Annotated in this window: 48 protein-coding genes, 2 tRNA genes and 1 riboswitch (2 of these 51 cut by a window edge); of the genes, 23 read left to right on the top strand and 27 right to left on the bottom strand. The window is 63.8% G+C overall.

Annotated features, from left to right (window positions below; translation table 11 throughout):
• Positions 1-475, bottom strand: partial view of an inositol monophosphatase family protein gene (locus tag QUG03_RS05640; RefSeq protein WP_500819608.1) — the 5' portion only. It extends 317 nt beyond the left edge of the window; only the first 475 of its 792 coding nucleotides appear in the window; the start codon lies at positions 473-475; its stop codon lies off the left edge, out of view.
• A gap of 203 nt (positions 476-678) precedes the next feature.
• Between QUG03_RS05640 and QUG03_RS05635 the strand changes: the two genes are divergently transcribed.
• Both QUG03_RS05635 and QUG03_RS05630 read left to right on the top strand, forming a co-directional pair.
• Positions 679-1,458, top strand: a complete 780-nt coding sequence (locus tag QUG03_RS05635; protein ID WP_107800354.1) for an RNA methyltransferase — start codon at positions 679-681, stop codon at positions 1,456-1,458.
• Positions 1,448-2,371 carry a DUF1853 family protein gene (locus QUG03_RS05630; RefSeq protein ID WP_107800355.1) on the top strand — a complete coding sequence of 308 codons (924 nt, stop codon included), beginning with the start codon at positions 1,448-1,450 and terminating at the stop codon, positions 2,369-2,371. Before QUG03_RS05635 ends, QUG03_RS05630 begins: the two co-directional genes overlap by 11 nt.
• A 59-nt stretch (positions 2,372-2,430) precedes the next feature.
• Here the strand turns inward: QUG03_RS05630 and fnr are convergent, their stop codons facing one another.
• Positions 2,431-3,177, bottom strand: a complete 747-nt coding sequence (gene fnr, locus QUG03_RS05625) for a fumarate/nitrate reduction transcriptional regulator Fnr (protein WP_043590811.1) — start codon at positions 3,175-3,177, stop codon at positions 2,431-2,433.
• Positions 3,178-3,286: 109 nt separating this feature from the next.
• Between fnr and hemN the strand changes: the two genes are divergently transcribed.
• A complete protein-coding gene (hemN, locus tag QUG03_RS05620; RefSeq protein ID WP_500819607.1) occupies positions 3,287-4,693 on the top strand; it encodes an oxygen-independent coproporphyrinogen III oxidase in 1,407 nt (468 codons plus the stop codon).
• Positions 4,694-4,760: 67 nt separating this feature from the next.
• Here hemN and QUG03_RS05615 read toward each other — a convergent pair whose 3' ends face one another.
• The gene (locus tag QUG03_RS05615) at positions 4,761-6,176 is read right to left on the bottom strand and encodes an alanine/glycine:cation symporter family protein (protein ID WP_107800357.1); all 1,416 of its coding nucleotides are present in this window, start codon (positions 6,174-6,176) and stop codon (positions 4,761-4,763) included.
• A 563-nt stretch (positions 6,177-6,739) separates the two neighbouring features.
• On the opposite strand from QUG03_RS05615, the gene QUG03_RS05610 reads away from it, so the two are divergent.
• Both QUG03_RS05610 and QUG03_RS05605 read left to right on the top strand, forming a co-directional pair.
• Complete coding sequence (locus QUG03_RS05610) at positions 6,740-8,752, top strand: methyl-accepting chemotaxis protein (protein ID WP_227104704.1); 2,013 nt, start codon at positions 6,740-6,742, stop codon at positions 8,750-8,752.
• A gap of 6 nt (positions 8,753-8,758) precedes the next feature.
• Complete coding sequence (locus QUG03_RS05605; protein ID WP_500819606.1) at positions 8,759-9,463, top strand: substrate-binding periplasmic protein; 705 nt, start codon at positions 8,759-8,761, stop codon at positions 9,461-9,463.
• On the opposite strand, the gene ugpQ is transcribed toward QUG03_RS05605, so the two are convergent.
• From ugpQ to QUG03_RS05585, 4 genes are all read right to left on the bottom strand, one after another.
• Positions 9,450-10,208, bottom strand: coding sequence for a glycerophosphodiester phosphodiesterase (gene ugpQ, locus QUG03_RS05600; protein ID WP_500819605.1), 759 nt, complete (start codon positions 10,206-10,208; stop codon positions 9,450-9,452). The two genes, QUG03_RS05605 and ugpQ, sit on opposite strands and share 14 nt — an antisense overlap.
• Before the next feature lie 137 nt (positions 10,209-10,345).
• The gene (locus QUG03_RS05595) at positions 10,346-11,359 is read right to left on the bottom strand and encodes a cytochrome d ubiquinol oxidase subunit II (protein ID WP_019100876.1); all 1,014 of its coding nucleotides are present in this window, start codon (positions 11,357-11,359) and stop codon (positions 10,346-10,348) included.
• Positions 11,356-12,696, bottom strand: a complete 1,341-nt coding sequence (locus QUG03_RS05590; RefSeq protein WP_107800361.1) for a cytochrome ubiquinol oxidase subunit I — start codon at positions 12,694-12,696, stop codon at positions 11,356-11,358. The genes QUG03_RS05595 and QUG03_RS05590 overlap by 4 nt, the downstream gene beginning before the upstream one ends.
• Positions 12,697-12,698: 2 nt before the next feature.
• Entirely contained in the window at positions 12,699-13,265 is a 567-nt protein-coding gene (locus QUG03_RS05585) for a GbsR/MarR family transcriptional regulator (protein ID WP_107800362.1), read from the bottom strand.
• A gap of 316 nt (positions 13,266-13,581) precedes the next feature.
• On the opposite strand from QUG03_RS05585, the gene mutS reads away from it, so the two are divergent.
• Together mutS and QUG03_RS05575 are read left to right on the top strand one after the other, a co-directional pair.
• The gene (gene mutS / locus QUG03_RS05580) at positions 13,582-16,128 is read left to right on the top strand and encodes a DNA mismatch repair protein MutS (RefSeq protein WP_253314529.1); all 2,547 of its coding nucleotides are present in this window, start codon (positions 13,582-13,584) and stop codon (positions 16,126-16,128) included.
• A 66-nt stretch (positions 16,129-16,194) separates the two neighbouring features.
• The gene (locus tag QUG03_RS05575; protein WP_107800364.1) at positions 16,195-16,620 is read left to right on the top strand and encodes a hypothetical protein; all 426 of its coding nucleotides are present in this window, start codon (positions 16,195-16,197) and stop codon (positions 16,618-16,620) included.
• Between the two features lie 110 nt (positions 16,621-16,730).
• Here QUG03_RS05575 and QUG03_RS05570 read toward each other — a convergent pair whose 3' ends face one another.
• Complete coding sequence (locus tag QUG03_RS05570) at positions 16,731-17,372, bottom strand: pseudouridine synthase (protein ID WP_500819604.1); 642 nt, start codon at positions 17,370-17,372, stop codon at positions 16,731-16,733.
• A 340-nt stretch (positions 17,373-17,712) separates the two neighbouring features.
• Here QUG03_RS05570 and QUG03_RS05565 point away from each other — a divergent pair, with 340 nt between their 5' ends.
• Positions 17,713-19,950, top strand: coding sequence for an NADP-dependent isocitrate dehydrogenase (locus QUG03_RS05565; RefSeq protein WP_227104716.1), 2,238 nt, complete (start codon positions 17,713-17,715; stop codon positions 19,948-19,950).
• 316 nt (positions 19,951-20,266) lie between these two features.
• On the top strand, positions 20,267-20,899 hold the full coding sequence (locus QUG03_RS05560; RefSeq protein ID WP_500819603.1) for a LysE family translocator: 633 nt from the start codon (positions 20,267-20,269) through the stop codon (positions 20,897-20,899).
• Between the two features lie 170 nt (positions 20,900-21,069).
• Here the strand turns inward: QUG03_RS05560 and QUG03_RS05555 are convergent, their stop codons facing one another.
• The gene (locus QUG03_RS05555; protein WP_500819602.1) at positions 21,070-21,567 is read right to left on the bottom strand and encodes a dihydrofolate reductase; all 498 of its coding nucleotides are present in this window, start codon (positions 21,565-21,567) and stop codon (positions 21,070-21,072) included.
• Complete coding sequence (locus QUG03_RS05550; protein WP_107800369.1) at positions 21,564-22,358, bottom strand: thymidylate synthase; 795 nt, start codon at positions 22,356-22,358, stop codon at positions 21,564-21,566. The genes QUG03_RS05555 and QUG03_RS05550 overlap by 4 nt, the downstream gene beginning before the upstream one ends.
• 128 nt (positions 22,359-22,486) lie before the next feature.
• On the opposite strand from QUG03_RS05550, the gene flhB reads away from it, so the two are divergent.
• From flhB to QUG03_RS05515, 7 genes are all read left to right on the top strand, one after another.
• Entirely contained in the window at positions 22,487-23,644 is a 1,158-nt protein-coding gene (gene flhB / locus QUG03_RS05545) for a flagellar biosynthesis protein FlhB (RefSeq protein ID WP_500819601.1), read from the top strand.
• Between the two features lie 48 nt (positions 23,645-23,692).
• The gene (flhA, locus tag QUG03_RS05540) at positions 23,693-25,774 is read left to right on the top strand and encodes a flagellar biosynthesis protein FlhA (protein ID WP_107801935.1); all 2,082 of its coding nucleotides are present in this window, start codon (positions 23,693-23,695) and stop codon (positions 25,772-25,774) included.
• 6 nt (positions 25,775-25,780) lie between these two features.
• Complete coding sequence (gene flhF / locus QUG03_RS05535) at positions 25,781-27,265, top strand: flagellar biosynthesis GTPase FlhF (protein ID WP_235087024.1); 1,485 nt, start codon at positions 25,781-25,783, stop codon at positions 27,263-27,265.
• 5 nt (positions 27,266-27,270) lie between these two features.
• Positions 27,271-28,140: a MinD/ParA family ATP-binding protein gene (locus tag QUG03_RS05530; RefSeq protein WP_107800372.1), complete on the top strand. Its 870-nt coding sequence runs from the start codon at positions 27,271-27,273 to the stop codon at positions 28,138-28,140.
• Positions 28,137-28,883, top strand: a complete 747-nt coding sequence (locus tag QUG03_RS05525; protein ID WP_081545393.1) for an RNA polymerase sigma factor FliA — start codon at positions 28,137-28,139, stop codon at positions 28,881-28,883. The genes QUG03_RS05530 and QUG03_RS05525 overlap by 4 nt, the downstream gene beginning before the upstream one ends.
• Before the next feature lie 46 nt (positions 28,884-28,929).
• Positions 28,930-29,679 carry a flagellar motor protein gene (locus tag QUG03_RS05520; protein WP_081545394.1) on the top strand — a complete coding sequence of 250 codons (750 nt, stop codon included), beginning with the start codon at positions 28,930-28,932 and terminating at the stop codon, positions 29,677-29,679.
• 375 nt (positions 29,680-30,054) lie between these two features.
• Positions 30,055-31,272: a cytotoxic necrotizing factor Rho-activating domain-containing protein gene (locus QUG03_RS05515; RefSeq protein WP_500819600.1), complete on the top strand. Its 1,218-nt coding sequence runs from the start codon at positions 30,055-30,057 to the stop codon at positions 31,270-31,272.
• Positions 31,273-31,301: 29 nt separating this feature from the next.
• Here QUG03_RS05515 and QUG03_RS05510 read toward each other — a convergent pair whose 3' ends face one another.
• Positions 31,302-32,186 carry a LysR family transcriptional regulator gene (locus QUG03_RS05510; protein ID WP_107800376.1) on the bottom strand — a complete coding sequence of 295 codons (885 nt, stop codon included), beginning with the start codon at positions 32,184-32,186 and terminating at the stop codon, positions 31,302-31,304.
• A gap of 103 nt (positions 32,187-32,289) precedes the next feature.
• Between QUG03_RS05510 and QUG03_RS05505 the strand changes: the two genes are divergently transcribed.
• From QUG03_RS05505 to ptsG, 3 genes are all read left to right on the top strand, one after another.
• The gene (locus QUG03_RS05505; protein ID WP_019103721.1) at positions 32,290-32,676 is read left to right on the top strand and encodes a DoxX family protein; all 387 of its coding nucleotides are present in this window, start codon (positions 32,290-32,292) and stop codon (positions 32,674-32,676) included.
• Positions 32,677-33,144: 468 nt separating this feature from the next.
• Complete coding sequence (gene ptsP / locus QUG03_RS05500; protein ID WP_500819599.1) at positions 33,145-35,664, top strand: phosphoenolpyruvate--protein phosphotransferase; 2,520 nt, start codon at positions 33,145-33,147, stop codon at positions 35,662-35,664.
• Positions 35,665-35,752: 88 nt separating this feature from the next.
• Positions 35,753-37,516 carry a PTS glucose transporter subunit IIBC gene (gene ptsG, locus QUG03_RS05495; RefSeq protein WP_227104728.1) on the top strand — a complete coding sequence of 588 codons (1,764 nt, stop codon included), beginning with the start codon at positions 35,753-35,755 and terminating at the stop codon, positions 37,514-37,516.
• Positions 37,517-37,593: 77 nt separating this feature from the next.
• On the opposite strand, the gene QUG03_RS05490 is transcribed toward ptsG, so the two are convergent.
• From QUG03_RS05490 to hppD, 8 genes are all read right to left on the bottom strand, one after another.
• A complete protein-coding gene (locus QUG03_RS05490) occupies positions 37,594-38,391 on the bottom strand; it encodes a Cof-type HAD-IIB family hydrolase (protein ID WP_227104730.1) in 798 nt (265 codons plus the stop codon).
• 92 nt (positions 38,392-38,483) lie between these two features.
• Entirely contained in the window at positions 38,484-38,840 is a 357-nt protein-coding gene (locus tag QUG03_RS05485) for a carboxymuconolactone decarboxylase family protein (RefSeq protein WP_500819598.1), read from the bottom strand.
• Between the two features lie 110 nt (positions 38,841-38,950).
• Positions 38,951-39,026: transfer RNA gene (locus QUG03_RS05480), tRNA-Phe, on the bottom strand.
• Positions 39,027-39,052: 26 nt separating this feature from the next.
• Positions 39,053-39,128, bottom strand: a tRNA-Phe gene (locus QUG03_RS05475).
• Between the two features lie 152 nt (positions 39,129-39,280).
• Positions 39,281-39,925, bottom strand: a complete 645-nt coding sequence (gene maiA, locus QUG03_RS05470; RefSeq protein WP_500819597.1) for a maleylacetoacetate isomerase — start codon at positions 39,923-39,925, stop codon at positions 39,281-39,283.
• Complete coding sequence (locus tag QUG03_RS05465) at positions 39,918-40,901, bottom strand: fumarylacetoacetate hydrolase family protein (protein ID WP_107800385.1); 984 nt, start codon at positions 40,899-40,901, stop codon at positions 39,918-39,920. Before QUG03_RS05465 ends, maiA begins: the two co-directional genes overlap by 8 nt.
• Before the next feature lie 185 nt (positions 40,902-41,086).
• Positions 41,087-42,217, bottom strand: a complete 1,131-nt coding sequence (locus QUG03_RS05460) for a homogentisate 1,2-dioxygenase (protein ID WP_500819596.1) — start codon at positions 42,215-42,217, stop codon at positions 41,087-41,089.
• A 58-nt stretch (positions 42,218-42,275) separates the two neighbouring features.
• Positions 42,276-43,349: a 4-hydroxyphenylpyruvate dioxygenase gene (gene hppD / locus QUG03_RS05455; protein WP_107800387.1), complete on the bottom strand. Its 1,074-nt coding sequence runs from the start codon at positions 43,347-43,349 to the stop codon at positions 42,276-42,278.
• Positions 43,350-43,832: 483 nt separating this feature from the next.
• Here hppD and QUG03_RS05450 point away from each other — a divergent pair, with 483 nt between their 5' ends.
• Complete coding sequence (locus QUG03_RS05450; protein WP_107800388.1) at positions 43,833-44,318, top strand: Lrp/AsnC family transcriptional regulator; 486 nt, start codon at positions 43,833-43,835, stop codon at positions 44,316-44,318.
• A gap of 84 nt (positions 44,319-44,402) precedes the next feature.
• On the opposite strand, the gene metF is transcribed toward QUG03_RS05450, so the two are convergent.
• Together metF and ahcY are read right to left on the bottom strand one after the other, a co-directional pair.
• Entirely contained in the window at positions 44,403-45,239 is an 837-nt protein-coding gene (gene metF, locus QUG03_RS05445) for a methylenetetrahydrofolate reductase [NAD(P)H] (RefSeq protein WP_107800389.1), read from the bottom strand.
• A 128-nt stretch (positions 45,240-45,367) separates the two neighbouring features.
• Complete coding sequence (gene ahcY / locus QUG03_RS05440; RefSeq protein ID WP_199225919.1) at positions 45,368-46,777, bottom strand: adenosylhomocysteinase; 1,410 nt, start codon at positions 46,775-46,777, stop codon at positions 45,368-45,370.
• 62 nt (positions 46,778-46,839) lie between these two features.
• A riboswitch (S-adenosyl-L-homocysteine riboswitch) is annotated at positions 46,840-46,913 on the bottom strand.
• 79 nt (positions 46,914-46,992) lie between these two features.
• On the opposite strand from ahcY, the gene QUG03_RS05435 reads away from it, so the two are divergent.
• On the top strand, positions 46,993-48,630 hold the full coding sequence (locus QUG03_RS05435; protein ID WP_500819595.1) for a histidine kinase N-terminal 7TM domain-containing diguanylate cyclase: 1,638 nt from the start codon (positions 46,993-46,995) through the stop codon (positions 48,628-48,630).
• Positions 48,631-48,690: 60 nt separating this feature from the next.
• Here QUG03_RS05435 and metK read toward each other — a convergent pair whose 3' ends face one another.
• Complete coding sequence (gene metK, locus QUG03_RS05430) at positions 48,691-49,860, bottom strand: methionine adenosyltransferase (RefSeq protein ID WP_107800392.1); 1,170 nt, start codon at positions 49,858-49,860, stop codon at positions 48,691-48,693.
• Positions 49,861-49,936: 76 nt separating this feature from the next.
• On the opposite strand from metK, the gene QUG03_RS05425 reads away from it, so the two are divergent.
• Together QUG03_RS05425 and QUG03_RS05420 are read left to right on the top strand one after the other, a co-directional pair.
• Positions 49,937-50,818 carry a lysophospholipid acyltransferase family protein gene (locus tag QUG03_RS05425; protein WP_107800393.1) on the top strand — a complete coding sequence of 294 codons (882 nt, stop codon included), beginning with the start codon at positions 49,937-49,939 and terminating at the stop codon, positions 50,816-50,818.
• Positions 50,819-50,988: 170 nt separating this feature from the next.
• Positions 50,989-51,855, top strand: a complete 867-nt coding sequence (locus tag QUG03_RS05420; protein ID WP_500819594.1) for a lipid A biosynthesis lauroyl acyltransferase — start codon at positions 50,989-50,991, stop codon at positions 51,853-51,855.
• Positions 51,856-52,035: 180 nt separating this feature from the next.
• On the opposite strand, the gene QUG03_RS05415 is transcribed toward QUG03_RS05420, so the two are convergent.
• From QUG03_RS05415 to nuoL, 5 genes are all read right to left on the bottom strand, one after another.
• Complete coding sequence (locus tag QUG03_RS05415) at positions 52,036-52,335, bottom strand: putative quinol monooxygenase (RefSeq protein ID WP_500819593.1); 300 nt, start codon at positions 52,333-52,335, stop codon at positions 52,036-52,038.
• Positions 52,336-52,454: 119 nt separating this feature from the next.
• Positions 52,455-52,748, bottom strand: coding sequence for a DUF2818 family protein (locus QUG03_RS05410; RefSeq protein ID WP_500819592.1), 294 nt, complete (start codon positions 52,746-52,748; stop codon positions 52,455-52,457).
• A gap of 12 nt (positions 52,749-52,760) precedes the next feature.
• Complete coding sequence (gene nuoN, locus QUG03_RS05405) at positions 52,761-54,215, bottom strand: NADH-quinone oxidoreductase subunit NuoN (RefSeq protein ID WP_235087002.1); 1,455 nt, start codon at positions 54,213-54,215, stop codon at positions 52,761-52,763.
• A 20-nt stretch (positions 54,216-54,235) separates the two neighbouring features.
• A complete protein-coding gene (locus tag QUG03_RS05400) occupies positions 54,236-55,732 on the bottom strand; it encodes an NADH-quinone oxidoreductase subunit M (RefSeq protein WP_107800397.1) in 1,497 nt (498 codons plus the stop codon).
• 40 nt (positions 55,733-55,772) lie between these two features.
• Positions 55,773-56,783, bottom strand: the 3' portion of a protein-coding gene (gene nuoL, locus QUG03_RS05395) for an NADH-quinone oxidoreductase subunit L (RefSeq protein WP_107800398.1). It continues 1,023 nt past the right edge of the window; only the last 1,011 of its 2,034 coding nucleotides appear in the window; the start codon falls outside the window, past its right edge — the gene reads right to left on this strand; it ends in the stop codon at positions 55,773-55,775.

The following is a 56,783-nucleotide window of genomic DNA, read 5'->3' as shown; positions in this document are numbered from 1 at the left end:
CCGGGAAGCCGGTGGCGATCACGCATTCATTCATCATGAAGCGTTTGGACACGCGGATGCGGCGATCGTTGAGGAAGGCGCCGACGCCGCGCGAGGCGGTGAACAGATCGTTGCGGTTGGGGTCGAAGACCACGGCTTGCTGCACCTGGCCCTTGTGCGCCAGCGCGATGGAGATCGCGTACTGCGGGTGGCCGCGCAGGAAGTTGGTAGTGCCGTCGATCGGATCGATGATCCACTCGTATTCCGACGAACCGATGCCTTTCGCGCCGGACTCTTCTGCTAGAATCGCGTGCTTGGGATAAGCTTCCAGAATGGAAGCGATGATGGACTCTTCCGCGGCGCGGTCCACTTCGGTCACGAAGTCATTGTGTTTCTTGCGCTCTACGCGCACCGCGTCGAGATTCAGCGACGCGCGCTGGATGACACTGCCGGCGCGGCGAGCGGCTTTCACCGCGACATTGAGCATCGGATGCATTGACGGCCTCTACACTTTCAACCATGACAGACGTCCGCCACATGACGCGACGTCTGCTAGTAACAATCTGGGTTAAGGAACAAGAAAAACCCGGCGCAATCGGGCAAGGCCGCACGCCTGCCCAATCCGGCAAACGCTGGCCTTGCGCGCAAAACGGCGCGCGGGCTTTTCGATAAGCCGGCTATTTTAATGTGAAACTGCTGATGAATAAACCCCAAGTACCTGATTTTCTGAAAAACATTCGCATCGTGTTGGCCCGCCCCAACCATCCGGGCAATATCGGCTCCGCCGCCCGGGCGATGAAAACCATGGGCCTGAGCCGGCTGTATCTGGTTGAACCCAAAGTGTTTCCCAGCGACGAGGCCAATACGCTGGCCTCCGGCGCGGTGGATCTTCTGGAGCAGGCCACCGTGGTGTCCAGCCTGGCCGAGGCCTTGCAAGACGTCACCATCGCCTGCGCGCTGACCAGCCGCCGTCGCGAGCTGACCACCCCGCTGTCCACCCCGCGCCAGACCACGCCGGAACTGGTGGCGCGCGCCCGCGCCGGCGAACAGGTGGCCCTGGTGTTCGGCAACGAGACCTTCGGCCTGTCCATTGAAGAAGTCGAACAATGCAACCGCCTGGTCACCATCCCCGGCAACCCGGACTACTTCTCGCTGAATCTGGCGATGGCGGTGCAGGTGATGACTTACGAACTGTTCAGCCACACCGGCGTGGACGTCGACTATCTGCGCGCAGACAGCGACGCGGCGGCGCTGGGCGAGGTGGAGGGCTTCTGCGGCCACCTGGAACAGACCATGGACAAGATAGGCTATTTCCGCCGCCGCAACAGCGAACGGATGATGCGCCGGATGCGCACCCTGTTCAACCGCGCCGGCCTGCTGCGCGAGGAAATCGACATCCTGCGCGGCTTCCTCAAACAGGTGCAGCGCGCCGCCGACGGCGAAGTCCGCCGCGACGCGCCCGGACAGGATGGCGAATAAGCCGCCGTTCACCCTGCCCTACGCGCACCCGGCGGTGCGCGATCTGGCTTTTCTGCTCTCCGCGCCCTCGCCCTGGCGCAGCGGCGCGGACATCCCGCCGCAGCGGCTGCTGGGGGCCGACGGCCCGGCCTTGCTGCAAACGCTGGACGCCGATCCTGCCGAACTTCAGCACTGGCTGGCGCGCCAGCCCACCCGCCGTCTGGGCCATTACGCGGAACGGCTGCTGTCCTTCTGGTTCCGGCTGGCGCCGCACATCGAACTGGTGGCCAGCAATCTGCCGGTGCGCGCGCCGGACGGCCGCACCGTCGGCGAGTTCGACTTCTTGCTGCGCCTAGACGGCCAACCGCTGCATCTGGAAGCCGCCAGCAAGTTCTATCTGCAACTGGGCCGCAGCGCGGACACCTTGACCGGCCCCAGCCTACGCGACGCCTGGGCGCTGAAAGCCCATAAACTGCAAACCCAGCTGCGCCTGTCCCGCCACCCGGCTGCGCAAGCGACGCTGCCGGCAGGCTTTGAGGGCTGCGCGGTCGGCGCTCGGCTCAGCGGCTGGCTGTTCCACGCCCGCGACACCGCGCCGGAAGCGCCGCCCGGCGCCCAGCCGCTGTACGGGCAATACTGGCCGCTGCGCGGCGACTGGCCGGCGCTGAACGCGGATTCGCGCTGGGCCTGGCTGCCCAGGCTCAGTTGGCTGGCGCCGGCGCGCCGCTCGCGGGAACACACCGCCGACGCGGCGGAACTACGCGCGCGCCTGGAACAGGCCGAGGCGCCGCAGCTGCTGGCCGAACTGCAGCCCGGCCCCGACGGCGACTGGCATGAAGTGGCCCGCGGCTTCGCCGTGCCGCCGGGCTGGCCTCAGGAGGCGCCGCTGTCGCGGCTGCTGCTGCAAATCGCGGACTGCGCGCCGGCCCCATGAAAAAAGGCAAGCCCGAGGGCTTGCCTTGCGTTTTCCATCTGTCCGCCCGCGCGGCGGAATCAATGTCCGTTGGCGTGAGCGCAGCCGGAAATCAGCGCCTTCAATTCGTCCACCATCACCAGTTGGATGTGCTTGTGATCGACGGTGATCCAGCCTTGCTGCTGGAACTTGGACAGCGTGCGGCTGACGGTTTCCAGCTTCAGGCCGAGGAAGCTGCCGATTTCCTCGCGGCTCATGCGCAGGATGAAGTCGTTGGCGGCGAAGCCGCGGGTGGACAGACGCTGCGACAGATTGAGCAGGAAGGCGGCCAGGCGCTCTTCCGCCTTCATGTTGCCCAATAACAACATTACATTCTGATCGCGAACGATCTCGCGGCTCATCAGACGGTAGAAATGGTGCTGCAGGGTGGGAATTTCGCGGCCCAGGCTCTCCATGCGGCTGAACGGCAGCTCGCACACCTCGCTGTCCTCCAGCGCGATGGCGTCGCAGCCGTGCACATTGGCGGAAATGCCGTCCAGGCCCATCAGTTCGCCGGACATATGGAAGCCGGTGACCTGCTCGCGGCCGTCCTGGCTGGCGACGCTGGTCTTGAAGAAGCCGGTGCGCACCGCGAACAGCGAACGGAAGCCTTCGCCGCTGCGGAACAAGTACTCGCCGCGCTTCAAACGGCGGCTTTGGCGGATCACCGCGTCGAGCTGGGTCAGCTCCTCGCGGTTAAGCCCCACAGGTAGACAAAGTTCCTTCAGGCTGCAGTTGGAGCAGGAGACCTTCAGGTTATGCAAAGAGATATGGTTCTGATCGGACATGGCATGTTTAGTACAAGCTTGCGATGAAGCTTGACCCTTATCAAAGCGAAATTCGCAGGATTTCCGCAAATTTACCAGTCCACCAGAGGTTTTGCCATCCAAATACGACATGAAGACCACCCACCCATTTTCTCCTGCCCATTTTGAATTCGACCGCGCGCTGATTGAGCGCCTCGACGGGACAGGTCCTAGATATACGTCATACCCGACAGCGGATCGCTTTACGCCGGGTTTTGCCGAAAGAGACTACATCCACTGGCTACGGCAGCGCAGCATCGGCGCCAACCGGAAACCTTTATCATTGTACGCTCATATACCTTTTTGCAACACTATCTGCTACTACTGCGGTTGCAACAAGATCATCACCAAGGACAGCGGCAAAGCGGACTTGTACCTGGACTACCTGGAGAAGGAGGTCCGCATGATCGCCTCCTGTCTGGGCCGCCGCGAGCAAGTGATACAGCTGCATTTCGGCGGCGGCACCCCCACTTTCTTGTCCGACGCGCAACTGGAACGATTGATGACCTTGCTCAAGACTCATTTCGAGTTCTTGAAGGAGGGGGAGTATTCCATAGAAATAGACCCGCGCAAAGTCAGCGCGGCGACAATCTTCAAACTGGCCGAACTCGGCTTCAACCGCATCAGCGTCGGGATTCAGGACTTTGAACCGACGGTGCAGCAGGCGGTGAACCGGGTGCAGTCCGAAGAGGAAACGCTGGAGGTGATCCAGGCCGCGCGCGACGCCGGTTTCAAGTCCGTCAGCGTCGATCTGATCTACGGCCTGCCGCTGCAGACCCGGGAATCGGTGCGCCGCACGCTGGACAAGGTGATCGCCATCGGGCCGGACCGGCTGGCGCTGTACAACTACGCCCACCTGCCCACCGTGTTCATGCCGCAGCGGCGCATCAACGAGGCCGATCTGCCCTCGCCGGAAACCAAGCTGGACATCCTGCAGGATTCGGTGCAGCGCCTGGCCGACGCCGGCTATGTCTTCATCGGCATGGATCACTTCGCCAAGCCGGACGACGAACTGGCCTCCGCCCTGCGCCAGGGCCGGCTGCAACGCAATTTCCAGGGCTACTCCACCCATGCGGACTGCGACATGATCGGTCTTGGCGTGTCCTCCATCGGCAAGGTCGGCCCCTGTTACAGCCAGAGCGCCAAGGACCTGGACAGTTATTACGCGGCGCTGGACAGCGGCCATCTGCCGGTGTTGCGCGGGCTGACGCTGGACAATGACGACATCCTGCGCCGCAGCATCATCCAAGGCCTGATGTGTCGCTTCTCGCTGTCGGTGGAGGCGCTGGAAGAGATCCACGGCATCAACTTCGCCGAGTACTTCGCCGAAGAACTGCCGCAGATCCGCGAATACCAGCAACTGGGCCTGCTGTCCTTCGACGGCGACTTCATCATGGTGGAGCCCAAGGGCCGCTTCCTGATCCGCAATATCGCGATGATCTTCGACCGGCATCTGCGGGAGCGCCGCACCCAGGCGCGCTACTCCAAGACCATTTGAACGGGGCTAGCAACAAAACAGCCCGCGTCATGACGCGGGCTGTTTATCGTTGGAGCCGGACGCAGGCTTACCAGATGTCTTTTTCCACCTTGGCCGCCAGTTCCGGGTAATCCGCCACCTTGAACACCGGGGTGGACTCGCCCCGCTTCAGCTGACGCTCGTAATCCTTCAGCACGATGAAGAAATAACGCGACAGCAGCACGATGGCCACCAGATTGATCAGCGCCATCAGGCCCATGGCGAAGTCGGCCATATCCCACACCAGCGGCAGGCTGGCCACCGCGCCGAACATCACCATCGCCAGCACAATCAGACGGAAGGCCAGCAAGATCCCCTTATTGCTGCGGATGAATTCGACATTGCCCTCGGCGTAAGCGTAATTGCCGATGATGGTGGAAAAAGCGAACAGGAACATCGCCACCGCCAAGAAGGACGCGCCTATCGGGCCGAACTGCGATTCGATCGCCTTCTGCGTCAGCGCCACGCCGCTCAAACCCTGGTCATACACGCCGGACAGCAGAATGATGGCGGCGGTGGCGGTACAGATCACCATGGTGTCGATGAAGACGCCGAACATCTGGATCGCGCCCTGACTCGCCGGGTGACGCGAAGTCGCCGTCGCCGCCGCGTTGGGGGCGGAGCCCATGCCCGCCTCATTGGAGAACAGGCCGCGCTTGATGCCCAGCATCATCGCCTGGCTCACCGCATAGCCGGCGAAGCCGCCCGCCGCCTGCTCCAGACCGAAGGCGCTCTTGACGATCAACACGATCAAACCCGGCAGCTCGGCCGCGTGCGCCGCCAAGACATAGAAGGTCATCAGCAGATAAATGGCCGCCATCACCGGCACCAGCCACTCGGCCACCCGCGCCACCGAGCGCACGCCGCCAAAAATGATGGGGGCTGTCATCACCACCAGGGCGATGCCCACCATATAGCGGTTCCAGCCCCAGGCGCCCTCGGTGGCCGCCACGATGGAGTTGGCCTGCACCGCGTTGAACACCAGGCCGAAGGCCAGGATCAGACACAGGGCGAAGATCACGCCGAGCCAGCGTTGCCCCAGGCCTTTCTGGATGTAGTAGGCCGGGCCGCCGCGGAAGGTGTCGTCATGGTGATTGGTCTTGAACAGCTGCGCCAAAGTCGATTCGGCGAACGCGCTGGCCATGCCCAGCATGGCGGTCAGCCACATCCAGAACACCGCGCCGGGGCCGCCGGCGGCAATGGCGATGGCCACGCCGGCGATATTGCCGGTGCCCACCCGGCTGGCGAGGCCGGTGGCGAAAGCCTGGAACGGCGAAATATCGTCCTTGCTGCGATGGCCCCCGCGGCCGCCCATCATTTCGCGCCAGCCGCGCGCGAACAGCCTCAGCTGCAACAGGCCGGAACGCAACGAGAAATACAAGCCGACGGCCAGCAACAGGCCGATCAGCATCTTGCCCCAAATCACATCATTGGCGGCATTGATAAACGAATGAAGCAAGTCCATGGATCCTCTTAAAGCTCTGAGCGTGGCAATCTGGAAATGGGCGACGCGCGCCGGAAGGATTTCAGACTGGAAGATTGACCCCGTCCCGATCTTGGCGCCGGGCTCGAGGGTTGCGGTCTTGACGAGACAGCTCCCCGCGGCCGTCAGGCCGCCTGCTTCGGGACACCGCTTCGTCAGACTGTTTTGATGCGAAACCCGGCGAATTTAGCAAAATAGAGTGATTGCTGGCAATGCCGGACGCCATCGGCCAAAGCCGCGCCAGCCGGCTTTCCGTCGCGCCCGGACACGCCTTTGTCATTGACCCCGTCCAGAGAGTGGCCTATTTATCCAAGCACAAAACAATCAAAAGTCATTTTTGATGACTTAAGCATTATGGCCGGTTGTCTTCATACGCCAGACAAGGCAAAGCTCATGCTCCCGCCCGCAATGAACTGATACGCGGCGCTTCAGCCCAGCCATCGCATTTCATGCGGCAATCGCAGTCCGTGAAAATTGCCTATTCTGGAACTGGCGCGGTAGACGTTCACATTGCGGGCGTCGCCGCCACAGTCAGGAGCGAAATCATGACAACGCCCGTGGTAAGGCTGATGCAGCGCTTGAGCTACCCCAGCCGCTTTGCGCTGATCGGCGCGGTCTTTGCCGTCGCCTTACTCTATATGGTGTACGGTCTGTATCGAACAAATCAGGACAATATCGACTTTTCGCAAAAAGAAAGAGTCGGCGTGTCCTACATCCAGCCGCTGCATCACCTGCTGGGCGCGCTGGAACAAGCTCAGGATCTGGCCGTGCGAGCGGCGCAGGGCGAGGCCGCCGCCAAGGCGGCGCTGCCGGCGGCGCAGGCGCAGTTGGAGCAAGGCTGGAACCGGCTGCAAAGCGCCCATGAACAATACGGCGCCATCCTGCAAACCGACGAGGCCTGGAAAACCGCCAGCGCCGCGCGAGGCACGCTGTCGCGGATAGGTGCGGCGCCGCCGCCGCAAGTGATCGCCAGCTTCGACAGCACAGCGGACAAACTCAACGCCCTGCTCGGCGCCGCCAGCGACAATTCCAATCTGACGCTGGACCCGGACATCGACAGCTATTACCTGATGGACGCCGCCACCGCCAAGCTGCCCTCGCTGAGCAACTATATCGGCGAAGCGCTGGCCTGGGCTGCCAAACCGGAAGCCGGCCAGGCGCTGACGCCGGCGGAACGCGACCGCCTGGTGGAACTGCGCCCGCTGATCAACGGCGCGCTGGACGGCTTGAATGGCGATCTGGCCAAGGCGCTGGCCTACAATCCGGCGCTGAAGACCGCGCTGAACGCCGAATCCCAGGCCTTGGCCGCGTTTCATCAAGGCCAGGGCGCGGCCATAGACAAGGCCATCGCCGGCCAAACCGGCGCGGCCTTGGCGGTGAGCGGCATGGCGGCGAAAAACGCCGAGATCGGCGCCCGCTTCGGCGACGTGACGCTGAACAATCTGGACACGCTGCTGCAAGCCCGCATCGAACGGATGCAGGCCCAACGCAATTTCTACATCGGCATCGGCCTGGCCGCCATGCTGCTGGCCAGCTTCCTGTTCCACCAGCTCTATCTGTCCATCACCTTGCAACTGGGCGGCGAGCCTTTCTACGTTCAAAGCGTGGTCGAGCAATTGGCCGCCGGCCAGCTGGGCACCCGCATCCAGTTGCGCGAACAGGACCGTAGCAGCTTGCTCGCCTCCATCGGCCAGATGCGCGACCAATTGCGCGACACCGTGACCCAGTTGCTGGACACCTCGCGCGAAGTCAATTCGGCCGCCGACCAGATGGCGCAAAGCGCCCAGAACGTGTCCCACAGCAGCACCAAGCAAACTCAGGCGGCGGCCAGCATGGCGGCGGCGATCGAGCAGTTGAGCACCAGCCTGATGGTCAGCGCCGAGCAATCGGAACAAGCCAATCAACTCTCGCGCGCCGCGGTCAGCCAATCCAGCGAGGGCAACGCCATCATCCACGACGCCAGCGCCAGCATGGACAGCATCGTGCGCGACGTGTCCTCGGCCTCGGAAACCATAGGCGCGCTGGGCCAGCAATCGGAGTCCATCGCCAGCATCGTCGATGTGATCCGCGATGTCGCCGACCAAACCAATCTGCTGGCGCTGAACGCCGCCATTGAAGCCGCGCGCGCCGGCGAACAAGGCCGCGGCTTCGCCGTGGTGGCCGACGAGGTGCGCAAGCTGGCGGAACGCACCGCGCAATCCACCACCGAGATCAGCACCATCGTCTCCGACATCCAGCGCACCTCGCAGCAGGCCATCGCCAATATGCAAACCGGCATGAGCGCCATCATGCAAGGCCAGGAAAACACCCGCAACGCCGGCGCCAGCATCGCCTCCATCCGCCAATGCGTGGACCAGGTGCTGGACAGCATCCATCAAATCACTCAGGGGCTGAAGGAACAGAGCAGCGCCAGCCAGTCCCTGGCGCAAAACGTGGAGAGCGTGGCGCGGATGTCGGAAACCAACGCCAGCGCCGTCGAAGCCAGCGCGCAGACCGCCGGCGAACTGCAGTCGGTGTCGCAGCGGCTGGGCCAGCTCGCCGGCCGCTTCAGCGTCTAGGCCGCGATGCGGCGCCTGCTGTGGCTGGGGATCGCGGCGCTGGCCCCGGCGCCGGCCGCGGCGGCCGGGCTGACCATACTGGTCAGCCCTCAGCCCCCCATCATCGAAGTGTCAGCCGATCAGCAACGCGTCTCCGGCGCCGCCATCGACCTGATGCGCGCGCTGTCGCAACGCGCCGGCCTGCCGTTCAAGTTCGCGCCCTACCCCATCGCCCGCGCGGTGCTGCTGGTCCGGCACACCCCGGACACCTGCCTGACCGCCGCCCGCTTTCCCGAACGCGAGGCGCTGTTCCGCTGGAGCGAGCCCATCATCCGCCTGCGACTGGTGCTGCTGGCGCGTCAAGACGAGACCCGCCGCTTCGGCAAGGCTGAGCAGGCCCGGCAATTCCACATCGGCGCCGTCCGCGGCACCGCCGTGGCCAGCCGGCTAAGACAACAGGGCTGGGCGCTGGACGAAAGCGCGGACTTGGAAACCAGCCTGCGCAAACTGCAGTTGGGCCGCATCGACTTGCTGGCCACGCTGGATGTGGGCATACAGGGCATGGCCGACAAAATGAAAATGGCGACGCCGCGCGTCGCCCTGGTGGTGAATGAGACGGACATCTATTTCGCCTGCCATCCTCAATTGAGCGACGACGCCATGCAACGGCTGAACCACGCCATCCTGACGATGAAGGCGGACGGGAGCTTCAAGGCTTTCAATCTGAAATAGGCCGCAGCAAATCCAAGCGATCCGTGCAGACGCTGTCCACGCCCCAGGCCAGCAAGCGCTCGGCGTCGGCCGGCCGGTTCACCGTGTAGCACAGCAATTGAAAGCCGGCTCGCTTGATCTCGGCGCTCAGCTCAGCGCTCAAGCTCTGGTGATCACAGTGCAGCGCAATACAAGCCAGCTCGCGCAAACGCGCCTCCCAGTCCGCCGGCGCCTGCTCCACCAGCCAGGCGCGCGGCAGACGTGGCGCGGCGTCGCGCGCGGCGCGCAGCGCCTCGTCGGAAAAAGACGACAGCAAGGGCGGCTGCGCGGCGCCGGCCCATAGCCGCGCGGCTTCCGCCGCCACCGCCGCGCCGGTGTCCGCCTCCCGTCCCGGGCAAGGTTTGATCTCGATGTTCAAGGCGATGCCGTGCGCAAGGCAATAAGCGGCGACATTGTCCAGCGTCGGCATCGGCTCGCCGGCAAAAGCCGCGCCCTTCCAGCCGCCGGCGTCCAGCCGCGCCAATTGCGCCATGCTCATCGCCGCCGCCGCGCCGCGGCCGTTGCTGGTGCGCTCCACCGTGTCGTCGTGCAGCAAGAAGCAGACATTGTCCGCGGACAGCTTCACATCGCATTCCGCGCCGCGGTAGCCGTAGCGCAGACCTTCGCGAAATCCCGCCAGGGTGTTCTCCGGCGCCAGGACGCCGCCGCCGCGATGGGCGATGAAGCGGGGATAAAGCCATTGCCGGCCGGAGGTGGACTGGGACATGGGCGCTTCCTTGCGGACCTCGGACAAAAGGCGTCATTGTCGCCGACGCGGATTGCAGGCGGATGACGCGCTTCCAGTATGGCAAAAGCCGCCTCTGCTCGGCAAAGGCGGCTTCGTCAAGGACGGAAATCGCAAGCTTATTGGTAAGTCAGCGCATTGGCCTTGCCGTGGAACACCCGATAGACGAAGGCGGTGTACAGCAGAATCACCGGCAGCACCACCGCCGCGCCCCAGAAGATCACCCACAGCGCCGCGGTGTCGCTGGCCGCCTGCCAGATGTTCAACCGGCCGATCACCACCTCCGGGAACACGCTATAGGTCAGGCCCCAGAACGACAACAGCACGATGCCGACGGTGCAGGCGAACGGCGCCCAGCACCAATTGTCGTTGCCTGCCGCCTGGCGCACCGCCAGCCGCGGCAGGATCACCCACAAGGTGGCGAACAACACGATGCAACCCAAGGGCAGCGGCAGCAACAGCAGGAACTCCGGCAAGGCGAACCACTTGGCGGCGATATGGCTGCTGGCCAGCGGCGTGGCCGCCGACACCAGCAGCACCGACAGGCCGGCACCGGCCAGGCTGCGCCGCGCCCAGGCCACCGCCTTGGCCTGCAAGGCGCCGCTGGTTTTCATGATCAGCCAGCCGGCGCCCAGCAAGGTGTAGGCCGCGGCCAGGCCGATGCCGGCCAGCAAGGCGAAACCCCAGGCCAGCCAGCCTTCGGCGAAACCGGTCAGATAGCGGCCCAGCATCACGCCCTGGGTCAACGCCGCCAACAGGGAACCGCAGGCGAAGGCGACGTTCCACCACGGCTTGTGCGGTTCGCGCGCCTTGACGCGGAAATCGAAAGCCACGCCGCGCACGATCAAGCCGGCCAGCATCAGCGCCACCGGCAGATAGAGTTCGCCCAGGATGATGCCGTGCGCCAGCGGGAAGCCCACCAGCAACAAACCCACGCCCAGCACCAGCCAGGTTTCGTTGGCGTCCCAGAACGGACCGATAGACGCGATCATCATGTCCTTCTCATCGTCCTCGGCGAAGGGCAGCAGCAGGCCCACGCCCAGATCGTAACCGTCCAGCACCACGTAAATCAGCATGGCCAGGGCCATCAGGCCGGCGAACACCACCGGCAACCAATACACAGCGCCACTCATGCCAGTTTCTCCTCGAGATGCGCGGCTTCGCCGCCGGACTGGCCGGCAGCCTTGCCGGCCATGTAGAACAAGACCGACACATAGGCGGTCAGCAACACCAGGTATAGACCCAGATACATCGCCAGGGTGGACGCCACCATGCCTCCGGTCGCCGGGCCCGCCGCCTGCGCGGTGGTCAGCACCCCTTCCACCAGCCACGGCTGACGGCCGATCTCGGTCACGTACCAGCCGGCCAGGGTCGCCACCCAACCGGCGAAGGTCATGCCCACCAGCGCCCGCAGCATCAGCGGCGTCAGCTGGCCGCGACGGCGCAGTTGCCAACAGGCTAGCCAGGACACCAGCAGCATCAGCGCGCCGACGCCCGCCATCACTCGGAAACTCCAGAACACCTTGCCCACCGGCGGATGCTGGGCGAACTCGTTGAGGCCGCGGATCTCGCCGTTGGGATCGTGGGTGATGATCAGGCTGGCCAGTTTGGGAATGCCCACCGCCATATCGTTCTGCCGCGTTTCCGCATTGGGCAGCGCGAACAGCAACAGCGGCGCGCCCTTCTCGGTATGCCAGACGCCTTCAATCGCCGCCAGCTTGGCCGGCTGATGCTTGAAGGTGTTCAGGCCGTGCATGTCGCCCACGAAGATCTGCAGCGGAATCAGCAGCGCCGCGGTGATCACGCCGGTTTTCAAGGCCATCTTGGCGCCGTCGCTGCGGTCGCCCTTCAGCCGGCGATAAGCGGACAGGCCGGCCACCAGGAAGGCCGTGGTCAGGCCGGAAGCGATCAGCATATGGGTCAGCCGGTAAGGCAGCGAAGGATTGAAGATCACCTCCAGCCAGCTGGTCACCACCGCCTTGCCGTCCACCATCTTGAAGCCGGCCGGGGTCTGCATCCAGGAATTCAAGGCCAGGATCCAGAACGCCGACACCGTGTTGCCGAAGGCGACCAGGAAGGTGGCCCAGGTATGCACCCGCTCCGACACCCTGGAACGGCCGAACAGCATCACGCCGAGGAAGGTGGCCTCCAGGAAGAAGGCGGTCAGGATTTCGTAGGCCAGCAAGGGACCGGCGATATTGCCCACCGTCTGCATATAGCCCGGCCAGTTGGTGCCGAACTGGAAGCTCATGGTCACGCCGCTGACCACGCCCAGCGCGAAGGACAGCGCGAAAATCTTCACCCAGAAGCCGTAGGCGTCCATCCAGCCCTGCTGGCCGGTCTTGAGATAGCGCAGTTTGAAGAACAGCAGCACCCAGCCCATCGCGATATTGATGGTGGGAAACAAGATGTGGAAGGAAATATTGGCGCCGAACTGAATGCGCGCCAATACCAGCGGGTCAAAGTCCATAGCTACTCCCTGTCGCCGTCGCGACTGGTCAGTTTCGAAAGCGAGTGGGTGAACTGCAGGATCTTCTGCACCTGCGAGCCCAGTTTCATCAAGCGTTGCAAGGTCTCCACGTCCATGTGCTGGATGTCGGAAAACCAGGTGGTCACCAGTTCGATCAGCTGGTGCATCTCCTTCATCCGCTGCTGCGCGTGGCGTTCCGCGTCGCTGGCCGGCTTCTCCATGATGGCGCCGCGCAACATGGTCAGCGTGGGCTCCACCTCGCGCTTTTTGCGCTCCTCGGCCAGGGTCTTGAAGATGGCCCAGACATCGTCGGGCGTGGAGAAATATTCGCGGCGGTCGCCGGGAAAGTGCTGCAGCCGGACCAGGCGCCAGGACTCCAGCTCCTTGAGTCCCATGCTGACGTTGGAGCGCGAGAAGCTCAGGCTTTCGGCGATTTCATCCGCGTTCAGCGGCTTCTCAGATACATATAGCAGCGCGTAGATCTGCCCGACGGTGCGATTGATGCCCCAGCGGCTGCCCATTTCACCGAAATGCAGCACGAAAGACTGGACGAGTGGCGATAGATTCATGACGTTCTCAATTTTCAGGAATTTCTGAAACTTTGATATAAATCATAAATTCGCAATGAAACCAAGTCAATCACAACCATCGTTGAGCGGCTCGCTTGACAAGACGCCGCCTCATGCAAACCGCATTGCGACGCCCATGCCCGGCGCGGCTGACGCCGCTGTCGGGCTGCGCTAAAATAGCGCCGACTCTCCAAAGCCCCGCCCCGCGCGGGGCTGAAATCTTTAATCAGGGATGCCCGGCGCCCGCGCGGCCTTGATCCGCGGGCCACGGCCGCGGCATCCTGTTGTCCATTGAAAACATAAGAGCCCATAGCCGATGAGCACGCCCCAACACACCCCGATGATGCAGCAATACCTGGCCATCAAACGCGAACACGCCGACAAGCTGGTGTTCTATCGCATGGGGGACTTCTACGAACTGTTCTATGAGGACGCGGAGAAGGCGGCTCGCTTGCTCGACATCACCCTGACCACACGCGGCGCCAGCGGCGGCAATCCGATCAAGATGGCCGGCGTGCCCTATCACGCCGCGGAAGGTTATCTGGCGCGCCTGGTCAAGATGGGCGAATCCGTCGCCATCGCCGAACAGATCGGCGATCCGGCCCTGTCCAAGGGTCCGGTGGAACGCAAGGTGGTGCGCATCGTCACCCCCGGCACGCTGACCGACGCCGCGCTGCTGGACGACAAGCGCGACAACCTAGTGCTGGCGGTGAACATGGTCAAGGGCGTGCTGGGCCTGGCCTGGCTATCCCTCGCCAGCGGCGAATTCAAAGTGCTGCAGACCCGGGTGGACGATCTGCACAGCGAGCTGGAACGCTTGAAACCGGCCGAGCTGGTGATTCCGGACGACACCGGCCTCAATGTGTTCGAAACCGTGGCCGCGCCCAAGAAAAAACTGCCGCCGTGGCAGTTCGACATCGAATCGGCGCAGATGACGCTGACCCGGCACTTCGGCACCCGCGACCTGGCCGGCTTCGGCGCCGACACCCTGCCGGTGGCGGTGGGCGCCGCCGGCGCGCTGCTGGAATACGTCAAGACCACCCAGAGCGTGAACCCGGCCCACATCGCCAATCTGGCGGTGGAAGACGCCGGCGAACTGATCCGCATGGACGGCGCCACCCGCCGCAACCTAGAACTGACCGAAACCATACGCGGCGAACCGTCGCCGACCCTGGCCTCCTTGCTGGACGGCTGCGCCACCAGCATGGGCAGCCGTCTGCTGCGCCATTGGCTGCATCACCCCATCCGTAGCCACGGCAAGCTGGCGCGCCGGCTGGAAGCGGTGCGCGCCCTGCTGCCGGCCTACGACGACGCCCACGCCCAGCTGCGCGAAGTGGCAGACATCGAACGCATCACCGCCCGCATCGCGCTGCGCAGCGCCCGCCCGCGCGATCTGGCCGCGCTGCGCGATTCGCTGAAGGCGCTGACCGGCGTCAAGCGGCTGGCCGCCGGCCTGGACGCCGAGCTGCTGGGCGAGCTGGCGCGTCTGCTGCCGGACGACTCCCCGGTGGAAACCATGCTCAGCCAGGCCATCCTGCCCGAGCCCTCCACCTTTCTGCGCGACGGCGGCGTGATCAACCACGGCCTCAACGCCACGCTGGACGAATTGCGCGCGATCCAGACCGACTGCGGCGCCTTCTTGCTGGCGCTGGAAGCGCGCGAGAAGGAACGCACCGGCATTCCCACGCTGAAAGTGGAATTCAACCGCGTGCACGGCTTCTACATCGAAGTCACCAAGGCCCAGGGCGACAAGGTGCCGGACGATTACCGCCGCCGCCAGACGCTGAAGAACGCCGAACGCTACATCACGCCGGAACTGAAGGAATTCGAAGACAAGGCGCTGTCGGCGCAGGACCGCGCGCTGGCGCTGGAAAAGCAGTTGTACGAAGACCTGCTGGACCAGCTGGCGCCGCACATCCCAGACCTGAAGCTGATCGCCCAGGCGGTGGCCGGACTGGACGTGCTGTCCGCCTTCGCCGAGCGCGCCAGCGTCAACAACTACGTGGAGCCGGAATTCGTCGCCGAACCGCGGCTGGAAATCATCGAAGGCCGCCACCCGGTGGTGGAGGCGGAGGTGGAGCGCTTCATCGCCAACGACACCCGGCTGTCCGACACCCGCAAACTGCTGCTGATCACCGGCCCGAACATGGGCGGTAAATCCACCTATATGCGCCAGAACGCGCTGATCACCCTGATGGCTCACGTCGGCAGCTTCGTGCCGGCCCAACGCGCGGTGATCGGGCCGATAGACCGCATCTTCACCCGCATCGGCGCCTCGGACGACCTGGCCGGCGGCCGCTCCACCTTCATGGTGGAAATGACGGAAACCGCCAACATCCTCAACAACGCCACCGAACACTCGCTGGTGCTGATGGATGAAGTGGGCCGCGGCACCTCCACTTTCGACGGCCTGGCGCTGGCCTGGGCCATCGCCAAGGCGCTTATAGAGAAAAGCCGCGCCTATACCCTGTTCGCCACCCATTATTTCGAGCTGACCAGCCTGGAAAGCGAATATCCCAGCGTCGCCAACGTCCATCTGTCCGCGGTGGAGCACAAGGACCGCATCGTGTTCCTCCACCATGTGGAGGAAGGTCCGGCCAGCCAGAGCTACGGCCTGGCGGTGGCCCAGTTGGCCGGCGTGCCCGGCAAAGTGATCCGGGAAGCGCGCCGCTATCTGACCGAACTGGAGAACCACTCCGCCAGCCGCGTGCAGCCAGACCTATTTATCAGTTTACCCACGACGGCAAACGTGGAACCGGAACCGAATCCCGCGGTCGAACGCCTTCTGGAGGTCGATCTAGACGATCTCTCGCCACGGGAAGCGCAAGCTCTGCTCTATGAATTAAAGAAACTGGCCAAATGACCAGGCCAGACCCGGGGACGTTTCCTATATTACTAGAAGGTAACATCCGAGACAGGAGCAACAACAATGTCGCTTGAAAACACTGCCACCGCCCCGGGCCTGGTCCAGCTGTTCAGTCAGGTCACGGACGATGGAAGCATTGCCCTTTCCTCCATCCGCGAGCGGGCCAACCTCGAATTGTCCAGCTTCGCCGAACTGGCGAACCAACAATTGCAACAACTGGACATCAGCATGCCGCCTGCGATCAGCCTGATCAGCACGCCGGCCTGCCAGCTGGACTTGGAAAACAACCACCCGCATGCCGAGGAAATCCGGGCCTGGTTGCTGGGCAATGACAACATCACCCGAAAATTCAAGGAAGTGGAAGTGCTGTACGAGATCGTGCGCGCCGCGGAAAGCATAGGCGAGACCTTCCCGGAAAGCTCGACCTTCCACATCGGCTTAACCAGCGCCGGGCCTATCGCCTACTTCGAGGACAGCCACCGCGCCTAAGCGCAGGCCCAAAGAACAGGGCCGCGTGCGACACCCAGGACGGGGAAGCGAAAGCTTCCCCGTTTTTCTTTGCGCCGTCGGCGCCAGGCAAGCCTCGCTTCGGGTGCGGTTCAAGGCTTGCGCGGGCCTCCGCGCCGAAAACCGCCGCCGCGCGGCTGCGCGCCGGGCTTGGCGGTGCGCTGAGCTTGCGAGACCCGCGGCAAATCCGCAAGATCCACCTCCAGCTCGCGCATGTCCCCCGGCTGCAGGCCGTCCAGCGTCCACGGCCCGATCGCCGCCCGCACCAGGCGCAGCGTCGGCAGCCCCACCTTGGCGGTCATGCGCCGCACCTGGCGGTTCTTGCCCTCGCTGATGACGATCTCCAGCCAGCCGTCCGGCACCGTCTTGCGAAAACGCACCGGCGGCGTGCGCTCCCACAGCGCGGGCGCCTCAATGCGCCGCGCCTGCGCCGGCTGGGTGGTGAAATCGCCCAGGTCGACGCCGCGGCGCAGCTGCTCCAGCTGCTCCTCGCGAATCTGCCCCTCCACCTGCACCCAATAGGTCTTGGGCAGTTTCCAGCGCGGATTGGCGATGCGGTGCTGCAATTCCCCGTCGCCGGTCAAAAGCAACAGGCCTTCGCTGTCGGTGTCCAGCCTCCCCGCCGGATACACGCCCGGCAAGGGCACGCAGGATTTGAGCGTCGGATGCTTGGGATGCTCGGAAAACTGACAGATGACGCCGTAGGGCTTGTTGAGCAGAATGAGTCGGGACATGGCGTGAAGAGCGGCAAGAAAGAATGAGGCGAATGATACAAGAGCCGCGCGCCGCGCGCCGCAAGTTTGCCGGCGAAGCCGGCGCATGCACGCGCCGGATGCGGCCTATAATTCGCATTCGAACCGCCGCCGTGCAGTTATCAAGCATAAAAGTTCAAATGCGCTGCGAGCCAAGCGCGCGCACAGAGGTATAATTCGCTTTTGAAAATTGCCAGAGAGTCTCCGGACCGCGTTCAGGCCGCGTCGCCTGGGCCCGGCATCCGCCTTTCCAAGGTCTTTCAATGCGCCGGCAGCGCCCTGCGCAATCGTTCTGTCGTCACAAGATAAAGGAGATAGAGTAATGCCATCGGAACAGCCCAAAATCATCTACACCCTGACCGACGAAGCGCCGGCGCTGGCGACCAGCGCCTTCCTGCCGGTCGTGCAAGCCTTCGCCGGCTCCGCCGGCATTGAAATCGCCACCGCGGACATTTCGCTGGCGGCGCGCGTCCTGGCCGAATTCCCCGACTATCTGGCCGACGAACAGAAAGTGCCGAACACCCTGGCCGAGCTGGGCAAGCTGACCCAGCAGCCCGACACCAACATCATCAAGCTGCCCAATATCAGCGCCTCGGTGGCTCAGCTGATCGCCTGCGTCAAGGAACTGCAGGCCAAGGGCTACCCGCTGCCGGACTATCCGGAAAACCCGGCCTCGGACGCCGACAAGGCGATCAAGGACCGCTACGCCAAGTGTCTGGGCTCGGCGGTGAACCCGGTGCTGCGCGAGGGCAACTCCGACCGCCGCGCGCCGCTGGCGGTGAAGAACTACGCCAAGAAGCATCCGCACTCGATGGGCGAATGGAAGCAGTGGTCGCAGACCCACGTCTCCCACATGCACCATGGCGACTTCTACCACGGCGAAAAGTCGATCACGCTGGACAAGGCGCGCGACGTGAAGATGGAACTGACCACCAAGAACGGCCAGACCATCGTGCTCAAGCCCAAGGTCGCGCTGCAGGCCGGCGAGATCATCGACTCCATGTTCATGAGCAAGAAGGCGCTGTGCGACTTCTACGAGCGTGAAATGGAAGACTGCCGCGAATCCGGCATCCTGTTCTCCCTGCACGTCAAAGCCACCATGATGAAGGTGTCCCACCCCATCGTGTTCGGCCACTGCGTCAAGATCTACTACAAGGAAGCCTTCGAGAAGCACGGCAAGCTGTTCGAGGAACTGGGCGTCAACGTCAACAACGGCATGGCCACCCTGTACGAGAAGATCGAAACCCTGCCGGCCTCCAAGCGCGAAGAAATCATCCGCGATCTGCACGCCTGCCAGGAGCACCGCCCGCGTCTGGCCATGGTGGATTCGGCCAAGGGCATCACCAACTTCCACTCGCCCAACGACGTGATCGTGGACGCCTCCATGCCGGCGATGATCCGCGCCGGCGGCAAGATGTGGGGCGCCGACGGCAAGCCTTACGACGCCAAGGCCGTGATGCCGGAATCCACCTTCGCCCGCATTTACCAGGAGATGATCAACTTCTGCAAATGGCACGGCAACTTCGATCCCAAGACCATGGGCACCGTGCCCAACGTCGGTCTGATGGCGCAGAAGGCCGAGGAATACGGCTCCCACGACAAGACCTATGAAATCCAGGAAGACGGCGTCGCCAACATCGTCGACCTCGCCACCGGCGAAGTGCTGCTGTCGCAGAACGTCGAGCAAGGCGATATCTGGCGCATGTGCCAGGTGAAGGACGCGCCGATCCGCGACTGGGTCAAGCTGGCCGTCACCCGCGCCCGCAACTCCGGCATGCCGGCGGTGTTCTGGCTGGACCCGTACCGCCCGCATGAGAACGAGCTGATCAAGAAGGTGCACGCCTACCTGAAGGATTACGACACCAGCGGCCTGGAAATCCACATCATGTCCCAGGTGCGCGCGATGCGTTACACCCTGGAACGCGTGGCCCGCGGCCTGGACACCATCTCGGTGACCGGCAACATTCTGCGCGACTACCTGACCGATCTGTTCCCCATCATGGAACTGGGCACCTCGGCCAAGATGCTGTCCATCGTGCCGCTGATGGCCGGCGGCGGCATGTACGAGACCGGCGCCGGCGGCTCCGCGCCCAAGCACGTGCAACAGCTGCTGGAAGAAAACCATCTGCGTTGGGACAGCCTGGGCGAGTTCCTGGCGCTGGCGGTGTCGCTGGAAGAACTGGGCATCAAGACCGGCAACGACAAGGCCAAGATCCTGGCCAAGACGCTGGACCTCGCCACCGGCAAGCTGCTGGACGAGGACAAGTCCCCGTCGCGCCGCACCGGCGAATTGGACAACCGCGGCAGCCAGTTCTACCTGTCCATGTACTGGGCTCAGGCGCTGGCCGCCCAGTCCGACGACAAGGAGCTGCAAGCCCGCTTCGCGCCGCTGGCCAAGAGCCTGGCCGACAGCGAGCAGAAGATCCTGGCCGAACTGAAGGCGGTGCAAGGCAAAGCGGCCGACATCGGCGGCTACTACCACCCCGATGCCGCCAAGTGCGGCGCGGTGATGCGCCCTAGCGCCAGCTTCAACGCCGCACTGGCCGCCGTGCTCGGCTAAGCGCTGCGCAGCCATGGCGGAAACCCTCCGCCGGACAAAACGCCAAGACTCTCGTCTTGGCGTTTTTTTTGCGTCAATCCTCCACCTGCTGTCCTGCGTCCACGCCTTGCAAGCCCATTCGCCGAAACGGGCATGGCTCGAAGACCGAAGCGAGACCGCCGAAGCATGCCCCGCATCCAACAAACGGCTACAGTAGTCCGTGCTCATTCTCACGCCAGGCCTGCTGCACGCCTCAACTTTCGGCCCCCGCGGAGCGGAAAAACAGGTTTTGATCCTATTTCGCTCCTTCACGAGCCGAGTCATTAAGGAGTCATGAATGGACTCAGCAACACTTGCTCTCTACGTGGTCTCGGTGTCCGCCGTCACCGCCACGCCCGGCCCCACCATGTTGCTCGCACTGAACAATGGCGCCTATGGCGGCAAACGGGTCGCGGCCTGCGGTATCGCCGGCGCGGCCTTGTCGGACCTGATCTTGATCGGCGCGGTCGCCTGTGGCCTCGGCGCGCTTCTGCTGGCCTCCGAACAGTTGTTCACGCTGGTGAAATGGGTCGGCGCAGCCTATCTGCTTTATTTGGCCGCGGCGCTATGGCGAGCGCCCGTCCGCCCTATTCAGGCGGACGCGAGCGCCGTAAGGCCTCCAACCGGTCGGGCCGCCTTTGTCCGCTCGCTACTGGTCGCTCTTTCCAATCCCAAAGGGCTGCTGTTCTTCTCCGCCTTCCTACCTCAATTCATCCGTCCCCAAGACGACATCGTGGCTCAATACCTTAGCCTCGCGTTGCTGACCGCAGTCATCGACATCGCCTTGATGAGCGTCTACGCCCTGGGCGGCTATCACTCGATGCGCCTCTTATCCGGCCGGACCATGCGCTGGCTGAACCGGGCTTGCGCCGGCATGTTGGCGGGACTGGGCGTCGCGCTGAGCCTGTATCGTCGCAACGAGCTCGATTGACCGCCCCCTGACCCGCTTGAACGGAAAACGCGGCAAGGCGGCAAACCTCATCCGGAACCCGCAACCGCCTTCATCAAAAAAACCCGCTCAAGGCGGGTTTTTGGCTCGAAACCGGTTCGCAGTCGCCTGCGCAAGGACAAGGCGAGGCGAAACCGCTTCAGGACGCGATCTCAGCGCCGCAGATAATCGACGAAGGCGTAAGCCAGCCCGGCGGCGCTGACATGTGCCTCGCGGCTGTCCTCGCGCCAGAGCTCGGCGGACACCTCGGGGAAATGGGCGTCGCCCGGGTAATCGCCGTCGATCTCGGTCAGACGCAGGCAATCCGCGCCGGCGATCGCCTGGCGGTACAATTCGGCACCGCCGATCAAACACACCTCCTCCACCGCGCCGGCCAGGACCAAAGCCTCTTCCAGCGAATGCGCGGCCTCCGCGCCGTCGGCGCGCCAATCCTTCTGGCGCGTCACCACGATGTTGCGGCGGCCCGGCAGCGGCCGGCCTACCGAGTCCCAGGTCTTGCGGCCCATGATCACCGGTTTGCCCAGCGTCACCGCCTTGAAGTGCTTGAGATCCTCCGGCAAATGCCAGGGCAGGCGGTTGTCTATGCCTATCACCCGCTTGGCCGCCATCGCCGCCACCAGGGTCAAGCGCGGCTTCCCGGCCGCCGTCATACCGCCACCGCCGCTTTGATGTGCGGATGCGGATCGTAGCCTTCCAGTTCGAAATCCTCGAACTTGAAGCCGAAGATGTCCTTGACCTGCGGATTGATCTTCATCGTCGGCAAAGCGCGCGGTTCGCGCGACAGCTGCAACTCGGTCTGCTCCAGATGGTTGCTGTACAGATGCGCGTCGCCCAGCGTGTGGACGAAATCGCCCGGCTGCAGTCCGCACACCTGCGCCACCATCATGGTCAGCAAGGCGTAGCTGGCGATATTGAAGGGCACGCCCAGGAAGATGTCGGCGGAGCGCTGATAAAGCTGGCAGGACAGCTTGCCGTCGGCCACGTAGAACTGGAACAGGCTGTGGCAGGGCGGCAGCGCCATCTCGTCCACCAGCGCCGGGTTCCAGGCCGACACGATCAGGCGGCGCGAATCCGGGTTGTTCTTGATCATCGCCACCACATTGGCGATCTGATCGATGTGGCGGCCGTCCGGCGCCGGCCAGCTGCGCCACTGATAGCCGTAGACCGGCCCCAGATCGCCGTTTTCATCGGCCCACTCGTCCCAGATCGACACGCCGTTTTCCTTCAGATAGCGGATATTGGTCTCGCCGGACAGGAACCACAGCAATTCATGGATGATGGAACGCAGATGGCACTTCTTGGTGGTGATCAGCGGAAAACCCTGTTGCAGGTCGAAACGCATCTGGTGGCCGAATACCGAACGGGTGCCGGTGCCGGTGCGGTCGGACTTGTCGTGGCCATGTTCCAGCACATGGCGCATCAGGTCGAGATACTGTCGCATTGTGTTCATTCCATCTTTGATACCGGCCATTGTACCCGACTTGAAGCCGGCTCGGAAAAGCTGGCCCGGCCTCGCCGCTTCGGCTACCATTCTCTTTAAAATCAAGACAGAAGCATGAAACACCGGACATGGCTGAAGATTCCGATCTAGAACGCACCGAACCCGCGACCGCGAAACGGCTGGGCCTCGCCCGAGAAGACGGCAATATCCCGCGCTCGCGCGAGCTGACCACCTTCGCCATCACCATGGCCGGCGTGGCGCTGCTGATGGCCCAGGGCGGCCACATCGCCACCAATCTGGCGCAGACCATGCGCATGCTGCTCACCTTCGACCAGACCACGGTGCACAATGTGGAGCCGGCGCTGACCCGCTTCAAGGAAACCATTTTCAACGCGTTGTGGAGCCTGGCGCCGCTGTTGGCCGGCCTGGCGATGGTGGCGCTGTTCGTGCCCATGCTGGTGGGCGGCTGGAACCTCACTTTCAAGGCGGTCGAGCCCAAGTTCAGCAAGCTCAATCCCTTGCCCGGCATCAAGCGCATGTTCTCGGTCAACGCCGCCACCGAAGCGCTGAAGGCCATTCTCAAGAGCGTGCTGATCGGCGGCATCGCCACCTGGTTCATCTGGCGCGAGCGCGCGGAAATCATCGGCCTGATCTCCATGCCGCTGCCCACCGGCATCGCCAAGATGACCGATATGATCATCACCACCTTCTTCGTGGTGACTTCGGCGATGATTCTGCTGGTGGCGATCGACGTGCCCTTCCAGCTGTGGAGCTATCACAAGAAGCTGCGCATGACCAAGGAAGAGGTCAAGCAGGAATACAAGGAGGCCGAGGGCTCGCCCGAGGTCAAGGGCCGCATCCGTCAGATGCAGCGCGAAGCCGCGCGCAAGCGCATGATGCAGGAGATTCCCAGCGCCAACGTCATCGTCACCAACCCTACCCACTACGCGGTGGCGATCAAGTACGACGACGGCATGCGCGCGCCGCAAGTGGTGGCCAAGGGGTCTTTGAAGCTGGCGGAAAAAATCATCGACACCGGCAAGGACCACCACGTCATCGTGATGCGCTCGCCCAGCTTCGCCCGCGCGCTGTACTTCCACGCCGAAATGGGAGAGGACATTCCGGCCAAGCTCTATTCCGCCGCCGCCCAGGTGCTGGCCTATGTGTTCCAGCTCAAGAGCTATCAGGACAACGGCGGCCTGGCTCCGGTGTTCCCGGACCAGCTGGACGTGCCCGCCGAGCTTGACCCGCAAAGCAAACGCCAGCAAGATGCGACGCCACCATAATGATAAGGTCGACGAACCGATTCGACCGGCTTGAGCCATAAATCCAGCATGGACTCCATACTAGACATACTGAAGCGCTTCAAAGTCACCCAGCTGGCCGGCCCCGTGCTCATCATCCTGATTCTGGCGATGATGGTGCTGCCGCTGCCGCCGGTGCTGCTGGACATCTTCTTCACCTTCAACATCGCCGTTTCGGTGATCGTGCTGCTGGTGGGGATCAATGTGCGCAAGCCGCTGGACTTTTCCGCCTTCCCCACCGTGTTGCTGGTCACCACCTTGCTGCGGCTGTCGCTGAACGTCGCCTCCAGCCGGGTCATCCTGCTGGAGGGCCACTCCGGGCCGGACGCCGCCGGCAAGGTGATCGAATCCTTCGCCCACTTCCTGATCGGCGACAACGTCGCCATCGGCATCGTGGTCTTCGTCATCATCACCATCATCAACTTCGTGGTGATCACCAAGGGTGCCGGCCGCATCGCCGAAGTGAGCGCCCGCTTCACCCTGGACGCGATGCCCGGCAAGCAGATGGCCATCGACGCCGACCTCAACGCCGGCCTGATCGGCGAGGACGAAGCCCGGCTGCGCCGCGTCACCATCGCCGAGGAGGCCAACTTCTTCGGCGCGATGGACGGTGCCTCCAAGTTCGTGCGCGGCGACGCCATGGCCGGCATCCTGATCATCATCATCAACATCGTCGGCGGCTTGATCGTGGGCATGGTCCAGCACGACCTGGACGCCGGCGTCGCCGCCAAGACCTATACCCTGCTGACAATCGGCGACGGCCTGGTGGCGCAGATTCCGGCGCTGATCATCTCCACCGCCGCCGGCATCGTGGTGTCCCGCGTGGGCACCGACAAGGACATGTCCGAGCAATTCCTCGGCCAGATGTTCACCAAGCCGCAAGTGCTCTACATCACCGCCGCAGTGATCGGCATGGTCGGCCTGATCCCCAATATGCCGCACTTCTCCTTCCTGCTGATCGCCGGCAGCCTGGGCCTGCTGGGCCGCATGATGGAGAAGCGCCAGAAGGCCGAGGCGCAGCAGGCGGAGCAGCAGCAACAGGCCGCGCCGCCGCCGGAACACACCACGACCGAAGTCAGCTGGAACGATGTCCAGCACGTGGACCAGTTGGGCATGGAAGTGGGCTACCGGCTGATTCCGCTGGTGGACCGCAGCCAGGACGGCGAACTGCTGCGCCGCATCCGCGGCATCCGCAAAAAGATCGCCCAGGAGCTGGGCTTTCTGGTGCCGCCGGTCCATATCCGCGACAACCTGGAAATCAAGCCCAACGCCTACCGCATCCTGCTCAAGGGCGTGGAGCTGGGCCTAGGCGAAGCCTTCATCGGCCAATATCTGGCCATCAATCCGGGCCGGGTCAACGGCGAGCTGGCCGGCACCCCCACCACCGATCCGGCCTTCGGCCTGCCGGCGATCTGGATAGACGCCGGCAAGCGCGAAGAAGCGCAGAGCCTGGGCTATACCGTGGTGGACGCCAGCACCGTGGTGGCCACCCATATTTCCAATCTGCTGCAGACCCACGCGGCGGAATTGCTGGGCCGCGAGGAAGTGCAGGCGCTGATCGATCATCAGGCCAAGGAATCGCCCAAGCTGATCGAAGACCTGGTGCCCAAGGTGGTGCCGATAGGCACGCTGCAAAAAGTGCTGCAACAGCTGCTGACCGAAGGCATCCACATCCGCGATTTCCGCACCATACTGGAAACGCTGGCCGATCACGTGGCCACCACCCAGGACATCGACGAGCTGACCAATATCGTGCGCACCGCGCTGTCCCGCGTCATCGTCCAGCAATTATTCCCCGGCGAGCAAGAATTACCCTTGATGACCCTGGAGCCGACATTGGAAAATGTGCTGATGCAGGCGGTGCAATCCAAGACCGGCGGCGGCCTGGAACCGGGCCTGGCGGAAAATCTGCTGGCCAGCGCCGCCCAGGAAACCGAACAAGTGGAAATTCAAGGGTACAATCCGGTACTCTTGACCGCGCCGGGACTGCGGCCTTTGCTGGCGCGCTTCCTGCGCCGCGCGCTGCCGCAGCTGCGTGTTATTTCTCATAATGAGATACCGGACAATAAATCAATTCGTATAATTGCTGTAATTGGGGGAAGCAAGGGCTAATCGAACATGGTGGTGAAAAAGTTTTTCGGCAAAACCACGCGTGACGCGCTCAGACAAGTTCGAGAAGAACTGGGCGCGGACGCCCTGATTCTGTCCAACCGCCCCACCATGGGCGGCGGGGTGGAAATCATGGCGGTGGCCGACGCCGACGTCGCCAACCTCGCCACCAATCTGGCCACTTCCTCCAGCAAGCATCCGCCGCGCAACGCGCCGCCGGTGGTCAACCGCGCGCCGTCGCCGCTGCCCACCCCGGCCGGCGCAGCGGTCAACCGCGCCATCGCCCGCACTTACGCCATGCCGGTGGAGCCGCTGGACAGCCCGCCGCCGCCGCGCATCGAAGCGCAAGCGCCGCGTCAACGCATCGAGCCGGCCTTCGCGCCGGAGCCCCAGGCCGCGCCGCGGCCGGCCCAGCCGTCCTATCCGCCGCAGTACGCGCAAGCCGCGCCCCAGCCCGCCGCCCCGCGCGTGCAGCCGCCTGCGCAAACCGCGCCGCCGCCCCGCCCCGCCGCGCCTCCGGTCGCGAACAACGGCGAGGAGCCGGAAGTGATGGCGCAGGAGCTGAAGCAGATCGGCGACGAGATCAAGCTGCTGCGCAGCCTGCTGCAAAGCCAGCTGGCCAGCTTCGCCTGGTCCGATATGGAGGGCAAGGCGCCCAATCGCCTGGAACTGTTCAAACACCTGCTGGCCATGGGCTTTTCCGCCCATCTGATCCGCCAGCTGATCGAAAAGATGCCGGCCCAGTACGAGGCCGATGTCGCGGTCAAATGGGCGCGCTCGGCGCTGATGCACAATCTGAAATGCGCGGACGCCGACAAGGAAATCATGGACCGCGGCGGCATCTACGCGCTGGTGGGCCCCACCGGCGTCGGCAAGACCACCACCGTGGCCAAGCTGGCCGCGCGCGCCACCATGCGCTTCGGCGCCCAGCACGTGGCGCTGATCACCACCGACAGCTACCGGATCGGCGCCCAGGACCAGTTGCGCATCTACGGCAAGATTCTCGGCATCCCGGTGTTCTCCATCCAGAACGAGGGCGATCTGCAGCTGACGCTGGCCGATCTGTCCAACCGCCACATCGTCTTCATCGACACCGTGGGCATGGGCCAGCGCGACGCCCGCGTGCTGGCGCAGATCGAAATGTTCCGCACCGCCGGCCGGCCGATAGAAAGGCTGCTGCTGCTGGCCTCCAACGCCGACGGCCAGACGCTGGAAGACGTGGTGCGCCGCTATCGCGGCGACGGCCTCACCGGCTGCGTGCTGTCCAAGATAGACGAATCGGTGGCGATGGGCCCCAGCCTGGACGTGATCATCCGCAACCGGCTGCGCCTGTTCTACATCACCAACGGCCAGCGCGTGCCGGAAGACCTGCACGCCGCCCACGCCGGCTTCCTGGTGGACCGCGCGATGCGTTCGCAGCAACAGCATTCCCCCTTCACCCTTCAGGCCGACGAACTGCCCATCATGAACGCGGCCCAGGCCGGATGGTTGTAAGCGCGATGCAGGATCAAGCCGCCAGCCTCCGCCTGCTCAGCGCCCGGTCCGCGCGCGCGCCCAGTTTCGCCTTCATCGGCTCCGCCAGCGCCGGCGCCAGCACCCTGGCCACCGAACTGGCGCTGGGCCTGGCCTACGCCGGCCAGCGGCCCTTGCTGGTGGACTGCACGCTGGGCCAGGTGCAGGCGCGCCGTCTGGGCGTGCCCACCACCGCCACGCTGGAAAGCCAGGTGCTGACCCTGGGCGGCCTGGACGAGATGATGATGAGTTCGCGCCAGGGCATTCAGTTGATCAATCTCTACGCGCGCCCGGAAGAGCGCGCGCTGTTCTCCGCCCAGCTATGGCTGAGGCTGGGCAGCGAATTCGCCGCGCTGGAGCGCGACGCCTCGGTGCTGCTGGTGGACGCCCCCAGCCCCGCCCACGACCCGGTGCCGGCCAGCGTGGCCGACAATTTGGTATTAGTGCTCACGCCGGCGGCGGAGTCGCTGACAACGGCCTACGCTAATATCAAGAGGTTGTCCGGCAGCTACGGCCGCCAGCGCTTCAATGTGCTGATCAACCGCGCGCGCCATCTGGAGGAAGCGCGCGAATTGTTCACCCGGCTGTCCGCCGCCACCGGCGAATTCCTGTCGGTGTCGCTGCGCTGGGTGGGCTTTGTGCCGATGGACAACGCGGTGCGTCGCAGCCAGACGCTGCGCCGGCCGTTGATGGAGGCGTTTCCGGACAGCGAGGCCGCGATGGCCTTCTCGCAGCTGGCCGCGGTGCTGCCGCAGTGGGACACCCAGGAAACGCCGCGCAGCGGCACCGGATTCATGGATTTGTTGATTGCCGCCTCGCGCGACTGGGCCGAGGCGGATGGAGTCAAACCGCTATGAGCTTGCCGTCCTTACGCCGAACCGGCTACGCCGCCGCCTCGCCTCCCGCCGAGATCGACGTGGAGGCCTACGCGCCGCTGGTCAAGAAGCTGGCCGGCATGATGATCGCCCGGCTGCCGGCCTCGGTCGACATCGACGACCTGATCCAGGTCGGCGTCATCGGCCTGATCGAAGCCGCGCGCCAATTCGACCCGGCCCAGGGCGTGATGTTCGAAACCTTCGCCAGCCAGCGGGTGCGCGGCGCCATGCTGGACGAACTGCGCCGCGAAGACTGGATGCCGCGCCAGGCGCGCCGCCACTCGCGCCAGATCGAAGACGCGGTCCGCCAGCTGGAACACCAGCTGGGCCGCTCGCCGCTGGAATCGGAAATCGCCGCGCAAATGGGACTGGAGCTGGAACAGTACCAGGACATGCTGGGCGATTGCCGCGGCATGACCTTGCTGCATTTCGAAGATTTTTCCAACGACGACGGCGACGCGCTGCCCGACGCGGTGGCCAATGTCGCCGACGACGACTCGCCGGACCCGTTCGCCGCGCTGGCCGACGGCGGCTTCCGCCAGGCGCTGATAGACGGCATCAAGCTGCTGCCGGAGCGCGACCAGTTGGTGATGTCCCTGTATTACGAGCAGGAATTGAACTTGAAGGAAATCGGCGCGGTGCTCGGCGTCTCCGAATCCCGAGTCAGCCAACTGCACAGCCAGGCCATCGCCCGGCTGCGCGCGCGCATCAAGGACTGGCTCTGACCCTCCGCGCCCTGACGCGGCATAACATTAAAAACCGGAACTTCGCGTGGATAAGATAAGCATTGTAGCCATTCTGATGGGCCTGACCGCCATTATCGCGGGGCAGGCGCTGGAGGGCGGCAACATCGGCTCCCTGATGCAGCTGACCGCCTTCATGATCGTCATCGGCGGCACCGTCAGCGCGGTGATGCTGCAAAGCACGCCCAAGCAATTCGCCGCCGGCGTGCGCATGCTCAAATGGATCTTCCAGCCGCCGGTGCTGGATCACGACAAGATGATCCGCGAAGTCATCAACTGGAGCCAGACCGCGCGCAAGGGCGGCCTGCTGGCGCTGGAAGGCTACATCAATCTGCAAAAAGACCCCTTCATCAAGAAAGCGCTGCAAATGCTGGTGGACGGCGCGGAGCCTGACACCTTGCGCTCGGTGATGGACGTGGAGATCTCCATGTTCGAACACGCGCGCAAACAGGCGGCGCGCATCTGGGAATCCGCCGGCGGCTACGCGCCGACCATGGGCATTCTGGGCGCGGTGCTGGGCCTGATCCACGTGATGGAAAACCTGTCCGACCCGTCCAAGCTGGGCGCCGGCATCGCCGTCGCCTTCGTCGCCACCGTCTACGGCGTCGGCTCCGCCAACCTGTTGTTCCTGCCCATCGCCAACAAGCTCAAACACCTGATCGCCTCGGAAGTCGCCTTGAAAGAGCTGGTGGTGGAAGGCCTGGTCTCCATCGCCAACGGCGAAAACCCGCGCATCATCGAAAGCCGTCTCAAGGGCTTCCTGGCGATGCACGAGTAAAAAGCGCGCGCCGGGCGCGCGCTTTCCCGCCGGCGGCCTAAGACCCTGTTCAATGTCTGCTGTGCTTCAGCGATACAGCGTTGAAAACAAGCTCAAAATGCTCATGTGCCACGTGCACATTCCGCTTTTTCGCTCGTTTTCGCCTTGTCTCGCCCTTGCTCGCGAGACTTTGAACAGGCTCTAAGCGGCCGCCTTCCTCCTCTCCGCTCTCCCCCTCCCCGTCGTCGTTTTTTGAAAGACAGGCCCCGCCTTTTTCGCTGCAATGGTCGGCGCGGCCAGACCCCTGGCCCGAAACCAAAGCAGCGCCCTCGCGCCGGCCCAGCGCCACAGCGAGGGAAAGCCCTTCTCCATCCCCTATTCCGCCTGGAACAGCAGATGAAAATATCGAGTCCGATATCCATCAAAACAATCTACGAACAATTGCTTCAACAGCCGGCGGCCAAGCAGGGCAAAGCCCAAGACCTGAGATTCGGCCTGAGCAAAAGCGGCGCCCTGGTGGTGTACAACAGCCGGCTGCACAGCCTGCTGCACCCGGATCAGACCAAACGCGCCAAGGCCTTCGTCCGGCAGCTCTGCCAGGACCCAAACGCGCAAGCCAATCTTTATCACGCCAAAAAGGCCTTGATCAGCCAAAGCCGCGTCGTGCACGACCACGCCAAATACGGCGATCCCACGGCGAACTTCAGGCAGGACGTCAGACAAAACAAAACCGTCACCACCTCCTCGCCGCAAGAAAAGCTCTTGTTCGAGCGGGATAAATCGCAAGTGTTGTCCGGCAGCATCGCTCCGCTGATCGGCAAGGGCGTGCTTTCCGTCGAAGGCGGCGCCCAGGCCTCCGCTCCGGCCGGCGTCGTCGACTGCGTCCGCCACGACCGGGAGGGCGATAAAAAAGGCGGCGACGCCGTCTCCTCCGACTTCATCAAGTACTCTCACGGCGGCCAGGCCAAAGCCAAGGAGCTGATTCCCGGCACGCCGATCGGCAACTATTACAATAAATTCCAGTTCGGCGACACGCTGCGGCTGATCGAAATCGGCAACGGCCTGCAAGGCACGGTGGGGGTGAAGTTCGACACCGGCGCGCTACGGGACGGCGATTGCTGCCTGTTCAACTCCGGCGCGCTCTCCGGCTGCACCATGGTCTACGCGCTGAAAGCAGGAATGCTTTACGCCTATCACGCCGGCACCGTGAAAAACGGCGACGGAGAATGGGAGACGGCGACCGACGGCGCGCGCTCCATTGTGGACGCCCATAGACGGCTATGCGGCGACCAAGCTCCGCCAGACCGTCCGGTCGGCAATAACCGCGAACTGGCCGCCTTTCTTCGCGATCACTTCGATCACGCGATGATGGTCTACAGCGGCAAGGGGGAAACGCCGGATCTAGCGGACAGCGACCATGTCCACCACTTTGACTACAACAAGACGCCGCTGGGGCAAGAGCTGGCCAGCGTCGGCAACGCGTTGGCGCTGCTCAAGAAGACCGGCGACAGCCTGAGCCTTGAGTTCCTGGGCGACAGCATGCGGATCAATCACAACTGCGGCGTTCATTCACAGGACGCCGAAATTTACGCGGTCGACATGAGTCGGCTTTGAGCCCACGGCCAATCAGTTACGCGCCGCCGCTACTGGAAAAACTGCTGTAGGTAATCGACGAAAGCCCGGACCTTGCCCGGCACGTGCCGCCGCGCCGGGTACACCGCCGACAAATCCAGGCAGTGCCAGTCGTAATCGCTGAGCAGCGGCACCAGCGTGCCGTCCGCCAGGCCCTGCTCCACCAGAAAGCGCGGCTGCAAGATCACCCCCATGCCGTGGACGGCGGCGTCCGTCAGGATGTCGCCGTTGTTGGCGCGCAGCATGCCCTTGACCTTGACCCGGCCGCTGCTGCCGTCCGGCGCGGTGAAATCCCATAGATTAGGCTGCGCGGTCAGCGCGTACAGCAGACACTGATGCTCGGCCAGATCCGCCGGCGTCGCCGGCGTGCCGCAGCGTTGCAGATAGCTGGGCGCGGCGACGACCAGATCCCGTATCCGCGCCAACCGGCGCGCCACCAGGGAAGAGTCGGACAGATTCGACACCCGCAGCCCCAGATCGAAGCCCTCCTCCACCAAGTCCACCCGCCTGTCGTTCAAGTTCAGCTCCACTTCGATCTGCGGGTACTGCAGATGAAAGCCCGCCACCGCGCGCCCCAGATAACGCATGCCGAAGGACACCGGCGCCGACACTCGCAAACGCCCCACCGGGCTGCTGGCGCCATGCGATAAACGCGCGTCCAGATCGTCAAGCTCGGCCAGCAGGCCGCCGGCCTGCCCCAGATAGGTCTCGCCCGCCTCGGTCAGCGACAAACGCCGCGTGGTGCGATGCATGAGCCGCACGCCCAGACGCCCTTCCAGACTGGACACCAGCTTGGTCACCATCGCCCGCGACAGCTCCAGCCGCTCGGCGGCGGCGGCGAAACTGCCCAGCTCCGCCACGCAGACGAAGGCGCGGATTTCCGAAAAGCGGTCCATGATCATTTCCTATTGGTAAACAATATTTTTATTAATAGCGGATTTATTGAGTTTTCTCTACATGGTCAAATGCACTCCATCGCAAACTTGATTGGAACCCACCATGAACCGCTTCCAGAACCCCGCCCTCGGCACCCTGATCCTGCGCCTGTCGCTGGGCCTGATGTATCTGTCCCACGGCCTGCTCAAGCTGCTGGTGTTCACACCGGCCGGCACCGCCGGCTACTTCGCCAGCCTGGGCCTGCCCGGCTTCGTCGGCTACCTGGCCATCCTGGCCGAAGTCGGCGGCGGCCTGCTGCTGCTGTCCGGCTTCTTCGCCCGCTGGGTGGCGCTGGCGCTGACCCCGCTGCTGCTCGGCACCATCGTGCTGGTGCACGGCGCCCACGGCTGGATGTTCGCCAACGAAGGCGGCGGCTGGGAATACCCGGCCTTCCTGATCGCCGGCTCGCTGGCCCTGTTCTTCCTCGGCGACAACAAACGCCAGGCCTGAAACGACGGCGCCTGACCGCCACCAAGACGGCGGCCCTCTCGAGAGGCCGCCGTTTTTCATTTCGCGCATAACAAAAATGCAACAGCCGCCCGGCCGCGGGCCGCGTCGCCAAGACGCTCGCATTTCCACGCCAAACCCATCCCCGTCGCAGCCCGCCTCGTCCCTCCGCCATCGTCTCCGCGCGAACTAGTGCAAATACGTGAATTCCTACTTGCGCAATTTCTTGATTGCCATCAAGCTGCACCGTTATTTCGATGTAGTTAAACTACAATATTGGCATCATATCGCCAGCTGGACAGTAAGCGTCTGTACTGTTGCCGCGCGATGGATGCCGCAGCGCCATCGAATCAAGACAGGCCTTTCCGTACGGTGTACCCTATCCGGCACGCCACGCGGAACCGCTCATGAAGAAGCAGGCCGACGCTCGTAATAAAACAACTGATAAATTCCCGATCTGAGGAGTTACATATGAGCACACCCTTGCCAAGACTGAAGATCCTCGCCCCCCTCTCCGGGTGGCTGGTCGCCCTGGACACCGTCCCGGATCCGGTGTTCGCCGGCAAGATGGTGGGAGACGGCATCTCGCTGGACCCCACCTCCTGCAGTCTGCTCGCGCCGGTGTCCGGCGTCGTCAGCAACCTCCATTCCGCGCACCACGCGCTCACCATCACCTCGCCCGAAGGCGTGGAAGTGATGGTGCACATCGGCATCGACACCGTGATGCTCAAAGGCCAGGGCTTCCAGCCGCTGGTGGAACAAGGGCAACGCGTCAGCGCCGGCCAGGCGCTGATCGACTTCAATCTGGACATGGTGGCGCGCAACGCGCAGAGCCTGCTGACCCAGATCATCATCACCAACGGCGACGAAACCGTCAGCGCCATGCACCGCGCCAGCGGCTTGGCCGAGGCCGGCAAGACCGCGGTGCTGGAGTTGGAGCTGGCCGGCGCGGCCGCCGCCGCCGCACCCGCGGCCGGCGGCGCCAAGCTGCTGTCCCCGGAAATCGAAATCACCAACCCCGCCGGCCTGCACGCCCGGCCGGCCGCGGTCTTCGCCAGCAAGGCGAAAAGCTTCCAGGCCGACATCCACCTGCTGCTGGACGAGCAGTCCACCAACGCCAAATCCGTGGTCGGCGTGATGGGCTTGTCCACCCGCAACGGCGACAAGGTGCGCATCGAAGCCGTCGGCGCGGACGCCGAACAGGCGCTGGCCGAGCTGACCCAGCTGCTGCTGGACCGCTGCGGCGAAGCCGAAGACGAAGCGCCGGCCGCGCCCGCGCCCATCGCCGCCGTCGCCCAACAACAGGAAAGCGCCGAGCTGCTGGTCGGCGTCGGCGCCTCTCCCGGCCTGGCCATCGGCCGCGTCTATCATCACCGGCTGCAGGAATTCGACGTGCCGGAATTCGGCCAGGGCGCCAGTCTGGAACAGCAACACTTCGCTCGCGCCACCGAAGAAGCCGCTCAGCAGATCGACGCGGTCAAGAGCCAGCTGACCGACAAGGCCAAGCAGGCCATCCTGTCCATGCACCAGGAACTGCTGCAAGACCCGGACCTGCTGGCGCAGACCTACGCCGGCCTGGCCGACGGCAAATCCGCCGCCTGGTCCTGGCGCGCCGCCTTCAGTTCCTACTCCGCGCGGCTGGAAGCGCAAGACAACGCGCTGCTGCGCGAACGCGCCAACGACATCCGCGACGTGGGCCGCCGCGTGCTGGCGCTGCTGGCCGGCGTCAAGCAGGCCAGCCTGGACGTGCCTGCCGGCTCCATCCTGATCGCGGAAGACCTGACCCCGTCCGACACCGCCGCGCTGGACCCCAACAAGGTGCTGGGCTTCTGTACCCGCACCGGCGGCGCCACCAGCCATGTGGCCATCCTGGCGCGTTCTCTGGGCATCCCGGCGATCTGCGGCATCTCCCAGGCCGCGCTGGCCCTGCCCGATAGCGAACAAGTCATCATCGACGGCGGCCGCGGCACGCTGCGCATCGCGCCGAACGCCGAACAGCTGGCCACCGCCGAGGCGGAGATCGCGCAGATCGCGGAGCGCCGCGCCGCCGAGGCGGCGATGTCGCAGCGGGAAGCCCGCACCAGCGACGGCGTCCGCATCGAAGTGGTGGTCAATATCCGCAACGCCGCCGACGCGCGCGAAGCGGTGGCCAAGGGCGCCGAGGGCGTGGGCCTGCTGCGTTCGGAGTTTCTGTTCGACAACCGCGACACCCCGCCCAGCGAGCAGGAACAGGCGGAGGAATACTGCGCGGTGGCCCGCGCGCTGGGCAAGGAGCGCCCGCTGGTGGTGCGCACCCTGGACGTGGGCGGCGACAAGCCGCTGTCCTACCTGCCGCTGCCCAAGGAGGACAACCCCTTCCTCGGCCTGCGCGGCATCCGCGTCAGCCTGGAGCGCCCGGACCTGCTGCGCACCCAGTTGCGCGCCATCCTGCAAGCCGCGCCGCTGACCCGCTTGCACATCATGTTCCCCATGGTGGCCTCGCTGGACGAACTGCGCGCCGCCAAGGCCGTACTGGCCGAAGAGCAGGCCGCCAGCGGCCAGCATGACGTCAAGGTGGGCATCATGGTGGAAGTGCCGTCCGCCGCCGTCATGGCCGCGCGCTTCGCCCCGGAAGTGGACTTCTTCTCCATCGGCACCAACGACCTGACCCAGTACGTGCTGGCGATGGACCGCGGCCACCCGCAGTTGGCCAAGCAGGCCGACGCGCTGCACCCGGCGGTGCTGGCGATGATCGCGATGACTTGCGACGGCGCCCGCGCCCACGGCAAGTGGGTGGGCATCTGCGGCGGCCTCGCCTCCGACGAGCGCGCCGCGCCGCTGCTGGTGGGCATGGGGGTCAGCGAGCTGTCGGTCAGCACGCCGGCGCTGGCCGCGGTCAAGGCCACGCTGTCGCGCTGGAGCGCGGCGGAGTGCGAGGCTCTGGCGCAGCAAGCGCTGGCCCTGTCCACGGCGAGCGAAGTCCGCGAACACCTGAACGCGCAAGCCCGATAAACGAGACTCTCCGGCCATCCGGAGCGATGTAGGGCGGCGAATGCGCCGCCCGCTATTTCCTACGCTGTTGAGCAAGGAATGAACCACCATGTTTAGTCAATCATTCGCATTTCTGCAAAAGATCGGCAAAGCGCTGATGCTGCCGGTGGCCGTGCTGCCGGTGGCCGGCCTGCTGCTGGGCATAGGCGCCACCGATTTCCACACCCAGAACACCGTCGCGCTGGCCATCCTGTCGCTGATGAAGAACTCCGGCGACGTGATCTTCGGCAATCTGCCGCTGATCTTCGCCGTCGGCGTGGCGCTGGGCTTTACCGAAAACGACGGCGTGGCGGCGATCGCCGCCGTGATCGGCCACCTGGTCACCACCGTCACCCTGGGGGTGATGGCCGGCCTGATGGGGGTCAAGCCCGACACCATCATGGGCCTGCCGTCCATCCAGACCGGCGTGTTCGGCGGCATTCTCGCCGGCGGCCTGGCGGCCTATATGTTCAACCGCTTCTACCGGATCAAGCTGCCCGAATACCTGGGCTTCTTCGCCGGCAAGCGCTTCGTGCCCATCATCACCGCCATCAGCGCCATCGCGCTGGGCGTGGCGCTGTCCTTCATCTGGCCGCCGATAGGCAACGGCATCAAGAGCTTCTCGCAGTGGGCCGCGGTCAGCGATCCGCGCACCGCCGCCACCGTCTACGGCCTCGTAGAACGGCTGCTGCTGCCCTTCGGCCTGCACCATATCTGGAACGTGCCCTTCTTCTTTGAAATCGGCGCCTTCCCGGACGCGATCAGCGGCAAGATGATACACGGCGACATCAACCGCTTCTTCGCCGGCGATCCGACCGCGGGCATCCTGTCCGGCGCCTTCCTGTTCAAGATGTTCGGCCTGCCGGCCGCGGCCATCGCCATCTGGCATTCGGCCAAGCCGGAGAACCGCGTCAAGGTGGGCGGCATCATGATTTCCGCCGCGCTGACCTCCTTTTTGACCGGCATCACCGAGCCCATCGAATTCTCCTTCCTGTTCGTGGCGCCGGTGCTCTACCTCCTCCACGCCTGCCTGGCGGCGTCGGCGCAGTTCATCGCCAACACCCTGGACATGCACATGGGCTTCACCTTCTCCCAGGGCGGCATCGATTTCCTGATGTTCAACCTGATCGGCGACAAGGCCAAGCACGCCTGGTACGTGTTCATCCTCGGCCCGATCTACGCGGCCATCTACTACGGGGTGTTCCGCTTCGTCATCGCCAAGTTCAACCTGAAAACCCCGGGCCGCGAGGACGAGAGCGCCGACGCCGGCGCGGCGGTCAGCGAAGACGCGCGCGCGCGCGAACTGGTTCTGGCCTTTGGCGGCCGCAGCAACATCAGCAGCCTGGACGCCTGCATCACCCGCCTGCGCATCGCGGTGCGGGAGCCGGCCAAGGTCAACCAGGCCAAGCTCAAGAGCATGGGCGCGTCCGGCGTGGTGGTGGTGGGCAACGGCATCCAGGCCATCTTCGGCCCGCAGTCGGAAAACCTGAAAACCGATATGGAAATCTATCTGCGCGGCGCGGGCGCGGACGCCGAAATCGACGCCCCGGCCAGCGCGCCGGCTCCGGCGGCGCAAGCGGCGACGCCGACGCCCGCCGCGGATCAAGGCCAGGCCGCGGCGCTGCGCCAGGCGCTGGGCGGCACGGCCAATCTGGCCAAGGTGGAAGCCATCGCCCATACCCGCTTGCGCGTGGAGCTGAAGCAGGGCTCGCTGCTCAATCAGGACGCGGCCCGCGCGGCCGGCGTGGCGGCGATGCTGGAAGTGGCGCCCGGCGTCTGGCATTTGATCGTCGGCGATCAAGCCGCCGGCCTGGCTCAGGCGCTTCAAGGCTGAGCGAACCGAAACGATCCGCACCACGTAAAAACGCCAGCGCAAGCGCTGGCGTTTTTTATTGGCGGGGCCTGTCTCGGCTATAAGGCGAACAGCTCGCGCAGATGGCGCGCCACGCCGGCTTCGCGGTTGCTGCCGATGCGCGGCACATCCGGCAGTTGCTCGGCCAGCCGCGCCTGGGCGTTGCCCATCATCCGCGGGTGGCCGGCGGTGCGCAGCAGTTCGATATCGTTCTGACCGTCGCCAAAGGCCAGGCAATGCGCCTTGTCCAGGCCCAGATCCGACAACACCAGCTCCAGCGCGTGGCCCTTGGACACCCCGGGCGCCATCACCTCCAGGCAATCGTCGGCCGAGAAAGTAATGTACAGCTCATCGCCGAAGGCCTGATGCAGCTTGCGCTCCACCTCCAGCAAATACGCGTGCTCGCCGATGTAGAGCACCTTGCCGACGCCCTCGCCGCCGTGCCCGGCCAGATCGGCCAATTGATAGCGCAGGCCGGAATCGGCGTGGAAATTGAGTAGATACTGGCAGGGTTGGTCGATCAGCCAGGCGTCGTCCAGATAGAAATTCAGCACCGTGCCGGCGGCGAACTCCGGCTGCGCCAGCCGGCGCACCAAGACGGGATCGATATCCTGGCGATGCACCAGCTTGTCGTCGGGATCATGCACCCGCGCGCCGTTGGACGTGATCAGGTGAGCGCGGATGCCCAGCGCCTGACGTATGCCCTGCACGTCCAGATAATGACGGCCGGTGGCGATGGCGAAACGGACGCCGCGCGCCTGCAGGGCCTGCAAGGTGCTGGCGGTGAAATCGTCCACCGCGTGATTGGGGTCCAGCAAGGTGCCATCCAGATCGGATGCGATGAAGTGATACACCATCAAACTCCCGCGACAACAGAAGCGCACAGTATACGCCCGCCCGGCGGCGCTGCCCATCAATGCGAGCGAGCGCTTTCTGGTCCGAACCGGGATCAGCCGGGCGCGCTCTCCCCGCCGAACTGCTCATAGGCCTGCAAGGCCTCCGCCGCCGTCATCAAGGAAGGACCGCCGCCCATATAGACGGCCACTTGCAGCATCTCCATGAATTCGGCGCGGCCGCAGCCCAGTTCCACCAGCGCCTTGGCATGAAAGGCCAGACAGCCGTGGCAGCGGTTGGCGATGCCTATGGCCAGCGCGATCAGTTCCTTGGTCCGGTTCGACAAGGCGCCGTCCGCGTGAGCGGCCCGGCTCATCTGGCCGAAGCCTTTCATCGTTTCCGGGATTTCCTTGCGCAGCTTGCTCAACTCCTCGCCCAGTTCCGCACTCAAATCAGGGTAATGAAGGCTCATGCTCGTCTCCTTAACATAACAATATATATTATATTTAATCATATATTGAAAGATAAAAGCAAGCCGCAATGCAAAAAGCCGAACTCATCGAGTTCGGCTTTTCAGGTATCTGGTGGCCAGTCGCGGAATCGAACCACGGACACGCGGATTTTCAATCCGCTGCTCTACCAACTGAGCTAACTGGCCGACGGGTGCTGAAGCTAAGGCGGTGATGGTGGCCAGTCGCGGAATCGAACCACGGACACGCGGATTTTCAATCCGCTGCTCTACCAACTGAGCTAACTGGCCATCACTGCTGCGCTGTCGCGCCGTCAGAGCCACGCATTTAATCAGAGGACGAATTCAGAGTCAAGGAATAATTGCAAAAAAACGAACCGCGGCGGCGCGGGAAAAGCAGGCGGGCGGGCCGTCTGAAACGACCGGCCCGCCGGATCAAAGACTTAGATCGCGTCCGGCTGACGGGATGGATGCGCGTCGGCGAAAGCCGGCAGTTGCTCCAGCGCGTCCGCAACGCGGACGATGTGCGGATACGCGCTCAGGTCCAGGCCGAAACGCCGGGCGCTGAACACCTGCGGCAATAGGCAGACATCGGCCAGCGTCGGCTGCTCGCCCGCCGCGTAACGGCTGGGCGATTCCGCCAGCGCTTGCTCCAGCGCGTCGAAGCCGGTGCGAATCCAGTGCCATATCCACGCCGCCTTGCCCTCTTCGTCCTTGCCGTACTCGGTCTGCAGATACTTGCCGACTCGAGTGTTCTGCAAGGGATGGATGTCGGCGGCGATGGCCAGGGCCAGCGCGCGAACCCGCGCCCGAGCCGCCGGAGCGGACGGCAACAGCCGCGGCGCATCCGGATAGGCCTCGTCCAGGTATTCGCAAATGGCCAGGGACTGCGCGATCTTGACCCCGCCGTCGTCCAGCAACGGCACCAAGCCCTGCGGATTGATGGCCAGATACTCGGGGCTGCGCTGCTCGCCCTTGAGCAGATTGACCGCTTGATAGCGGTAATCCAGCCCCTTGAGATTCAGCGCGATGCGCACCCGGTAAGCGGCGCTGGAACGGAAATAACCGTAGAGCACGCGCTCAACCATGTTTCACCACCGTCTGCTCGATGGCGCCGAAGACGCTGGCGCCGGCGGCGTCCTTCATCTCGATGCGCACGCGGTCGCCCACTTTCATGAACGGAGTCGTCGGCGCGCCGTTCTCGATGGTTTCTATCATCCGCTGTTCCGCCAGGCAGCAGGAGCCGACGCTGCGGTCATGATTGGACACGGTGCCGGAGCCGATGATGGAGCCGGCGGCCAGCTCGCGGGTCTTGGCCACGTGCGCCACCAGTTGCGGGAAGCTGAACTGCATTTCCACGCCGGCGTTGGGACGGCCGTAAGGCGCGCCGTTGTATTCCACCAGCAGCGGCAGGTGCGCCTTGCCGTCGCGCCAGGCGGCGCCCAGTTCGTCCGGACTCACCGCCACCGGCGAGAAAGCCGTGGCCGGCTTGCTCTGGAAGAAGCCGAAGCCCTTGGCCAGCTCGTTGGGGATCAGATTGCGCAGGCTGACGTCGTTGACCAGCATCAGCAGACGGATCTGGCCCGCGCAGGCGTCGGCGTCCGCGCCCAGCGGCACGTCGCCGGTGATCACCGCCACCTCGCCCTCGAAGTCCAGGCCCCAGGCCTCGTCGCGCAGCGGAATCGGCGCCAGCGGCGGCAGGAAGGCGTCGGAGCCGCCCTGGTACATCAGCGGATCATGGTAAAAGCTGGCCGGCACCTCGGCCCCACGCGCCTTGCGCACCAGTTCGACATGGTTCAGATAGGCGCTGCCGTCCGCCCATTGATAGGCGCGCGGCAGCGGGCTGTGGCAGCGCTGCGGCTCGAACGGGAAAGCGCCCGGCACCTCGCCCGCGTTCAGCGCGGCGTAGACTTCCTGCAGCCGCGGCGCCAGCGCGTCCCAGCCGTCCAGCGCCTGTTGCAGACTGGCGGCGATCTGCGGCACCGCCACCGCGCGGGACAGGTCGCGGCTGACGACCAACAACTGGCCGTCGCGGGTTTGATTCTGATATGTGGCGAGTTTCATCTTCTATTCTTTCTGCAGCTGGGCAGCTGAAATTCCAGTGATACGGGTATGACATGAAAGCTTCGTTTGAGGAGCATTTCGTCGCGAGCGGGCTGAGGTCGAAACGAGAAGCGCAGCGGTACAAATGGTACCGCAAGCATCACAGTTTCGAGATCAGCCTGCGCAGTAGAAATGAACTCAAACAATCAGGGCTTGGGTTTCCAGCTGTCCACATACTGGGTCCACTCCACCGCCGGCATCTGCGGCCCCTGCTCCAAGGCGTCCCGCGTGTCTATCATCACCGCCACTTCGTCGGTGAAGGTCTTGGGCTCCGTCATCGCCTTGGCGAAGGCCTTGGGATGCGGCCCGTGAGTGAAGCCCGCCGGGTGGAAGGTCAGCATGCCCGGCTTGATGTTGTCGCGGCTGAAGAAGTCGCCGGCGTGATAGAAGATCACTTCGTCGTAATCGTCGTTGTTGTGATAGAACGGGACCTTCAAAGCGCCGGGATCGGATTCGATCGGCCGCGGCACGAAGGTGCAGATCACAAAGCCGTCGGCGACGAAGGTAGTGTGCGCCGACGGCGGCAGATGGTAGCGATGGCTCATCAGCGGCCGGATGTCGCGCCAGTTGATGCGGGCGACGGAGTGGTTGCCGTGCCAGCCTATCGCGTCCAGCGGATTGAACGGGTAAGTCACGGTGGACAGCGCGCCGCGGCGCTTGATCACCACTTGCCACTCGTCCTCGGTCTGCTGCGCGCGGAAGGCGTCGTCGATGGACGGCACGTCCAGCATCGCCTCGTCGAAGATGGCGTGCGGTCCCACCAGGCCCTTGTCCGGCAATTGGTAGGCGCCGTTGCTGGCCTCGATCAGCAACATGGTGGTGGGCGCGGCCGGTTCAATGCGCCAGCTGGTGGAGCGCGGCATCAGGATGTAGTCGCCGTCGCGGTAGCTCAGGTGGCCGTAATCGCAGAACAGCTCGCCGCTGCCGGCGTGGATGAACAGCATGTCGTCGCCGTCGCCGTTGCGGAACAGCTGGGTCATCGCCTGATCCACGCTCCAGATGCGCAGCTTGCATTGAGCGTTGTGCAGCACCAGCGGCGCGGCCCAGGGCGCGGCGACGTTCTTGGGCAGTTCGTTCAGATCAAAGGCGCGCGGGCGCAACGGGCCTTCCCAGGCGCTCCAGCCGGTGGGCGGATGCTTGTGGTGCAAATGAGTGGCGGGACCGAAAAAACCGCTGCGGCCCACTTCGCGCTCATAGATGGCCGTGTCCGGGAAATCGGCGTGGGCCTGGCGCGAGACGGTGCCTTCGCGGTGGGGGTACTGAATCCATTTACGCATGGTGTGTCCTTCAATCCCGCCGCCTGGGCGGCGGGATGGCATCGATGAACTGCGGGCTTTAGATGACGCCGCGGCGGATCTGGTCCTCTTCGATCGACTCGAACAGGGCGCGGAAGTTGCCCTCGCCAAAGCCCTCGTTGCCCTTGCGCTGGATGATCTCGAAGAAGATCGGCCCGATCACGGTCTCGGTGAATATCTGCAACAGGATGCCGGCGCCGTCCACCGGCGCGCCGTCCACCAGGATGTGGTTTTTGTGCAGACGCGCCAGGTCTTCGCCATGGCCCGGCACCCGCTCGTCCACTTTTTCATAATAGGTGTCCGGAGTGTCGAGGAAGCGGGTGCCGGCGGCTTTCAGCGTTTCCACGGTGCGGTAGATGTCGCGGGTGGTCAGCGCGATGTGCTGGATGCCCTCGCCATGGTATTCGCGCAGGAATTCCTCGATCTGGCTCTTGTCGTCGGAGGATTCGTTGATCGGGATGCGGATTTTGCCGCAGGGGCTGGTCATCGCCTGGGACACCAGGCCGGTGAGCTTGCCCTCGATGTCGAAGTAACGGATTTCGCGGAAGTTGGCGATATCGGTGTAGAAGCCCGCCCACTTGGCCATATTGCCGCGGAACACATTGTGGGTCAGGTGATCGATCTCATACAGGCCCACGCCTTGCGGATGCTGGTCTACGCCGTCCAGCGGCTGGAAGTCCACATCGTAGATGCTGTGTTCCGGACCGTAGCGATCGACGAAATACAGTGCCGAGCCGCCAATCCCCTCCACCGCCGGAATATTCAGCTCCATAAAGCCGATCGGGCGCTCGTATTTCTTGGCGCCGTGGGCCAGCGCGTATTCATAGGCCTTGGCCGCGTCTTTGACGCGCCACGCCATCGCACAAGCCGACGGGCCGTGCTCGTGGCCGAAATCGTTGGCCGGCTGCGACGACTCGCCGTTCAAGATGAAATTGATGTCGCCCTGGCGGAACAGGCTGACGTTCTTGCTGCGGTGGCGCGCCACTTCGCTGAAACCCAGCGACAGAAACAAGGCCTTCAGCTTGGCCAGGCCTTCGGCGCTGGGCGCGGTGTATTCGACAAATTCAAAGCCGTCGGTGGCCAGGGGGTTTTGCAGTATGGTTTCCATTTTCATCTGTTTCTCCTGTTGTAGATGAGTGTGCGGCCGCTGGGCGGCGAGCGGAGCGTGGCGCCGCTCTGAACCGGCGACTTGATCTGGTATTCCGCGCAACAAGCTTGTTTATAAACAAGTAACAGTAGCTTTTGATGACATGTCTTGTGATAGTCTTGTCATGACATGTTGTAAAAAGCCCTGTGCAACGCATTTGGCTTCGCGTGGAAAAGTCGGAAGGGAAAAGACTGAATGAGGAGAAAGGCGCTTGCCGCGCGCTGGTTTGACTTGCCGCGACGAACGACAAGCTTCTCCTCAGAATGTGAATCTTATCTCCGCCGTCTTATTCACTCGACAAACCCCGGTGCTTTTTTAGCGCCGTGTGTAGAATGCGTTTTTAGGCTTTTTATTCTATGGAAACTACGGGGCAATTTTCTTGCTAAATACCAAGAAACCAGTAATAACTAAGTATAAAACACTAATATTTTGCCTATTTTAGGAGAAAACATGCCAAGTCTTACATTAGATAAGACAGACTTGCGTATTCTGGCCGAACTGCAACACGACGGCCGCTTAACCAATGTGGAATTAGCAGAACGGGTGGCCCTGTCTCCATCCCCTTGCCTGCGTCGCCTAAAGCAGCTGGAGGAATCCGGCGTGATCCGCCAATACGTGGCGCTGCTGGACCCGGCCCGCATCGGCCTGGGCCTGCAAGCCTGGGTCAGGGTCACGCTGGAGAAACGCGGCAACGCGCATCTGCAAAGCTTCATCGAATCGGTGCAAAGCTGGCAGGAGGTCATCAATTGCTTTGCGATGACCGGCGAGATGGATTATCTGCTGCAGGTGTACTTCGAGGACATGGAGCACTTTTCGCGCTTCGTGATGGACGAGCTATTGCAACACCCCGGTGTCGCGGATGTGAAGTCCAGCTTCGTGCTCAAGGAGATCAAGCGGACCACCTCGCTGCCGCTCGGCCAGCTGCGTGGTCTTTAAGGCGGCGCGGCCCCGAGCCGCATACGGATTTGAAAAAGAACGGCCCGGAATACCGGGCCGTTTTGCATGGGAACGCGTCCCGATTCACAAACCTAGCCGCTGCCAAATGGTGGACACCAAGCCGGCCTGATTCAGCGTGTAGAAGTGCAGACCCGGCGCGCCGTGCTGCAATAAGCGATCGCACAACTCGGTCACCACGTCCAGGCCCAGCGCGCGGATGGACGCGCTGTCGTCGTAATAGGCCTGCATGCGCTGGCGCAGCCAACGCGGCACTTCCGCGCCGCACATGTCGGAAAAACGACACAGTTGCCCGAAATTGGAGATCGGCATGATGCCCGGCACGATGGGAATATTCACTCCCCGGCCCTGAACCTCGTCGACGAAGCGGAAATAGGCGTCGGCGTTGAAAAAGTACTGGGTCATCGCCGAATTGGCTCCGGCGTGGACCTTGCGCACAAAGTTGCCGATGTCGTCCTCGGCCGAGCGCGCCTGCGGATGGAACTCCGGATAGGCGGCCACCTCGATGTGGAAATGGTCACCGTGCTCGGCGCGAATGAATTCGACCAACTCGTTGGCGTAGCGGAATTCGCCGGCCGCCACCATGCCGGACGGGATGTCGCCGCGCAGCGCGACGATGTGGCGGATGCCGTTGTTGCGGTATTCCTTGAGGATGGCGCCGATATTCTCGCGGGTGGAGCCGATGCAGGACAGGTGCGGCGCGGCGGCGTGGCCTTCGCTGCGGATTTCCAGCACCGTCGCCAGCGTGCCGTCGCGGGTGGTGCCGCCGGCGCCGAAGGTGACGGAAAAGAACTGCGGCTTGAACTGGGCCAGCTGCTGGCGCGTGGTGCGCAGCTTGGCGATGCCTTCCGGCGTCTTGGGCGGAAAGAATTCGAAACTGAAGGTTCGGCTCTGTGCTGTCATGATCTCTCTGTATCTCCTGCGGGAGACTCCTTTGTTTTTATAGGTTGGCCGCGATCCGCAACAGCGGACAAGAAAAAACGGACAGCACCATTCTAATAGCCCTGTCCGTTTTTCTATCGTTATAAAAATCAATAACGATAGTGATCCGGCTTATATGGACCTTGCTTGGGCACGCTGATGTAGGCGGCCTGTTCGTCGGACAGCTCGGTCAGCCTGGCGCCGATGCGGCCCAAGTGCAGGCGCGCCACCTTCTCGTCCAGATGCTTGGGCAAGACATACACCTGTTTGCCGTATTGCAGGCCGTTGGCGAAGATTTCCACCTGAGCCAGCACCTGGTTGGTGAAGGAGTTGGACATCACGAAGCTGGGGTGGCCGGTGGCGCAACCCAGGTTGACCAGCCGGCCCTCGGCCAACAGGATCACTCGCTTGCCGTCAGGGAAAATGATGTGGTCCACCTGCGGCTTGATATTGTCCCACTGGTACTGGCGCAGGCTGGCGACTTCGATCTCGCTGTCGAAATGGCCGATATTGCAGACGATGGCGTTGTTGCGCATCTTCTTCATATGTTCGTGGGTGATCACGCCGACATTGCCGGTGGCGGTGACGAAGATGTCGGCCTGGTCGGCCACTTCGTCCATACGCACCACGCGATAGCCTTCCATCGCCGCCTGCAATGCGCAGATCGGGTCCACCTCGGTCACCCACACCGTGGCGCCCAGGCCGCGCAAGCTCTGCGCGCAGCCCTTGCCCACGTCGCCGTAGCCCAGCACCACCGCCACCTTGCCGGCCACCATCACGTCGGTGGCGCGCTTGATGCCGTCCACCAGCGATTCACGGCAGCCGTAGAGGTTGTCGAACTTGGACTTGGTCACCGAGTCGTTGACGTTGAAGGCCGGGAACGGCAAACGCCCCTCCTTCTCCAGCTGATAGAGCCGGTGCACGCCGGTGGTGGTTTCCTCGGTCACGCCCTTGATGTGCTTGAGCCGCTTGGAATACCACTGCGGGTCTTTTTCCAGATAACGGGCGATGGCGGCGAACAGCGCGGTCTCTTCCTCGTTGGACGGGTGGCTGATCGCGCCGCGATCGCTTTCCGCCTTGCTGCCCAGCATCAGCAGCAAGGTGGCGTCGCCGCCGTCGTCCAGAATCATATTGGCGGGCTCCTGCTCCGGCCATTCGAAGATTTTGTGACTGAACTCCCAGTACTCGTCCAGGCTCTCGCCCTTGAAGGCGAATACCGGGATGCCGGCCGCGGCGATGGCGGCGGCGGCGTGGTCCTGGGTGGAGAAGATATTGCAAGAGGCCCAGCGCACTTCCGCGCCCAGCGCCACCAGGGTCTCGATCAAGACCCCGGTCTGGATCGTCATGTGCAGACTGCCGGCGATGCGCGCGCCGCGCAGCGGCTGGCTGTGCCGGTGCTCGTCGCGCAAGGCCATCAGGCCCGGCATTTCTGTTTCGGCAATCGCCAGTTCCTTGCGGCCCCAGGCGGACAGATTGATATCGGCAACATGAAAATCGGTGAAATCAGCCATCGCGAGCATTCCTTAGTTCACGCAGCCGGCCAGGATGCGGCTCACCCGCTCCCGTGCCCGGCACGGTTTTGATCAGGTGAGCGCCGTTGAAACGGGAGCGGCCCGAGCCTGGGGATGGATCATCCTCGCAGCGCCCCTCGGGCCGACCGGCCGCCGGCGGCGTGGATACGCGGACGGCGACGTTTCGATTATACCTATGCCGCTCGGAAAAGGTAGGAGTCTGCATGCCAAGAAGATACACTAGCCGCTTGCCGATTCATCCTCGCCCCATGACTTTCGACTTCACCCCGCTGGCCGCCCTGTCCGGGATCGCCGCGCTGATTTCCACCGCCATCGCCGCCATCGCCTGGTATCGCCGCCAGTTTCCCGGGGTGCGCTGGCTGGCGCTGCTGATGAGTTCGGTGGCGTTCTGGGCCGCCGGCGCGATGTGCGAGCTGTCCGCCGCCAGCCTGTCCGCCAAGATCGCCTGGTCCAAGCTGGAATACCTGGGCACGCTGAGCACACCGGTGCTCTTCCTGCTGCTGGCGCTGGACTATAACCGCATCCAGCTGAGCCGGCGCTGGCTGGCGGCGCTGTTCGCCCTACCCTTGCTCTGCCTGCTGCTGGCGCTCAGCAACGAAAGCCACCAATTGGTGTGGACCGGCTACCGGCCCAGCCCCTCCGGCTACAATCTGCTGATCTACGGGCACGGCCCGGCGTTCTGGATCGGCGTCGCCGGCTATTCCTACCTGATGATGCTGATCGGCTCGCTGATGCTGATCCGCGCGCTGCATTACTACCCGGCCCACTTCCGCGGACAATCCATCGTGCTGATGGCCAGCGCCTGCGCGCCCTGGCTGGGCAACATCCTCTACCTGAGCGGCGCCATGCCCTTGCAGGGCCTGGATCCGACGCCGCTCGCCTTCACCGTCACCGGCCTGGTGTTCGCGCTGGACCTGCTCTACCTGCGCCTGCTCTATCTAGTGCCGGTGGCGCGCGCGCGCTCCTTCGAAGCCATGGGCGACGGGGTGCTGGTGGTGGACGACGAGCTGCGCATCCTGGACCTCAATCCGGCCGCCGCGCGGCTGCTGGGCCGGCCCGGCCGTCAATTGCTGGGCCAGCCCTTGCCGGCGGACTGGCCGCGAGAGCAGATCCTGCGCGGCCGGGAGCAATCCCTGGAGCTGTCCTTGCAAGACGGCGCGCGCATCCTGGACCTGCGCGTGTATCCGATCGCCCAGCAGCCTCAGCCTCACTCCAGCCGCATGCTGGTGGCCCGCGACATCACCGAGCGGCGCCGGGCCGAGGAGGCGCTGCGCGGCGCCAATCAGACTTTGGCCCTGCGCATCGCCGAAATCGAAGCGCTGCAGGCGGCGCTGCGCGAGCAGGCCTTGCGCGATCCGCTGACCGGTTTGTACAACCGCCGCTATCTGGACGACACCTTCGCCCGCGAACTGAGCCGCGCGCGCAGCGAGAGCGCGCCGCTCAGCATCGCGCTGATCGATCTGGACGATTTCAAGCGCATCAACGACAGCTTCGGTCATTACTTCGGCGACGAGGTCTTGCGCCGCCTGTCCGCGCTGCTGGCCGAAGACGGCCGAGGCGACGACATCCTCTGCCGCCTGGGCGGGGAGGAGTTTCTGGTGCTGATGCCCGGCTGCTCGCCGTCCCAGGCCTGGGAACGCGCCGAGCGCTGGCGGCAAGCCTTCGCCCGTCAGCCCCACGGCGCCGGCGACGACAGTTTCTGCGCCACCTTCTCCTGCGGTCTGGCCGCCTTCCCCGTGCACGCGGACAGCCCGGCCGCCCTGTACCAGGCCGCGGACCGGGCTTTGTACGCGGTCAAGGCCGGCGGCAAGAACGCCTGCCGCCTGAGCGCAGCCCTCTAACAAGACACAAAAAACGCCTGTCCGTGGACAGGCGTTTCTTGGCGCGAAGCCGAGCGCGGTTTACAGACCGGCGTCGGCGCGCAGCGCTTCCACCTTGTCGGTGCGCTCCCAGCTGAATTCCGGCTCTTCGCGGCCAAAGTGGCCGTAAGCGGCGGTCTTGCTGTAGATCGGGCGCAGCAGGTCCAGCATCTGGATGATGCCTTTCGGGCGCAGATCGAAATGCTTTTTCACCAGCTCGACGATCTTCTCGTTCGGAATCGAGTTGGTGCCGAAGGTGTCCACCGCAATCGAGGTCGGCTCGGCCACGCCGATGGCGTAGGAAACCTGGATCTGGCACTGGCGCGCCAGGCCGGCGGCGACGATGTTCTTCGCCACGTAGCGGCCGGCGTAGGCGGCGGAACGGTCCACTTTGGACGGATCCTTGCCGGAGAAAGCGCCGCCGCCGTGCGGCGCCGCGCCGCCGTAGGTGTCGACGATGATCTTGCGGCCGGTCAGACCGCAATCGCCCATCGGGCCGCCAATCACGAAGCGGCCGGTCGGGTTGATCAGGAATTTGGTTTCCGGCGTGATCATATCCGGCGGCAGCACCGGCTTGATGATGTCCTCGATCACCGCCTCGGTCAGCGTCTTGTGATCGATCTCCGGGGTATGCTGGGTGGACAGCACCACGGTGTCGATGCGCTTGGGCAGACCGGTGGCGCCGTCGTAGACGCAAGTGATCTGGCTCTTGGCGTCCGGGCGCAGCCACGGCAGGCGGCCGTCCTTGCGCAACTCGGCCTGACGCTGCACCAGACGATGCGCGTAGTAGATCGGGAACGGCATCAGCGTCGGGGTTTCGTCGCAGGCGTAGCCGAACATCAGGCCCTGGTCGCCGGCGCCCTGGTTCAGATCCAGGCCTTCGCCTTCGTTGACGCCCTGGGCGATGTCCTGCGACTGCTTGTCGTAGCAAGCCATCACCGCGCAACCGCGGAAATCGAAGCCCAGCGCGGAATCGTCGTAACCGATGCGCTTGATGGTTTCGCGGGCGATCTTGATGTAATCGATATTGGCGCTGGTGGTGATTTCGCCGGCCAACACCACCAGGCCGGTGTTCACCAGGGTCTCGGCGGCGACGCGCGCGTGCTTGTCCTCGCGCAAGATGGCGTCGAGGATGGCGTCGGAGATCTGATCGGCGACTTTGTCCGGGTGTCCTTCCGACACCGACTCAGATGTAAACAGATATTCGCTCATTTATTATTCGTTCCCGAAAAATGCAAAACCTTGTGATGATAAAATAGGTCGCTTTAAGACCAAGACTGAGCTTCATATGTCTAAGCTAGTCCATTTATTGCTGTCTTTCCTGGCGCACCTGCCTTTATCCTGGCTACAAGGCCTAGGTGCCGTTCTTGGACGACTGACTTATCATGCGTCCCCCCGCTACAGAGCACGGCTCCGGGAGAACCTAAGTTCTAGTAAAATCTGTGGAAATTATCAGCTTTTACCGCGTTTAGTCAAACAAAGCGCCGCGGAAACCGGCAAGGGCGCGCTGGAACTGGCCATCGCCTGGTGCCGCGAGCCGGACGACATCGCCGCCATGGTCCAATCCTGCTCCGGCTGGGAGCACGTCGAGGCGGCGCTGGCCAAGGGCCACGGCATCGTCTTCGTCACCCCGCATCTGGGCAGCTACGACATCGCCGGCCGCTACATCAGCTCACGGCTGCCGTTTCCGCTGACCGCGATGTACCGCCCTCCCAAGATGGCTTGGCTGGAACCGGTGATGCAGGCCGGCCGCGCCCGCGGCAAGGGCAAGACCGCGCCGGCCACCGGCGCCGGCGTGCGCGTGCTGATGAAGGCGCTGAAGTCCGGCGAGGCCACCATCATCCTGCCGGACCAGGTGCCCGGCAACGGCGAGGGCGTGTGGGCGCCGTTCTTCGAACGCCCGGCCTACACCATGACCCTGGTGCCGCGTCTGGCGCAGATCAGCGGCGTGGAGACCTTGTTCTTCGTCGGCGAGCGCCTGCCGGGCGGCCAGGGCTTCCGCGTCCACATCGAACCGCCGGCGCAAGCCTTCAGCGGCGACAAGGAACAGGACGCCGCCCAGCTCAACGCCCAGGTGGAAGCGCTGATCCGCCGCTTCCCCAGCCAATACCTGTGGAGCTATAACCGCTATAAATGTCCGCCCGGCGTCAGCCGGCCGGACGCGCAATAACAGGGATCCAAGACAAACCGTCACGAGCGGCTTGAGAGCAAGGCGCCCCCGTTGGACATTGGCGCACAGCGACCGAGATAGTACAAACAGTACAGCGAGGGAGCGCGCACGGAGCAACGCAGCTATCGAGCCGCGCAGTCTGTTTGTCGAGCATCCCAACAAGGAAATCTATGAAATTCGCTTTTGCCCTGCTTTGGCTCATCCGCCTGCTGCCGATGTGGGCGATCGGCCTGCTGGCCCGCGGCCTGGGCAATGTCGCCTACTGTCTGGCGCGCGACCGCCGCCGCGTCGGCATGATCAATCTGCGCCTATGCTTTCCCGAGATGCCGGTGGCGGAACGCCGCCGGCTGATCCGCCGCAATTTCCAGCACATGATACGCATGGTGCTGGAGTACGGCGTGGTCTGGTGGAGTTCGGCCGCGCGCATCGACAAACTGGTCGAGATCAAGAACCTGCACTACGTCACCGAGCTGCGCGAACGCGGCGAAGACGTGATTCTGTTCTACCCTCACTTCATCGGCTTTGAAATGTGCGTGTATTCGCTGAACCAGCACATCCCGCTGGTCAGCGTCTACTCCCACCAGAAGAACGAGGCGCTGGACCGCCAGATCTATCTGGGCCGCCAGCGTTACGACAACGCCTACATCGTGTCCCGCCAGGAAGGCCTGCGCCCCATCATCAAGGCGATGCGCAAGGACCACGCGCCCTTCCTCTATCTGCCGGACCAGGACTTCGGCGTGCGCGACTCGGTCTTCGTCGACTTCTTCGGCGTCAAGGCCGCCACCATCACCGGCCTGTCCCGCATCAGCAAGCTGGCGCGCGCCAAGGTGGTGCCGGCCATCGCCCGCCGCGTCGGCGACCGCTTCGAGCTGGAGTTCTACCCGCCGTGGGACGACTACCCGAGCGAAGACGTCGAGGCCGACACCCGACGCATGAACGCCTTCCTGGAACAGCGCGTCCGCGAAATCCCGGACCAGTACTTCTGGCTGCACAAGCGCTTCAAGAGCCGGCCGCAGGGCGAGGCCCGCTTTTACTAAGAACCTGTTCACGATCTGCTACGCGTCGGTAGAGACATTGTGCGATGAGTGCCCGCTTCGAAATGCCCATGTACCGCTTGTACATTCCGCTTTCTCAGCTGTTTTCGCCTTGTCTCGCTCTTGCTCGCGAGATCGTAAACACGTTCTAAGCAAGGCGCCGCAACGCGGCGCCTTTTTCAATCAGCTGCCGGCCTCGGCGAAGGCGTCCATCAGCAAAAAGGTGCCCGCCTGTCGCTGCCGGCTGTCGATCTGCGGCACCAGCCGCCGGAAATGTTCGGTTTGGCAATGCCGACCCAGCGCCTCCCTGTCCGGCCAGGTCTCGATGAAGACGAAATGGCCGGGGTCTTTCTGATCGATGAACAGCTCATAGCCGATGCAATCCGGCTCTTGCCGCGTCTTCTCCACCAGTTCGCGATACAGCGGCATCACCTCGGCCACGCGGTCCGGCTGAATGAAGTCCTGAGCAATCACTTTCAACATCCCGTCCTCTCCCTTCGTCTCATCGCGCGGGCCTCGCTACGCCGCCGCGCCCTTCCCCCAAAAAAACAGCGCGGACGGGAGATCCCGTCCGCGCCGCGTATTGCGTCCGCCCAGCCCGGCTAGGCCCGTCGCCGCCAGAAATAGCAATAGACGTAGCCCGGAAACGCGAACACCAGGAATAAGGACAAGGTGGTCACGTAGAACTGCCAGTTCTGCGACTGCACCGGCATCAGCCGGCTTTCCAGCAGGTAGGCGAAACCGCCCACCAGCAGATACAGCGCCGTCAATTCCAGAAAGCGCCAGCCAAAATGCTTGTTGGCCACTTTCCACACTCCGCCCACTTTCTGGGTCAGGAACGGCAGGTTCGCCGCCGCCAGGGCGACGATCAGCAAAACGATGACGCTGGATTGCATGGTGGACAGGCCTTAAATCACGGTGAGCGATTGACGCACGACTTGCAGGCACAGCTCCATCGCGCGTTCCGGCAGCAGGCCGATGAAGAGCAAGGCCAGCGCGTTCAGCGACAGCACCAGTTTCATGTCGCCGCGCACCACGATGTCGCTGCGGTCTTCGGCGTCGTCGAAGTACATCGCCTTCACCACGCGCAGGTAGTAGAACGCGCCGATCACCGACATCAGCACCGCGAAGATGGCCAGCTTGATCATGCCGATGTCGACGATGGCCTTGATCACCGCGAACTTGGCGTAGAAGCCCACCAGCGGCGGGATGCCCGCCATGGAGAACATGGTCAGCAGCATCAGCAGCGCATACCAGCTGTTGCGGCTGTTCAGGCCCTTCAGATCGTCGACCTTCTCGCATTCGAAACCGGCGCGGGACAGCGCCAGCAGCATGCCGAAGCTGACCAGCGACATCAGCACATAGCTCAGCGCGTAGAACAGCGCCGCCGAGTAGCCGACCTTGGTGCCGGCCAGTACGCCCAGGAGCAGGAAGCCCATGTGCGAGATCGTCGAATAGGCCAGCATCCGTTTGATGTTGGTCTGCACGATGGCGGTGATGTTGCCGATGGCCATGGACAGCGCGGCCACGATCACCAGCATCTGCTGCCAGTCCGCCACCAGCGCGTCCAGGCCCTGGGCCAGGATGCGCAGCGTGAACACGAAGGCCGCCAGCTTGGGCGCCGCGCCCACCATCAGCGTCACCGAAGTCGGCGCGCCGTGGTAAACGTCCGGCACCCACATATGGAACGGCACCGCGCCCAGCTTGAAGGACAGGCCGGCCACGATGAAGACCAGGCCGAAGACCAGCAACACGTCGTTGGCCTTGTGCGCGGCGATGGACTTAGCGACCGTCGCCAGTTCCAGCGAGCCGGTGGCGCCGTAAACCATGGAGATGCCGTAGAGCAGCAGGCCGGAGGCCAGCGCGCCCAGCACGAAGTACTTCATCGCCGCCTCGGTGGCCTGCACGGAATCGCGCTGCAGCGCGATCAGCGAGTACAAGGCCAGCGACAGCAATTCCAGGCCCATGTACAGGGTCAGGAAGTGCGAGGCCGACACCATCAGGTTCATGCCTAAGAGCGCGAACAGGGCCAGCGAGAAGTACTCGCCCTTGAACAGCTGACGGTCGGCGGTGTACTGCCGGCTGTAGATCAGCACGATGGCGGTGACCGCGTACATGGCCAGCTTGACCACGCCGCCCATCGGATCGGCGACGAACATGCCGGAGAAGGTGAGCACCGGCTGCGCGGTGAAAGTCATCACCTGCGCCACCGCCGCGCCCAACAGGCTCAGCAGGGTCAGGCCCAGGGTGATGCCGCGCTTTTCGTCCGAAACGAACAGGTCCGCCATCAGCACGAACAGAATCGCGCCGGCGAGGAACATCTCGGGAATTGCCGGTATCAGGTTGAGATCAGCCCAATTCATTGTTTCCATTCCTTCCGCGCTTACAGCTTGCTCTGCGAGACATGCAGGATCAGGTCATTGACCGACAGGTGCATTTTCTCGACGAAGGCTTGCGGATACAGGCCCATGCCCAGCACCGCGATGGCCAGGATGGCCAGCACCAGGAACTCGCGCTTGTTGACGTCGGACAGCTCGGCCACATGGCTGTTGCCCACCTCGCCGAAGATCACGCGCTTGTACATCCACAAGGTGTAAGCGGCGCCGAAGATCAGCGTGGTGGCGGCCAATACCGCGTACCAGAAGTTCACTTGCACCGCGCCCATGATCACCATGAACTCGCCGACGAAGCCGGAGGTGGCCGGCAGGCCGGAGTTGGCCATCGCGAACAGCATCATGAAGGCGGCGAAGATGGGCATCTTGTTGGCCACGCCGCCGTAGTCGGCGATGTTGCGGCTGTGCACGCGGTCGTACATCACGCCGATGCAGAAGAACATCGCGGCGGAGACGAAGCCGTGGGACACCATCTGCACCAGCGCACCTTCAACCGCCCACTGGTTCAGTTCGGAACCGGTGAACAGGAACAGGCCCAGGGTGACGAAGCCCATGTGCGAGATGGAGGAATAAGCCACCAGCTTTTTCATGTCGGACTGCACCAGCGCCACCAGGCCGATGTAGACCACCGCCACCAGCGACAGCGCCACCATCACGCCGGACAGCTCGCGCGCGGCGTCAGGCAGGATGGGCAGCACGAACCGCAGGAAGCCGTAAGCGCCGATCTTCAGCGTGATCGCGGCCAGCACCATGGAGCCGCCGGTCGGCGCTTCCACGTGGGCGTCCGGCAGCCAGGTGTGCACCGGCCACATCGGCACCTTCACCGCAAAGGACAGGAAGAAGGCGACGAACAGCAGAATCTGCACCGTCAGCGGGATCTTGGCGATGTCGTGGAAAGCCTGGATGTCGAAGGACTTGCCGGCCTGGAAGTACAGGTAGATCAAGGCCACCAGCATCAGCAGCGAGCCGAGCAAGGTGTAGAGGAAGAACTTGATCGACGCGTACACGCGACGCGGGCCGCCCCAGACGCCGATGATCAGATACATCGGAATCAGCATGCCTTCGAAGAAGACATAGAACAGGATGGCGTCCAGCGCGGCGAAGGCGCCGTTGATCAGGCCGGACATGATCAGGAAGGCGGCCATGTACTGCGACACGCGCTTCTGGATCACCTGCCAGCCGGCCACCACCACCAGCAAGGTGGTGAAGCTGTTGAGCACTACGAACAGCATCGAGATGCCGTCCACGCCCAGGTGATAGTTGATGCCGAGGGATTCGATCCACGGCTTCATCTCGACGAACTGCATGCCGCCGCTGAGGTTGTTGAACTCGGTGAACAGCGGCAGCGACAGCAGGAAGCCCGCCAGGGCTCCCGCCGCGGCCAGCCAGCGCGCCAGCGACGCGCGCTGATCGCCCCCCGTAGCCAGCACCAGCAACCCGGCCGCGATAGGGGTCCAGATCACCAGAGACAATAGATTTGTGAACATAGTCAAACCCAAGTTGTTATTCCAATCCCGGAGCCCGGGCTCAACGCCAGATCAGTTGCCAGAACCACATCGTCATCAGCGCCAGCACCCCGATGATCATCGCGGTGGCGTAGCTGTAGATGAAACCGGTCTGAGCGCGGCGGATGAAGCCGGAGAAAGTCGCCACCAGCTTGGCGGTGCCATTCACCAACAGGCCGTCGATCAGCAACATGTCGCCCACCTTCCAGAAGAAGGTGCCCAGAGCGCGCGAGCCCTTGGCGAACACGGCGAAATAGATCTCGTCCAGGTAGTACTTGTTCTCCAGGATCTTGTTCACCAGGCTGAACTTCTGCTTGATGGCGGCCGGAATCTGCGGCGCCTTCATGTAGAAGAACCAGGCGGTGGCCACGCCGGCCAAGGCCAGCCACAGCGGCAGCGTGCTCAAGGAATGCACGCCCATGGCGGCGGCGCCGTGGAACTCGCGGGCGATCTCTTCCATCGCCGGATGCAGTTCGTGGTTGACGGCGATCACGCCCTTGAAGAAGTCGCCGTACAGCAGCGGCTCGATCGCGAAGTAACCGACCAGCACCGACGGAATCGCCAGCAGCACCAGCGGCAGGGTCACCACCCACGGGGACTCGTGCGGCTTGTCGTTCGGACCCAGACCATGGTGATGGTCGTGATCGTCATGGCCGTGATCGTGATGATCGTCCTTCTTCTCCATCCAGCGTTCCTTGCCGTGGAAGACCAGGAAGTACATGCGGAAGGAGTAGAAGGCGGTGACGAACACGCCGGCGATCACCGCGAAGTAGGCGAAACCGGCCGCGGACAGATTGGACGCGTGCACCGCCTCGATGATGGAGTCCTTGGAGTAGAAGCCGGAGAAGAACGGCGTGCCGATCAAGGCCAGCGAACCCAGCAGCGAAGTCAGCCAGGTGATGGGCATGTACTTGCGCAGGCCGCCCATATTGCGCATGTCCTGATCGTGATGCATCCCAATGATCACCGAGCCCGCCGCCAGGAACAGCAGCGCCTTGAAGAAGGCGTGGGTCATCACATGGAACATCGCCAC

The sequence above is a fragment of the Chromobacterium sp. CCUG 30098 genome, assembly GCF_059916605.1.
Note: the sequence above shows the minus strand (reverse complement) of the source record. Positions and strands in the feature narration are given on the sequence as shown.

What these genes read in the sequence shown, in the direction of transcription:
- QUG03_RS05605 (WP_500819606.1), top strand. Translation starts at nt 8,759, where the DNA reads ATGCGGCGCCTGCTGTGGCTGGGGATCGCGGCGCTGGCCCCGGCGCCG.
- QUG03_RS05425 (WP_107800393.1), top strand. Translation starts at nt 49,937, where the DNA reads ATGTCTAAGCTAGTCCATTTATTGCTGTCTTTCCTGGCGCACCTGCCT.
- QUG03_RS05635 (WP_107800354.1), top strand. Translation starts at nt 679, where the DNA reads ATGAATAAACCCCAAGTACCTGATTTTCTGAAAAACATTCGCATCGTG.
- QUG03_RS05485 (WP_500819598.1), bottom strand. Translation starts at nt 38,840, where the DNA reads ATGAGCCTTCATTACCCTGATTTGAGTGCGGAACTGGGCGAGGAGTTG.
- QUG03_RS05400 (WP_107800397.1), bottom strand. Translation starts at nt 55,732, where the DNA reads ATGTTCACAAATCTATTGTCTCTGGTGATCTGGACCCCTATCGCGGCC.
- QUG03_RS05630 (WP_107800355.1), top strand. Translation starts at nt 1,448, where the DNA reads ATGGCGAATAAGCCGCCGTTCACCCTGCCCTACGCGCACCCGGCGGTG.
- ptsP (WP_500819599.1), top strand. Translation starts at nt 33,145, where the DNA reads ATGAGCACACCCTTGCCAAGACTGAAGATCCTCGCCCCCCTCTCCGGG.
- metF (WP_107800389.1), bottom strand. Translation starts at nt 45,239, where the DNA reads ATGACAGCACAGAGCCGAACCTTCAGTTTCGAATTCTTTCCGCCCAAG.
- mutS (WP_253314529.1), top strand. Translation starts at nt 13,582, where the DNA reads ATGAGCACGCCCCAACACACCCCGATGATGCAGCAATACCTGGCCATC.
- ugpQ (WP_500819605.1), bottom strand. Translation starts at nt 10,208, where the DNA reads ATGTCCCAGTCCACCTCCGGCCGGCAATGGCTTTATCCCCGCTTCATC.
- QUG03_RS05585 (WP_107800362.1), bottom strand. Translation starts at nt 13,265, where the DNA reads ATGAATCTATCGCCACTCGTCCAGTCTTTCGTGCTGCATTTCGGTGAA.
- maiA (WP_500819597.1), bottom strand. Translation starts at nt 39,925, where the DNA reads ATGGTTGAGCGCGTGCTCTACGGTTATTTCCGTTCCAGCGCCGCTTAC.
- QUG03_RS05615 (WP_107800357.1), bottom strand. Translation starts at nt 6,176, where the DNA reads ATGGACTTGCTTCATTCGTTTATCAATGCCGCCAATGATGTGATTTGG.
- ptsG (WP_227104728.1), top strand. Translation starts at nt 35,753, where the DNA reads ATGTTTAGTCAATCATTCGCATTTCTGCAAAAGATCGGCAAAGCGCTG.
- flhB (WP_500819601.1), top strand. Translation starts at nt 22,487, where the DNA reads ATGGCTGAAGATTCCGATCTAGAACGCACCGAACCCGCGACCGCGAAA.
- QUG03_RS05435 (WP_500819595.1), top strand. Translation starts at nt 46,993, where the DNA reads ATGCCAAGAAGATACACTAGCCGCTTGCCGATTCATCCTCGCCCCATG.
- fnr (WP_043590811.1), bottom strand. Translation starts at nt 3,177, where the DNA reads ATGTCCGATCAGAACCATATCTCTTTGCATAACCTGAAGGTCTCCTGC.
- hppD (WP_107800387.1), bottom strand. Translation starts at nt 43,349, where the DNA reads ATGAAAATGGAAACCATACTGCAAAACCCCCTGGCCACCGACGGCTTT.
- QUG03_RS05575 (WP_107800364.1), top strand. Translation starts at nt 16,195, where the DNA reads ATGTCGCTTGAAAACACTGCCACCGCCCCGGGCCTGGTCCAGCTGTTC.
- QUG03_RS05590 (WP_107800361.1), bottom strand. Translation starts at nt 12,696, where the DNA reads ATGGACTTTGACCCGCTGGTATTGGCGCGCATTCAGTTCGGCGCCAAT.
- ahcY (WP_199225919.1), bottom strand. Translation starts at nt 46,777, where the DNA reads ATGCTCGCGATGGCTGATTTCACCGATTTTCATGTTGCCGATATCAAT.
- QUG03_RS05410 (WP_500819592.1), bottom strand. Translation starts at nt 52,748, where the DNA reads ATGCAATCCAGCGTCATCGTTTTGCTGATCGTCGCCCTGGCGGCGGCG.
- QUG03_RS05510 (WP_107800376.1), bottom strand. Translation starts at nt 32,186, where the DNA reads ATGGACCGCTTTTCGGAAATCCGCGCCTTCGTCTGCGTGGCGGAGCTG.
- nuoN (WP_235087002.1), bottom strand. Translation starts at nt 54,215, where the DNA reads ATGAATTGGGCTGATCTCAACCTGATACCGGCAATTCCCGAGATGTTC.
- QUG03_RS05570 (WP_500819604.1), bottom strand. Translation starts at nt 17,372, where the DNA reads ATGTCCCGACTCATTCTGCTCAACAAGCCCTACGGCGTCATCTGTCAG.
- QUG03_RS05560 (WP_500819603.1), top strand. Translation starts at nt 20,267, where the DNA reads ATGGACTCAGCAACACTTGCTCTCTACGTGGTCTCGGTGTCCGCCGTC.
- QUG03_RS05490 (WP_227104730.1), bottom strand. Translation starts at nt 38,391, where the DNA reads ATGGTGTATCACTTCATCGCATCCGATCTGGATGGCACCTTGCTGGAC.
- QUG03_RS05465 (WP_107800385.1), bottom strand. Translation starts at nt 40,901, where the DNA reads ATGAAACTCGCCACATATCAGAATCAAACCCGCGACGGCCAGTTGTTG.
- QUG03_RS05565 (WP_227104716.1), top strand. Translation starts at nt 17,713, where the DNA reads ATGCCATCGGAACAGCCCAAAATCATCTACACCCTGACCGACGAAGCG.
- QUG03_RS05505 (WP_019103721.1), top strand. Translation starts at nt 32,290, where the DNA reads ATGAACCGCTTCCAGAACCCCGCCCTCGGCACCCTGATCCTGCGCCTG.
- hemN (WP_500819607.1), top strand. Translation starts at nt 3,287, where the DNA reads ATGAAGACCACCCACCCATTTTCTCCTGCCCATTTTGAATTCGACCGC.
- QUG03_RS05415 (WP_500819593.1), bottom strand. Translation starts at nt 52,335, where the DNA reads ATGTTGAAAGTGATTGCTCAGGACTTCATTCAGCCGGACCGCGTGGCC.
- metK (WP_107800392.1), bottom strand. Translation starts at nt 49,860, where the DNA reads ATGAGCGAATATCTGTTTACATCTGAGTCGGTGTCGGAAGGACACCCG.
- QUG03_RS05610 (WP_227104704.1), top strand. Translation starts at nt 6,740, where the DNA reads ATGACAACGCCCGTGGTAAGGCTGATGCAGCGCTTGAGCTACCCCAGC.
- QUG03_RS05555 (WP_500819602.1), bottom strand. Translation starts at nt 21,567, where the DNA reads ATGACGGCGGCCGGGAAGCCGCGCTTGACCCTGGTGGCGGCGATGGCG.
- QUG03_RS05420 (WP_500819594.1), top strand. Translation starts at nt 50,989, where the DNA reads ATGAAATTCGCTTTTGCCCTGCTTTGGCTCATCCGCCTGCTGCCGATG.
- flhA (WP_107801935.1), top strand. Translation starts at nt 23,693, where the DNA reads ATGGACTCCATACTAGACATACTGAAGCGCTTCAAAGTCACCCAGCTG.
- QUG03_RS05595 (WP_019100876.1), bottom strand. Translation starts at nt 11,359, where the DNA reads ATGAGTGGCGCTGTGTATTGGTTGCCGGTGGTGTTCGCCGGCCTGATG.
- QUG03_RS05550 (WP_107800369.1), bottom strand. Translation starts at nt 22,358, where the DNA reads ATGCGACAGTATCTCGACCTGATGCGCCATGTGCTGGAACATGGCCAC.
- QUG03_RS05450 (WP_107800388.1), top strand. Translation starts at nt 43,833, where the DNA reads ATGCCAAGTCTTACATTAGATAAGACAGACTTGCGTATTCTGGCCGAA.
- QUG03_RS05530 (WP_107800372.1), top strand. Translation starts at nt 27,271, where the DNA reads ATGCAGGATCAAGCCGCCAGCCTCCGCCTGCTCAGCGCCCGGTCCGCG.
- QUG03_RS05515 (WP_500819600.1), top strand. Translation starts at nt 30,055, where the DNA reads ATGAAAATATCGAGTCCGATATCCATCAAAACAATCTACGAACAATTG.
- QUG03_RS05525 (WP_081545393.1), top strand. Translation starts at nt 28,137, where the DNA reads ATGAGCTTGCCGTCCTTACGCCGAACCGGCTACGCCGCCGCCTCGCCT.
- flhF (WP_235087024.1), top strand. Translation starts at nt 25,781, where the DNA reads ATGGTGGTGAAAAAGTTTTTCGGCAAAACCACGCGTGACGCGCTCAGA.
- QUG03_RS05460 (WP_500819596.1), bottom strand. Translation starts at nt 42,217, where the DNA reads ATGCGTAAATGGATTCAGTACCCCCACCGCGAAGGCACCGTCTCGCGC.